This window comes from Gilvibacter sediminis (genome assembly GCF_028561565.1).
Classification (GTDB): Bacteria; Bacteroidota; Bacteroidia; order Flavobacteriales; family Flavobacteriaceae; genus Gilvibacter; species Gilvibacter sediminis.
In genome coordinates, this window is the sequence record NZ_JAQQTE010000002.1 from 1 (window position 1) to 57671 (window position 57671).

54 protein-coding genes, 1 tRNA gene, 1 other RNA gene and 1 pseudogene (1 of these 57 running past the window's edge) are annotated in these 57671 nt (G+C 42.6%); 20 read left to right on the plus strand and 37 right to left on the minus strand.

Going from position 1 to position 57671, the window contains the following annotated elements; translation table 11 throughout:
- Positions 1-229: 229 nt before the first annotated feature.
- The 17 genes from POW22_RS06630 to POW22_RS06710 form a co-directional block, all read right to left on the minus strand.
- Positions 230-646, minus strand: coding sequence for a hypothetical protein (locus POW22_RS06630; RefSeq protein WP_272831851.1), 417 nt, complete (start codon positions 644-646; stop codon positions 230-232).
- A gap of 150 nt (positions 647-796) precedes the next feature.
- Positions 797-1258 (minus strand): hypothetical protein, encoded by a 462-nt coding sequence (locus POW22_RS06635; RefSeq protein WP_272831852.1) that lies wholly within the window; start codon positions 1256-1258, stop codon positions 797-799.
- A 227-nt stretch (positions 1259-1485) separates the two neighbouring features.
- Entirely contained in the window at positions 1486-1815 is a 330-nt protein-coding gene (locus POW22_RS06640; RefSeq protein WP_272831853.1) for a hypothetical protein, read from the minus strand.
- Between the two features lie 46 nt (positions 1816-1861).
- On the minus strand, positions 1862-3046 hold the full coding sequence (locus POW22_RS06645) for a tyrosine-type recombinase/integrase (RefSeq protein WP_272831854.1): 1185 nt from the start codon (positions 3044-3046) through the stop codon (positions 1862-1864).
- A 150-nt stretch (positions 3047-3196) separates the two neighbouring features.
- Entirely contained in the window at positions 3197-3718 is a 522-nt protein-coding gene (locus POW22_RS06650) for a hypothetical protein (RefSeq protein ID WP_272831855.1), read from the minus strand.
- An 85-nt stretch (positions 3719-3803) separates the two neighbouring features.
- A complete protein-coding gene (locus tag POW22_RS06655; protein WP_272831856.1) occupies positions 3804-4409 on the minus strand; it encodes a HEAT repeat domain-containing protein in 606 nt (201 codons plus the stop codon).
- Positions 4410-4476: 67 nt separating this feature from the next.
- The gene (locus tag POW22_RS06660; protein ID WP_272831857.1) at positions 4477-4797 is read right to left on the minus strand and encodes a hypothetical protein; all 321 of its coding nucleotides are present in this window, start codon (positions 4795-4797) and stop codon (positions 4477-4479) included.
- A 116-nt stretch (positions 4798-4913) separates the two neighbouring features.
- On the minus strand, positions 4914-5555 hold the full coding sequence (locus tag POW22_RS06665) for a hypothetical protein (protein ID WP_272831858.1): 642 nt from the start codon (positions 5553-5555) through the stop codon (positions 4914-4916).
- A 3-nt stretch (positions 5556-5558) separates the two neighbouring features.
- Positions 5559-6200: a hypothetical protein gene (locus tag POW22_RS06670; RefSeq protein ID WP_272831859.1), complete on the minus strand. Its 642-nt coding sequence runs from the start codon at positions 6198-6200 to the stop codon at positions 5559-5561.
- Between the two features lie 89 nt (positions 6201-6289).
- Entirely contained in the window at positions 6290-6727 is a 438-nt protein-coding gene (locus tag POW22_RS06675) for a cupin domain-containing protein (RefSeq protein WP_272831860.1), read from the minus strand.
- Positions 6728-6770: 43 nt separating this feature from the next.
- A complete protein-coding gene (locus tag POW22_RS06680; protein WP_272831861.1) occupies positions 6771-7289 on the minus strand; it encodes a RidA family protein in 519 nt (172 codons plus the stop codon).
- A 23-nt stretch (positions 7290-7312) separates the two neighbouring features.
- Complete coding sequence (locus POW22_RS06685; protein ID WP_272831862.1) at positions 7313-8062, minus strand: DUF6090 family protein; 750 nt, start codon at positions 8060-8062, stop codon at positions 7313-7315.
- Positions 8063-8266: 204 nt separating this feature from the next.
- Complete coding sequence (locus POW22_RS06690) at positions 8267-8797, minus strand: hypothetical protein (RefSeq protein ID WP_272831863.1); 531 nt, start codon at positions 8795-8797, stop codon at positions 8267-8269.
- 20 nt (positions 8798-8817) lie between these two features.
- Positions 8818-9123, minus strand: a complete 306-nt coding sequence (locus POW22_RS06695) for a hypothetical protein (protein WP_272831864.1) — start codon at positions 9121-9123, stop codon at positions 8818-8820.
- 51 nt (positions 9124-9174) lie between these two features.
- The gene (locus POW22_RS06700; RefSeq protein WP_272831865.1) at positions 9175-9606 is read right to left on the minus strand and encodes a contact-dependent growth inhibition system immunity protein; all 432 of its coding nucleotides are present in this window, start codon (positions 9604-9606) and stop codon (positions 9175-9177) included.
- 45 nt (positions 9607-9651) lie between these two features.
- The gene (locus POW22_RS06705; RefSeq protein WP_272831866.1) at positions 9652-10293 is read right to left on the minus strand and encodes a DMP19 family protein; all 642 of its coding nucleotides are present in this window, start codon (positions 10291-10293) and stop codon (positions 9652-9654) included.
- A 19-nt stretch (positions 10294-10312) separates the two neighbouring features.
- Positions 10313-10903 (minus strand): hypothetical protein, encoded by a 591-nt coding sequence (locus POW22_RS06710; protein ID WP_272831867.1) that lies wholly within the window; start codon positions 10901-10903, stop codon positions 10313-10315.
- Positions 10904-11693: 790 nt separating this feature from the next.
- Here POW22_RS06710 and POW22_RS06715 point away from each other — a divergent pair.
- Positions 11694-12821: an MBL fold metallo-hydrolase gene (locus POW22_RS06715; protein WP_272831868.1), complete on the plus strand. Its 1128-nt coding sequence runs from the start codon at positions 11694-11696 to the stop codon at positions 12819-12821.
- 59 nt (positions 12822-12880) lie between these two features.
- On the opposite strand, the gene POW22_RS06720 is transcribed toward POW22_RS06715, so the two are convergent.
- Positions 12881-14788 (minus strand): S9 family peptidase, encoded by a 1908-nt coding sequence (locus POW22_RS06720; RefSeq protein WP_272831869.1) that lies wholly within the window; start codon positions 14786-14788, stop codon positions 12881-12883.
- A 218-nt stretch (positions 14789-15006) separates the two neighbouring features.
- Between POW22_RS06720 and POW22_RS06725 the strand changes: the two genes are divergently transcribed.
- Positions 15007-15645: a DUF2306 domain-containing protein gene (locus tag POW22_RS06725; RefSeq protein ID WP_272831870.1), complete on the plus strand. Its 639-nt coding sequence runs from the start codon at positions 15007-15009 to the stop codon at positions 15643-15645.
- On the opposite strand, the gene POW22_RS06730 is transcribed toward POW22_RS06725, so the two are convergent.
- The 3 genes from POW22_RS06730 to POW22_RS06740 form a co-directional block, all read right to left on the minus strand.
- On the minus strand, positions 15608-16960 hold the full coding sequence (locus POW22_RS06730; protein ID WP_272831871.1) for a TrkH family potassium uptake protein: 1353 nt from the start codon (positions 16958-16960) through the stop codon (positions 15608-15610). The two genes, POW22_RS06725 and POW22_RS06730, sit on opposite strands and share 38 nt — an antisense overlap.
- A gap of 57 nt (positions 16961-17017) precedes the next feature.
- Positions 17018-17767, minus strand: a complete 750-nt coding sequence (locus POW22_RS06735; RefSeq protein ID WP_272831872.1) for a DUF5995 family protein — start codon at positions 17765-17767, stop codon at positions 17018-17020.
- 68 nt (positions 17768-17835) lie between these two features.
- Positions 17836-18285, minus strand: a complete 450-nt coding sequence (locus tag POW22_RS06740; RefSeq protein WP_272831873.1) for a hypothetical protein — start codon at positions 18283-18285, stop codon at positions 17836-17838.
- 179 nt (positions 18286-18464) lie between these two features.
- On the opposite strand from POW22_RS06740, the gene POW22_RS06745 reads away from it, so the two are divergent.
- Positions 18465-18538 (plus strand) — tRNA-Arg (locus POW22_RS06745).
- An 859-nt stretch (positions 18539-19397) separates the two neighbouring features.
- On the opposite strand, the gene POW22_RS06750 is transcribed toward POW22_RS06745, so the two are convergent.
- A complete protein-coding gene (locus tag POW22_RS06750; protein ID WP_272831874.1) occupies positions 19398-19814 on the minus strand; it encodes a CBS domain-containing protein in 417 nt (138 codons plus the stop codon).
- Between the two features lie 153 nt (positions 19815-19967).
- Here POW22_RS06750 and POW22_RS06755 point away from each other — a divergent pair, with 153 nt between their 5' ends.
- Genes POW22_RS06755 through POW22_RS06765 form a run of 3 tightly spaced genes read left to right on the plus strand, consistent with a single transcriptional unit; the run spans position 19968 to position 21543 of the window.
- Positions 19968-20426, plus strand: a complete 459-nt coding sequence (locus POW22_RS06755; RefSeq protein WP_272831875.1) for a 6-pyruvoyl trahydropterin synthase family protein — start codon at positions 19968-19970, stop codon at positions 20424-20426.
- The gene (gene folE, locus POW22_RS06760) at positions 20407-21093 is read left to right on the plus strand and encodes a GTP cyclohydrolase I FolE (RefSeq protein WP_272831876.1); all 687 of its coding nucleotides are present in this window, start codon (positions 20407-20409) and stop codon (positions 21091-21093) included. Before POW22_RS06755 ends, folE begins: the two co-directional genes overlap by 20 nt.
- A 33-nt stretch (positions 21094-21126) precedes the next feature.
- Positions 21127-21543 (plus strand): DUF2452 domain-containing protein, encoded by a 417-nt coding sequence (locus tag POW22_RS06765; protein ID WP_272831877.1) that lies wholly within the window; start codon positions 21127-21129, stop codon positions 21541-21543.
- 3 nt (positions 21544-21546) lie between these two features.
- On the opposite strand, the gene POW22_RS06770 is transcribed toward POW22_RS06765, so the two are convergent.
- Positions 21547-23595 carry an HD family phosphohydrolase gene (locus POW22_RS06770; protein ID WP_272831878.1) on the minus strand — a complete coding sequence of 683 codons (2049 nt, stop codon included), beginning with the start codon at positions 23593-23595 and terminating at the stop codon, positions 21547-21549.
- Positions 23596-23734: 139 nt separating this feature from the next.
- On the opposite strand from POW22_RS06770, the gene POW22_RS06775 reads away from it, so the two are divergent.
- Together POW22_RS06775 and POW22_RS06780 are read left to right on the plus strand one after the other, a co-directional pair.
- Entirely contained in the window at positions 23735-24919 is a 1185-nt protein-coding gene (locus tag POW22_RS06775) for an acetyl-CoA C-acyltransferase (protein WP_272831879.1), read from the plus strand.
- An 8-nt stretch (positions 24920-24927) separates the two neighbouring features.
- Positions 24928-25677 (plus strand): C40 family peptidase, encoded by a 750-nt coding sequence (locus tag POW22_RS06780; protein WP_272831880.1) that lies wholly within the window; start codon positions 24928-24930, stop codon positions 25675-25677.
- A gap of 54 nt (positions 25678-25731) precedes the next feature.
- Here the strand turns inward: POW22_RS06780 and POW22_RS06785 are convergent, their stop codons facing one another.
- Together POW22_RS06785 and gyrA are read right to left on the minus strand one after the other, a co-directional pair.
- Positions 25732-26985, minus strand: a complete 1254-nt coding sequence (locus POW22_RS06785; protein WP_272831881.1) for a tetratricopeptide repeat protein — start codon at positions 26983-26985, stop codon at positions 25732-25734.
- 205 nt (positions 26986-27190) lie between these two features.
- Positions 27191-29710 (minus strand): DNA gyrase subunit A, encoded by a 2520-nt coding sequence (gyrA, locus tag POW22_RS06790; protein WP_272831882.1) that lies wholly within the window; start codon positions 29708-29710, stop codon positions 27191-27193.
- A 259-nt stretch (positions 29711-29969) separates the two neighbouring features.
- On the opposite strand from gyrA, the gene POW22_RS06795 reads away from it, so the two are divergent.
- Entirely contained in the window at positions 29970-32525 is a 2556-nt protein-coding gene (locus tag POW22_RS06795; protein ID WP_272831883.1) for an ATP-dependent Clp protease ATP-binding subunit, read from the plus strand.
- A gap of 15 nt (positions 32526-32540) precedes the next feature.
- Here POW22_RS06795 and hutH read toward each other — a convergent pair whose 3' ends face one another.
- Positions 32541-34049, minus strand: a complete 1509-nt coding sequence (hutH, locus tag POW22_RS06800; RefSeq protein WP_272831884.1) for a histidine ammonia-lyase — start codon at positions 34047-34049, stop codon at positions 32541-32543.
- Between the two features lie 73 nt (positions 34050-34122).
- A complete protein-coding gene (locus tag POW22_RS06805; protein WP_272831885.1) occupies positions 34123-35667 on the minus strand; it encodes an NAD(P)H-hydrate dehydratase in 1545 nt (514 codons plus the stop codon).
- Between the two features lie 195 nt (positions 35668-35862).
- On the opposite strand from POW22_RS06805, the gene gcvT reads away from it, so the two are divergent.
- Genes gcvT through POW22_RS06820 form a run of 3 tightly spaced genes read left to right on the plus strand, consistent with a single transcriptional unit; the run spans position 35863 to position 38081 of the window.
- On the plus strand, positions 35863-36945 hold the full coding sequence (gcvT, locus tag POW22_RS06810; RefSeq protein WP_272831886.1) for a glycine cleavage system aminomethyltransferase GcvT: 1083 nt from the start codon (positions 35863-35865) through the stop codon (positions 36943-36945).
- Positions 36946-37791 (plus strand): sugar nucleotide-binding protein, encoded by an 846-nt coding sequence (locus POW22_RS06815; RefSeq protein WP_272831887.1) that lies wholly within the window; start codon positions 36946-36948, stop codon positions 37789-37791.
- Between the two features lie 11 nt (positions 37792-37802).
- Complete coding sequence (locus POW22_RS06820; protein ID WP_336407707.1) at positions 37803-38081, plus strand: 4a-hydroxytetrahydrobiopterin dehydratase; 279 nt, start codon at positions 37803-37805, stop codon at positions 38079-38081.
- On the opposite strand, the gene POW22_RS06825 is transcribed toward POW22_RS06820, so the two are convergent.
- Positions 38071-41898 carry a M48 family metallopeptidase gene (locus tag POW22_RS06825; protein ID WP_272831888.1) on the minus strand — a complete coding sequence of 1276 codons (3828 nt, stop codon included), beginning with the start codon at positions 41896-41898 and terminating at the stop codon, positions 38071-38073. The two genes, POW22_RS06820 and POW22_RS06825, sit on opposite strands and share 11 nt — an antisense overlap.
- Positions 41899-42079: 181 nt before the next feature.
- Between POW22_RS06825 and POW22_RS06830 the strand changes: the two genes are divergently transcribed.
- Both POW22_RS06830 and POW22_RS06835 read left to right on the plus strand, forming a co-directional pair.
- Complete coding sequence (locus POW22_RS06830; RefSeq protein WP_272831889.1) at positions 42080-42796, plus strand: YebC/PmpR family DNA-binding transcriptional regulator; 717 nt, start codon at positions 42080-42082, stop codon at positions 42794-42796.
- An 88-nt stretch (positions 42797-42884) separates the two neighbouring features.
- On the plus strand, positions 42885-43793 hold the full coding sequence (locus POW22_RS06835) for a hypothetical protein (protein WP_272831890.1): 909 nt from the start codon (positions 42885-42887) through the stop codon (positions 43791-43793).
- Positions 43794-43804: 11 nt separating this feature from the next.
- On the opposite strand, the gene POW22_RS06840 is transcribed toward POW22_RS06835, so the two are convergent.
- The 3 genes from POW22_RS06840 to POW22_RS06855 form a co-directional block, all read right to left on the minus strand.
- Positions 43805-44350 (minus strand): 1-acyl-sn-glycerol-3-phosphate acyltransferase, encoded by a 546-nt coding sequence (locus POW22_RS06840; protein WP_272831891.1) that lies wholly within the window; start codon positions 44348-44350, stop codon positions 43805-43807.
- Between the two features lies 1 nt (position 44351).
- Positions 44352-46166, minus strand: coding sequence for a 3-deoxy-manno-octulosonate cytidylyltransferase (gene kdsB / locus POW22_RS15440; protein WP_419180995.1), 1815 nt, complete (start codon positions 46164-46166; stop codon positions 44352-44354).
- Positions 46167-46246: 80 nt separating this feature from the next.
- A complete protein-coding gene (locus POW22_RS06855; protein WP_272831892.1) occupies positions 46247-47674 on the minus strand; it encodes an ATP-dependent DNA helicase in 1428 nt (475 codons plus the stop codon).
- A gap of 117 nt (positions 47675-47791) precedes the next feature.
- On the opposite strand from POW22_RS06855, the gene POW22_RS06860 reads away from it, so the two are divergent.
- The 3 genes and pseudogenes from POW22_RS06860 to POW22_RS06870 form a co-directional block, all read left to right on the plus strand.
- Entirely contained in the window at positions 47792-48457 is a 666-nt protein-coding gene (locus POW22_RS06860; protein WP_272831893.1) for a hypothetical protein, read from the plus strand.
- Positions 48432-49223, plus strand: coding sequence for a DUF3822 family protein (locus tag POW22_RS06865; protein WP_272831894.1), 792 nt, complete (start codon positions 48432-48434; stop codon positions 49221-49223). The genes POW22_RS06860 and POW22_RS06865 overlap by 26 nt, the downstream gene beginning before the upstream one ends.
- A pseudogene (locus tag POW22_RS06870) lies at positions 49214-49681 on the plus strand (RsmD family RNA methyltransferase); the annotation flags it as partial. The gene POW22_RS06865 and the pseudogene POW22_RS06870, both read left to right, overlap by 10 nt.
- A gap of 65 nt (positions 49682-49746) precedes the next feature.
- Here the strand turns inward: POW22_RS06870 and rnpB are convergent.
- An RNA gene (rnpB, locus tag POW22_RS06875) (RNase P RNA component class A) lies at positions 49747-50100 on the minus strand.
- A gap of 101 nt (positions 50101-50201) precedes the next feature.
- Between rnpB and POW22_RS06880 the strand changes: the two genes are divergently transcribed.
- The 3 genes from POW22_RS06880 to POW22_RS06890 are packed head-to-tail and all read left to right on the plus strand — an operon-like array spanning position 50202 to position 53311.
- A complete protein-coding gene (locus POW22_RS06880; protein WP_272831895.1) occupies positions 50202-51980 on the plus strand; it encodes a DNA polymerase III subunit gamma/tau in 1779 nt (592 codons plus the stop codon).
- A gap of 4 nt (positions 51981-51984) precedes the next feature.
- Positions 51985-52566, plus strand: a complete 582-nt coding sequence (locus POW22_RS06885) for a MiaE family protein (protein WP_272831896.1) — start codon at positions 51985-51987, stop codon at positions 52564-52566.
- A complete protein-coding gene (locus tag POW22_RS06890) occupies positions 52559-53311 on the plus strand; it encodes a class I SAM-dependent methyltransferase (RefSeq protein ID WP_272831897.1) in 753 nt (250 codons plus the stop codon). Before POW22_RS06885 ends, POW22_RS06890 begins: the two co-directional genes overlap by 8 nt.
- Here POW22_RS06890 and POW22_RS06895 read toward each other — a convergent pair.
- The 5 genes from POW22_RS06895 to POW22_RS06915 form a co-directional block, all read right to left on the minus strand.
- On the minus strand, positions 53308-54219 hold the full coding sequence (locus POW22_RS06895) for a Ppx/GppA phosphatase family protein (RefSeq protein ID WP_272831898.1): 912 nt from the start codon (positions 54217-54219) through the stop codon (positions 53308-53310). The genes POW22_RS06890 and POW22_RS06895 overlap by 4 nt on opposite strands.
- A complete protein-coding gene (gene ppk1 / locus POW22_RS06900; protein ID WP_272831899.1) occupies positions 54216-56294 on the minus strand; it encodes a polyphosphate kinase 1 in 2079 nt (692 codons plus the stop codon). Before ppk1 ends, POW22_RS06895 begins: the two co-directional genes overlap by 4 nt.
- A complete protein-coding gene (locus POW22_RS06905) occupies positions 56291-56779 on the minus strand; it encodes a SixA phosphatase family protein (protein ID WP_272831900.1) in 489 nt (162 codons plus the stop codon). Before POW22_RS06905 ends, ppk1 begins: the two co-directional genes overlap by 4 nt.
- A 9-nt stretch (positions 56780-56788) precedes the next feature.
- On the minus strand, positions 56789-57439 hold the full coding sequence (gene pdxH, locus POW22_RS06910; RefSeq protein ID WP_272831901.1) for a pyridoxamine 5'-phosphate oxidase: 651 nt from the start codon (positions 57437-57439) through the stop codon (positions 56789-56791).
- A gap of 76 nt (positions 57440-57515) precedes the next feature.
- Positions 57516-57671 carry the end of a ribonuclease Z gene (locus tag POW22_RS06915; RefSeq protein WP_272831902.1) on the minus strand. Its footprint extends 750 nt past the window's final position, so only the last 156 of its 906 coding nucleotides appear in the window; its start codon lies off the right edge, out of view — the gene reads right to left on this strand; it ends in the stop codon at positions 57516-57518.

Below are 57671 nucleotides of genomic sequence, written 5' to 3' on the forward strand. Positions count from 1 at the left end.
AAATCAAATTGAGCTTGTGAACTTGCGTTCACAGAAAATAAAGATGCTATAAATAGGAATAGTTTTTTCAAAGTGTATTTAGTAATGCGTTACAACGTCCCCGTATAAACCCCGTGCGAACGAGTTGCTTGGCCTATACTATCAGCCGTTATCTTTTTTAGTTTAATTTCTGCACTCAAACCCTGCTACGGTGAGCTTGGGGTTTATGCGTTGTTGGCTTGCGTTGTTATTAATCATTCATCCTCAAATATTCATCCTTGACTATGTAACCATTATTATTGAATACAAGTTCTAATTTATTATTTGTAATGAAGCGAAAAACTAACTGTTTATCGTCAAACTTAATAACAGAGTCTTTTACTGTAAAGGAATAATTTGTTTCTGTTTGAAACCACTTTTCTTTAAAATTCTCATTGACAAAGACCTCATAATCGCAATTTCCAACTGTTAAATAGTTTGATTTAAATATCAAAAAAGATCTGCATCCTAACTCAGTTTCTAATTCTGAAACATTGATCGTGGTTAAAAATCCGTCTATCTCTCTTGTTTGAGACATTTGAACCCACTTTCCGCCTAGCTCAACTTGTTGTGCGAAGCCTTTACAAGTAAAAGCAATTATTGCTATTATGAATATTACTCTTTTCAACAAATGCATGCCAACGTCCCCGTATAAACGCCGTGGGAACCATCCGACGCGCACTACACGTAACGTTTGATCTTTTTAAATTAAATTTTCTTCTCTATCACCCTAGCCTTGTGAGCGATGGCGATTATGCGTTGTTGTAGCCTGTGCTGGCTACTCAAATCTTTTCAAAACTTTCCTTTCCGAATATACCTCTTTCCACATTTCTATTTTATATGTGTCATTCGGGTTTTTCTCGTATGCTGTATTTAAGTTTTTTGAGTACACACGTACTCGGTAATCGCCATTTTCAATTGCGGTCTCCATTACAATTTCAGAGTTTGGACAATCTAATACTTGCACAAATCCAGAATGGATCTTTAAACTCGCTTCTACCACATGGTCAAAGTCACTGAAATCCTCGATTAAACTTTTAGTAACTAAAATTTCAAATTCACATTCTACATCACCTTCTTCATTTTCAATTCCTATACCTAAAACGCCTTCGCCTACAGCAAGTTTATCTGTAAATGCATCATCTGACCAAAAATCATCTGAACTTGTATCTCCATTTGAATTCTTGTCGTTTAAATAAAACTGTCTAAAAGAGGTTCTGAATTTTAAACGTAAGCTCATTTTCCTAATATGGTTTGAAGCATTGGCTACAACGTCTTCGCATAAACCGCGGGCGGCATGTGGCGCGCGGCTGGATTCCCCAACTTCATCTACCCCGCATTTTAATCAGCAGGGAGAGCCACCTTGCCTACACTAAGACGTTTCTTTTTGTTTTACTTAAAGTTACTAGTTTCTGGATATGCCGCAAACTAGCCATGCGGATTTATGCGTTGTTGTAAGACGTTTATTTATGGTTGATAGCTTATTTTAACTAAATCTCCACGGAAGAAAGATTCTTTCTCCTTTTGGACAAAGACAATATCACTGTCATGTTCAATTAATAATGAGTTGTTGTCAAGCCAATTCGCGGAGATATTACTCCCTTTTTTAACATAATGTAAAATACCTCCACCACCTTGAGAATTCCATTCAAGCAAACCGCTTGTATTTTTATAATTGCCATCAACATATTCCTCGACAATAATCAATACTTTTTTACTATCGGGAGAATTTACTCGAACAAGTTCAATAATTGAAAAATCAATTTCTTTCTTTCGCTCCCTTCTAAAGAATTTCATGATTTAATAAATGACTTACAACTTGTTATATCCTCTAAATTATTAATCATATACCGAAACCAGGCCATATTAACACATTTTTTTTAGGCGCGATTTCGGGAGGCGTATTCTTTGCATCCATCAGCATTTGATCTAAAGGTGAACGTATGGACTGCAGATCCTTGCGCTGCACATGGGTATAGACCATGGTAGTTTCTGGCCGGCTGTGACCAAGTAACTCTTGTATGTAGCGAATATCTGTGCCGTTCTCGAGTAAATGCGTAGCATAACTATGGCGCAGGGTATGCGGTGTTACCCGTTTTGTGATCCCTGCGCGCTCACAACTTATTTTTAAAAACCTACGCACACTATTGGGGTTGTACTGTCCACCCTTTGGGTTTTCAATGAAATAAACCTGAGGCTGAAAAGCCATATAGTAGCTTTGCAATAAGGGTATGCAGCTTTCTGCTATGGATGCATATCTATCCTTGCGACCCTTGGAGTTCCTCACATGCAGCAGTCTCCTGTCAAAATCAAAATTAGAAAGCTTTAGATTCAACAACTCCCCAATCCTTAAGCCCGAACCGTAGAGCATGGCCAACGCGGCGCGGTGCTTTAAATTCTTTGTGACCTGTAAAAGGGTCATCACCTCTTGTGGGCTTAAAACAACAGGCAGTTTTTTGTCCTTTTTAGGCATGGGGATCTCTTCTCCATCTATGGAACATTCCGGATAGAAGTAAGCAAAGAGCTTGAGTGCACTAACGGCTTGCCTGTGGGTGCTTATGGAATACTTCAAGTGTTTTACAGTCCATTCCAGATATTCCCTCACGTCTTCCACCCCGAGCTCTGTAGTATCTGTATCTCCGCTATGACGTAAAAAGTCCAAAATAAATCCACCATATACCGCAATGGTATTCTTACTATATCTGCGTCCTCCTAAAAAGTCAATAAACTGACGATGAACTTCGGTTTTTTCAATGGAGAGCCCTTTTTGAATTATTTTGACACTTTTAGATCTTCGCTCAACATTCTTGATCTGATAAACACTAACCGTGTAACCGCCGGTCAGCATGTATTGCTTAAACGCTTCGATTCGCGTTTCCAAATAAAAGAGGTAGAAACAACGCTTTTCACTAGACCAATAAACTCCAGGGAATTCTTTGATGTACTGTTTAAGCGTGTAGGCATAGACAAACTGAATCGCCATACAAGTCCGCCCTTGATGTATTATAGGCTTTAGAGTGACTTTCATGTAGCTAATTATTAATTAGACTCCATAAAAACTACTGAATGTCAGTCCATAAGGCTATTAATGCTTGTCCAGATTTATGAATGTATGACACAAGCTTGAAGTCAAGGACGTTGAAAGGCTTGATAATTTGTGTTGCCATGCATTGTTAGATCACTTCGACCTCGGTCTAAAATCTTCATAATGCAAATCAAAATTCTCAGTTAAAAATCTCACGGCCAAATCGCAATTAGTTTCCTTATCTAAATAAATAATCGAATCCCTTTGCATGTGATCATCACTCAATAAAAACAATTCTTTTACATTTTCTGATTCTCCACTTGATTCACCACCCGATGGGACGAAAGAAAATCGATAGCGTTTACTCAAATTCAAAGCTGAAATTACTTTGCGATTCTGAAATGGCACAAATGTTTTAAACAGCAAAACTCTGCCAAGTGAAAGGGTCCGATACAATTTATCACCTTTACGCAACAAACCTTTTTTCGCAAAAGCCAAACATGCTAGATATGCACTGAGAATTAGAAAAAAGACAGTGACCAAAGGGCCGGTTAAATCGCCTGCCTCATTTATCGAATTAATTACAAATAAGAATGAAATCACAGCAAAACTGATCAAAACAACTCTATGATTAGCTCTGTAACGATTTTCTAAAACGATTAATTCCCTATTCATTATTAAGTATTGGGACAATGAAACACAACGCTCTTTCGTAATTAAGTCCATTGGACTTTAATCTTCGTGGAATATGTGTTGTTGGCTACAGTTTATACAATTTTCTAAGCGCTGTTTGTTTTGCTTTAAACTCATACTTTCCTTTAACTACCTCGAGATCTTCCAATATTTGAATGGCGCGCTTATCTCCTAATTTTCCAAGAGCATCAATTGAATGCCCTCTAAGTTTGTCATCTGTCAACTTTTCAATAAGAATATCAAATGACTCATCAGTTTTTATCCGGGCTAATATTCCAAGAAGAGGTTGTAATGCAATTCCATAATTTTTTCGTTTACAGATTTCGAGAATTGCTGTGTACGATGATTTGTCATTTATAATATATAAAGCATTACCCGCTGCATATAAAATCAGTTCTTCAGAACCTGTGATTTCACCTTCACTCTCGTCAAACATTTTCACTAAATAAGGCACAGCTTTCGTATTACCTTTTTCACTTAATGCTCGGATTATCATTTCTTTCTCAGATCCAGATGTCTTCTCCAGATATTTCAATAAAAGAGAAAGATAAGGTTTAGATGATGTTTTAGAATTCACCAAAGTTGTTACAGGGTCAAAAACTTCTCCCATGAACTCGCCTTTGGGAAGTCCTAAAACCTCAAGTTCATAATTCAGTGTTTGATACTCAGTCATCAAATTGTAGCTAACGGTTAGGCTAAACTACGTTTAATGCAGTTTAGGTGCTGTTGGCTGTAATTTTTTAATCTATTAAAGTTCCCTTTAAGGTTTTGATCAATTTCATTACTCTTTCATCACTCAAATCGGTAACTCTATATTCTCGGTATCGTTCACCTCCTTGACGCATTACGACTTCATATTCAAATCCATCCTGCAAGTCATTTATTCTTTCAATGCGAATCTCTTTTTGATCATTTCTAAGTCCGTGCTTTACCGATCTAGAAATTACTAGAGTGTGCATGGATGTCCCAATTCGGAAGTTTTGTGAATCACCCGAGTCCTTCATTTTTTGAATCAACTGAAGTATTGGTTCTACAAAACTGAAGCCTTCATAGTTCTCCATTAAATCACGATAGAAACTTTCCGTCTCACTCCATGACTCTTCAAATCGCCTTCTTATTTCTTCAGTCCTATTATCCACTTTTTAATTGCAGCCAAATATTGTTACCTGCTGGCTTTTTATTCGTTCATTTTTAACAATCCACTTTTAAAGTAGATTTTCATATTATTTCTTGTCTTTTTTCTTTTAGGTTCCTCTTCTTCAAGAAAAGCTCCTGATGCCGAATAGAAATTATCACTCTTAAATTCCACAAGTCCATAAATAATCTGGTTTTTGGTCGAGTCAGGAATTTCGGATAGCACAATTTTTGTGTCAGAACAAGGAACTTCCAGTCTCATTATCAAGCTGTCATTTTCTTTGTAGGCATAAGTTGGAAAATCATCCGAACTCAACATATGAAATAGTTCCGCCTTCTTGTCAGCTATTTTGATATAAAAACCAGTTCCGCCAAAAAGTCCATATGCTCCATTGATTCCAAGCGTATCTTTATCCCACAAGTAGAATGATTTAAAGGGAAGTTTTTTTGAAAAGTCTGTGCTTGAAATTACAAGACTGTCATTTTCATAACTTTCCACATATAGACTGTTCCCATAGACTTGCATTAAGTCGCCAAATATTTCAAATTCATGTTCTTCAACTATATGTTTTTCAACTTGACTTTTTATGTTTGGGTCTATTGTAAGTCCGTCAATATCGGTTTTCTTTTGTCCGTTTGAACAAGAGCATAATATCAAGACGAAAATTATTGTTAGGCACTTCATTTTTTATTCTTCGAACTGTTTGATTTTATACTTTTCCCCAAGTATCTTCTCAATTTCCATCAGTTTATTAACGAACTTAAATCCATGATGGTTATATTCCTCAGTATCTAATTCATCGAACCTTTTTCCAAAAACTCTTTTGGTTAGTTCAAAACAAGTTTCATACGTCAACCTATTCTCCAGTTCAATTTGATATTCTTGTTTGGTGATTTCATCCAGTTCTTCCTTGTTTATTAATTGTTGATTTTTCCAATACAATTCCTCCTCTATGAGTTCTCCGGTATTTTCGAAGATTTCGTCACCAACTGATTTACGCCTTACTTTTCTTCCATTCTCAAAGACACAAAAAGATAGTATATGTCCAATATGCAGATTTATGATTTCAGCATCCGGAAAAACCGATAGTATTTTAGATTCCGTTTTAGTTTTAGATTCTTGTTCAAATTCAAAACTTAAAGTTGAATGCGCAATCATTAAATAGTCTTTGTAAACACCAATAAAGAGTTCACCTAGTTTAGGTCCAAAGATAAATTCAGTTTTTTCAGTTAAGTCGAAGTTTAAAAATCCTAATGATCTTACAAATGCATTATTGATTTCGACTTTTTCTTTGGTTTTTATGAATGTGGTGTAGATTTTCCAACCCATATTTTCTCAAATGATGCACAACGCTCTTTCGTAATTAAGTCCATTGGACTTTAATCTCAACAAAATATGAGGTACTGCGCTATGATTTGTTACAAGAATTTTATTCCATACTTTTTAGCAATTCTATTTCCTTCATCCGACTCGACCCCAATTTTTTTCTCGCTCATTTCATTGAAGAAATTTTCAAAATTCTTCCCAGGAATTACATAGTTTAAAACTTTAGCTGTTTCAGTTCCTTTTGTTTTAATTCCGTGTTTTATACCACGAGGTAAATAGATTATATCACCCACATTACCTTCTATAGTTTCATTTCCCAAAATGAGTTCTACTGTTCCTTCGAGTACGTGAAATATTTCATCTTCCAATTCATGTATATGTACCGGAACTTCACTTCCTTCTGGCATTATTCCTTGAACAAGATAAATGTCACCATCAGTATGTTCAGAATTAAAAATCACATTCCGTGCTCCACTCATAAGAGTTTCAGACATACTATCTATAGAAGCTATTTTTGGTTTCTTATTCATAAATTAAATTCTCTTTCGTCCACCAGTACTTAAAACTGATACCCTACTCCACCTTATGCACCTCCAACTCAATCTCCACCATAAATTCGGGTAAGGCCAATCCCTTGACCTCTAGCCAAGTGCCGGTAGGAAATCCGTTCTTGTATACTTCAGCTCTGTAGGCTGATTTCTCCAGCATTTGGGCCATGTCTGTGGTGAAAATATCTTCCTTTACCACATCGTCAAAAGTGCAATCAAAGTGTTTCAATATCTTTTCGAGATCGGCATAACAGTTCTTGATTTGCTGTTCTATATCGCCAACCGCAGTTGGATTCCCTTGGTCATCCATACTTACGGCACCAGAGATTTTGATGGTATTGCCAATTTTCACAGCGTGCGAATAACCGTAAGCCTTTTCCACTTCTGGTCGCAAAAGAAAATACTCTGGCTTTTCAGCTTCAGTGATGAGTTCCTTCTCAACTTCTTTGGTTTCTAGTTTTTGGCCTTGTTCACAACTCTGTAATCCAAAGGTAATGGCAGCAAGCAGTGCGATCAAAAAGATTTGTTTATTTAGGTTTTTCATAATTCAATTCGTTATGTACTTATTTAGTCTTCTTTAATTTGCCCTCTTATCCCTTCCAGAATACTGTCTATGCGTATCAATAAGGTTTGAGATTCCTGGTTGTTAAACATATTCAAGGTCAACGACCAAGCGATCATACCCTCTAATTTTGTGTCTGTCAAAAGTTCATTGGTAGTTCTTGTGATGAGCTTTGATTTTCCTGGTATGAGGTTTTTGACTTGCCGTGGGTCTAAAAGATTCTTAGGTATTTCCTTGTAATAGTAATAGGCCAGCTCGCGTTGAATGTCGATTTCATTGGCGTAAGGGTAAAAATCTTGCTCACAAAATCTCAAAAATATTCTTTCTACTTCCCGAAGCTGAACCACGTCGGTGCTCCAGTTTATAAGCATTTCTTTTAGGTCCTCATCTTTTAAGATCTCAATGTTTCCAGAACTCACCAAATCGTTTTGAATAGGGTCAAAAGTCGGCGGTTGGATTGAAGTTAAATACACAAAAATACTGTCGCGCACTGCTCTATCCGGACTGTCATAATACTCCAATAAGCGTTTGCAACTACCAATCAAATTGTCTCTAAATTCAATTTTATCAAGAAGTTGTTTTCTGTTGGAAACAAATTCATTCTCAAGTCTTTTTAAAATAGCTTGTTCATCACTGTTTTCTTTACGCTGCTCCTTCCAGTTATTGATCTGCAGTGCAATTAAAATTCCAATGACTACTAAAACGATCTCACCGATTGCGTATTTGAGGTACTTACCTGTTTTATTTTCGCTCATCTGGTTGAAGCGTATTTTGCGAAAGAATTTCAGCATGAATTAATGATTGGTAATTATATGACAAGCCTTGCAGCAACCATTCTAACACCGCGGATCAGAACCGTTAATATCAAAGACTAGCATTATTATTTATAGTGGGGAGATTATAAATATAACATAAACCTCAAAACTACTCAATAGAAAAAGCCGTGTATTAAGTGGCTATCACTCCACATGATACCACCGGTACCCGCTACCATCCCAAAACAGGATTCCGCCGCCGTGGCCTTCTTCAACGCTCATAGAGATCCCTGCAGCAATGAGTTTAAATTCCTTGCTTTTGTCTGGTCCTATGATGTCTCCGGTTTGCTTATCAACGAGCGTAGGGGCTACAAGTTTTCCTTTGGGAAGCAAATCAAAAACTTCAACCCAGTGCAAATTGGTCATTCCAGAAACTTCTTTGCCAGCTCCAAAAACAAAAGTTTCACTATTTGAAGAGCTGTGCATGATTACAACCCCTATTTGCTCATTGTATTTGTTTTGAACCACAGCAGCAAAATCGGTTATATCATCTGCATTGAAGTCTTCTATGAGGAGCATATTGTTCATAAGCCGCAGAGAATCCGGGAGCTTTGATAGTCCCTGCCCGTCTGCGGGCTCAAAGCTGGCATCGCCTGAATTCAATTTTGATTCTGAATTTTCTCTGCAGGAAAACAAAAACAGACACAGCGTTAAAAGCGTTAGGGTAATTCTCATGTTTTATTGTTCCACTGGATTTAATGAATTCCGTTCTCTGGAAAGGTCTTTTCAAAATCAAAGATTCGCCCTTTCTCGCTATCGTATTCAGCTTGCATGATGGCATCTCGCCAATCTGTTCGGGCTAGTGTAAGCATTCGATTAAAGGCCTCAGTATTGCCATTGGCAACATACAAAACGCATCTGGGAATTCTTCCAAAAGGGATTTCTAGCTCATCAGTCAGCTCTACAAGACTTTTGAGTATCTCCTCGCATTGAGCCTCAGTTTCAAAATCTGAGTCAATCTTTTCAATGATATCTGCTGGAAAACCTTCTTTTTTGTTCAAATCTTAATAGTTCTTTGCTTTATCATTACAAACGAAATAGAGAGGCTTTATTCAATGAATTTGTTCAAATTCATCAAAGGCAGCCAGAATTTTTTTACCGGTACTGTACTGCGCAGCTTCATTGTTCAAAACCTCCTGATTCTCTTTAATTATTGCGCAGAGTTTATCCCAAGACTCTTTTTGAGATTCCCAGTAGTTTCTATCACTGGTCAGGGTTGCGCTTAATAGGTCTCCCTCATACAAATCGCCTTCTGCTAAAATATTTTGCTCCAAGACCTCAAGGGCTATCGGCACCAAAAACTTGAGCCCGATGCTTTGGCCGATCATTAGCCGTAAATCCTCTGTTTCAAACTGATCTAAAGGTATTTTACGCAATTGATGGCACCGAGTAACCAAACGACTCTCATCTTTGGGAACGGGGCCCCAATGGTCCTTTTCAAGGTTTTCAAGCGACTTGGATCGCCAATTATTCTCAAGTTTCATTAATACCTCTATTGCGAGCAGTATGAGCGCTGTTTAAAATAACCTCTAGTTATTCCTAAACAAGTATATAGCATTTAGTTTAACGTAGTGTATCAGCTTCGATTGAAAATTCATGACATAGTGCTCTTCATAAAAATAGTCTTCTATCTTCTCGGCTGCTGGCAATTCCTCATAACCAGATTCAAACGCTTCCCAGCGTTCCTCCCAGCTGAGGTTTTCATTTTCAAACCTAGCGTTTAACTGTTCGAAAGAATCGAACTTACCAAAAAACTCAATTAAAACATCTTCATAATCCTTTACGAGTTGCCCCATCTCAACTTCTTGCATAGCTTCTAAAGCAATAATAGATAACTCTGGTAAATTGGATAAAAACTGATACACGCCACCATTATTTACTTGAGATGTAAAGTTTATTAAGACAAAATACGCTCTTTGGGCCCGGGTCAATTCACCTAAGAATTCTGAATGAGTCTTACCTTGTTCCCAATATTTATAACTGCTGTAAACATCATTACAGATTTTGGTACAGATCTCATAATGCAGATTGTCATATTGACTCCAAGGATTGGTTGCCCACTTAAGCTCAAGTTCATCCAACCATCCTTTTGATAACTGCGGAAGATGGTTTGTAGATTCGAATGGAGACTCAAGTCTTAAAAATGAAATTGTCATAATTCTAAATCTCAAAAATTAGTTTTGAATTAACCTATCCCCCACAATTCTCATTGTAATATTCCACAATTTGATAAAGACCATCACGCATTCTAAAGTCTTTGTTCTCTACCTTTTCAATTAAGGAAGGACAATCCTGAAAGTATTCCAGTACCCGCTCTTTGAGTTGGTTGACTATAGGATCATAGGGCCCCATATAGATCGGTTTGGGGTCCTCCGGTTTTTTTAGGTAGAATTTGGTGACGGTTTGTCCAATGGAAAATCCACCAGACGTAGTAGAGTTCACATTGTACTGATCCACATAGAGTTCCAGTTTATCTCCTGGAATGACCAGTTCTAGTTTTACGTATTTCTTGCGACCGTTAAATTGATAAAACCGATAGACCCTTTTTTCTAGGTTATTATCTGTGATGCTCAAATAGTCAATGTGTGCATAAGGAATGGTCTCGGGCTTAGCCATTTCATTTTCCTTAAACTTATAACCCTTGTTTTTGAATTTACCTTCTCCGTTGAGCTGCTCCCCAGATTTTAAAACCACTTTGGCTCTTCTGTAGGGTTCTCCAAATTGCCCTAATGCAGTTGTGGTTGAAACAGTCAAAAGGAGCAAAACGATAAAAATGCGCATATAATGTATGGTGTAATTAAAGTTTAAGGGGAGACTTTAAAGATAGCACAAACCTTTAATGTTCTTAAATACCACAGCCAGTGTTTGTAAACAATTCTACTCGAATTGCATCCCCTGCTCTTCCTAAATGCAGCCAAATGTTAAATTTTACATAAAACAGTACCTTTTTATACATAGTACCGTAACATTCTCAAAAATGTGCCGTCTATAAGGTGTACATCAATTCAAATCAATTATTTAAAACGAGCAGTTATGAACTCATCAATCACCACAAAAAGAACAGGACGCTATTTCGAATCAGGAATCAGCAGCAAAGGCGTACAATGGTCAGCTTACCGCAACCACAGCCGCTAGAAAGCACCAAAACATCAATCAAAAATTCATCAAAATCAAAAAACGAGCAAACATGAAAAATTCAATCACCTCTAAAAGAACAGGCCGCTATTTTGAAAATGGACTCAGCAGCAAAGGAGTACAATGGTCCAATTATAGGAACTACAGTCGCTAAACGCGATAAAGACAGCGCATCACATCAAACAGTTATCCAAATGAAAAAGTTAGTAAACAAACACCTACTGGAGTCGAGAAGATTCATCATTGAAGCCTATAGAAATCGAGGCTCCAGGTTTTTGAACAACTATGAAATTTATTACCTAGAATAATGGAATTAGTAAAAGACCCAGACTAAAAAGGGAAACAGCAGAAGTTGTTTCCCTTTTTTTATGCGCTGGGTTTAAGTGTGCCTTAAGAATCTTTATGATCTTTGCACCAGCTGGTTAAAACTAAAACCATGATCAAAAAAATATTAAAAAAACTGCTGCGTATGCTTTTATGGACCCTCGGAATCCTGGTTGGACTTGTCCTGCTCGTCTTGCTATACACTCAAATAGATCCGGTATTTGGGGCCAATCCAGACCGCAGCCTAATGGCTAAACTGGCCGTTGAGGCTCAATACAACGGCAAGAAGTTTCTCAACAAAGAAGCTACACAGGTCATGACTTCTACCGAAGACAGTTTGGCATGGCCCGATACGCAGACCAGTATGCTAGGTTCCTTGGCGCCTCCTAAAGGCAAGAATCCACAGCAGCCGCTGCCGAGTTTACAGTTTGATAAAACCCAATTCACTCCCGGTAGTTTTGCTTGGTTTGGGCATTCTACTATTCTGATGAATGTAGATGATACCCACATCATTATTGATCCTGTTTTTTACCGTGCTTCTCCGGTCTTTTTTGCAGGCAAGCCTTTCCTTTTGGGAGAGCGTCCAACGATCGCAGAACTCCCTGAAATTGATGTGGTGCTGATCTCACACGATCATTATGACCATCTAGACATGAAAGCCATAAAAGAAATGGACCCTATGGTTAAACAGTATTTGGTGCCTCTTGGGATCAAAGCGCATTTGCTCAAATGGGGCGTTGCTGCTGAGAAAGTTCAGGAATTTGACTGGTATCAAGAGCAGCTTTTTAAAGGGATCAAATTTACCTTCACACCTTCACGTCATTTTTCCGGACGCGGAATCTTTAACAGAGCAGCTACCCTTTGGGGCAGCTGGATCGTTAAAGGAAGCAGTCAAAATATCTATTTAACAGGCGATTCTGGCTATACAGAGGATTTTGCGAAGATCGGTGCAAAATACGGGCCTTTTGATATTGCCTTTGTTGAAAACGGCGCCTACAACAGCGGTTGGGCAGAGATTCATATGTTCCCGGAGCAGTCTGTACAAGCAGGAATTGATCTGCAGGCCAAGATGTTGTTTCCCATCCATTGGGGGAAGTTCGATCTCTCGCTTCACAATTGGAAAGAACCTATTGAACGGTTTAAAACTAGTGCTGAAAAACGCGAGCAGTTTGTGGTAACGGCCAAGATCGGGTCCATATTCAATACAGAAAATCCACCACAGGACATTTGGTGGCAATAAAAAACGGTCAAGGGCAGTGCAATACTGACCATGACCGTCTTGAGGGTCGCTAATTAAATTTAGTCTTTAATCTCGTTGAGTCCCTCCCCTTTCAGGTGGAAATCCAAGAAATCAATAATGCTGCTATAGGCTTTGATCTGATTCTCTTTTTTGATAAAGCCATGGCCTTCATCTTCAAAAAGTACATATTCAACCGGAACGCCGTTTTCACGCACACCTTCCACGATCTCATCAGACTCCACCTGTAATACACGAGGATCCTGAGCCCCTTGCAAAACAATCAGTGGCTTGGTCACTTTGTCGGTATGGAAAAGTGGAGAAATACGCTTGAGACGCACAGAATCTGCGGAATACGGATCACCCAATTCTTTGTAAAGCGCATCTCTAAAAGATTCCCAATAAGGCGGAATACTCTTTAGGGTACGCATCCAGTTGGTCACGCCAAAAAGATTCACTCCTACGTCAAACTCTTCTGGCGTATAAGTCAAGGCTGCCATGGTCATATAACCGCCATAAGAACCACCAATGATCCCGATGTTCTCCCCATCTATCTCGGGTTGAGTTGCCAACCAATTCTTGCCTTCCACGCAGTCCTGCAGGTCTTTCTCCCCGTGATTCAGGTCATCCATTTGGTAGAAGGTCTTTCCGTAACCGCTGCTACCGCGATTGTTTACCGCCAATACCGCATAGCCGTTATTGACCATGAATTGGATCAAGGAACTGAAGTTCTGTCGTGTCTGCCCTCCTGGACCTCCGTGTACCCATACCATTGCGGGTACTTTGTTCTCTGCGGATGCTTGATGCGGCAGGTAATAGATCGCGGGAATCTTAATGCCATCAAAGGATTTATAACGCACCACTTTGGCCGTTACCAGATCTTCTGGATTGATCTCTGGATTCAATACGTTGGTGATCCTGTTTTGTTCTTTAGATTCTAGATTGTAGGTATAAAGATCTGATGGTGAGTTGGATCCTCCCACATACATGCGCATCCAAGATTCGTCATCACTAAAACTTACGCTCGTAATGCTCTTGCCCTCGAAATCCGGAAGTGTAATGGGCGAATTGGTCTCAGTGTCTATCACTTCAATGGCGTTCTTCCCATCTTCATTGACATAGACTACCATATAGCTGCCTTGAGCTGTTAGGCCACTTCCCAAAATATCCCAAGACTTCTCTACTACCTTGGTCTTTTCTTGGGTTTCCAGATCATAAGCCATCAAATATGAGAATTCAGAGCCGTGATCTGTGGTGTAGTAAAAGGTACTGTTGTCTTTGGAAAAATCCTGTGCAGAATTTCCGCTGAGCATCCCGTTGATCTTGGTCAGGTTCCCAGTAGAAGCCTCATACAAGAATAGATCGCTGTCATTGGTGTTGACCGTTTTAGACAGCGCAAAGTAATTCTCATCACCAGACATGCCGGTAAAGTCCATACCGTCATTGTTCTGATACAAAAGCTCCGAGCTGTAATCTGCTATGGACATTTTGTACACGTCAAAGAAACGAGGATCTCTTTTATTGGAACCGTAATACAGGTATTGATCATCTTCTGACCAGCCGTAAAAATCAGCTTTAGCGCCCTCATCTGGAGTGATGTCCTTAATGGTTCCGTCCAATTCACGCACGTAGAGGTGGTCGATCTCATCACCGTTACCGTCAGCACTCAGCAGCATTCTATCGTCTTGTGGAAAGAAGGAATTCGCAAAATATGAAGTACTGTCTGACTGGGTTATCGCAGTCATTTCCCCACCCGTTGCAGGCACTGTATACACATTGTAAATACCCGTGCGATTACTAGATACCAGCAGTTTGCTGTTGTCTGCGGAGAAGCTTCCGCCGCCTACAGCTTCATTGTCCATAAACTGCTCTATGGTATAAGCGCCAACTTCGCGTTGGGCTATTTCTGGTTCTTGTTTACAGGAGCATACTAGGATTAACAGCAGTAATCCAAAATAATTGGTTTTCATGTTTTTAATTGTTCTGATTGATAGTAGTTGATGGCCTCAGGCAGTTGACAATTACCTCAAAATGAATCAAGGAAATATTCCCAAGGCTCCTTAAAGTTAATTAAAGCCCCTGAATATTTGAGAATTAGCTTCTGATTTTTTGATAGCTGATGCCTTAAAGCAGCTCCATCTAAGTTGATTTGAAATTTTATTAACTTCATCCTTCAACTACCTAAACAATGACCACCCAATCCCGATCTTTGCGTTTTGGCCTTGTGATCATGGCCCTTTTGGCCATTTCCACAGGCTTGTATCCTTTCATATTTGCTTTTGCCAAAGGAGCTCAAGGGCTCTTTACCACCAAACCGGAAGCCTTACTACAAACCTCTTGGTATGTACCCATGTTCATGGTGCACGTTCTTTTGGGTGCAGTAGCGATAATTGCCGGAAGTACGCAATTCTTTGAGTCTTGGCAACGCTCTTATTTAAAGCTTCACAGAACCCTAGGCAAGATCTACGTGCTTACGGTTATCCCAAGCGGCCTAGCGGGTTTTGTCGCCGGGTTTTACGCCACCGGAGCTTGGTATTCTAAGGCAGGTTTTATTTGCCTGGCGATTGGTTGGATCTTTACCACTGTGGTCGCTTATACGAGTATTAGAAAGAAAGAGATCAATAAGCACAAACGCTGGATGATGCGCAGCTACGCCTTTTGTTTTGCCTTTGTGACCTTTAGAATTTACTTAGGATTGGGAGCGGCGTTGGGAATTCCTTTTGATGAATATTACTCCTACCTGTCCTTTCTGTGCTGGGTGCCCAATATTATCTTTATTGAGTGGCGAATCAAACGGCTAGGTCGTCTTCAAGGATCTCCTCTGTAGTAATTGATTTACGCTCCAATAGCGCGAATCCAAAGGTTAACACACCAACACGTCCTATAAACATGAGCAAAATGACCAAGACCTTTCCAACTGTGGATAAGTCCGCGGTTATTCCCGTGCTCAGTCCTACCGTTCCTAAGGAAGAAGCTACTTCAAAAAGGATGTCCTGAAATTCAAAAGTCTCCGTAAAACTCAGCAGAAAGGAAAAAAGAAAGATCACGCTGGTATATAAGATGAAGGTCGATGTAGCCACGTACAAACGCTCAAAAGGAATGGTTCTTTTCATAAAGCTGATCCTAGACTGGCCAACCAATCGACTTTTTAAGATCGCTAGCATGGCCGTAAGGGTCGTGATCTTTAAACCTCCAGCAGTTCCCGAGGGAGAGGCGCCGATATACATCAAAAACACCACAAATAGCAGTATTGGATTCCACAAGGCTCCAGTATCTAAGGTGTTGAAACCAACGGTGGTCATGGCCGTCATGGATTGAAAAAAGGCCAACATCAAAGGCGAATCAGACGCGGCAATAAGCGGATCTGTAAAGTAGATCAATACGGTTCCTATCAACAATAGTATAACAAAGCCGCAAACTACGATCTTGGTAGTAAAGGAAAGTTTTTCGGAACGTTTGGTTATGCGATACCACAGATCAGTGATCACAATAAAACCTAAAGAACCCGCTATGGCCAATACAGAGATGATGGTATTGACAAATCCGTTATCACTAAAGCCGACAAAACTATCATTGAACAGGGCAAATCCTGCAGTACAAAAGGCAGAGACACTATGAAAAACACCAAACCAAATGGCTTGTAAGGTCTGCATGCCGTCTTGTTTAAAGGCGATGTAAAAGCAAATGGCTCCAATGATCTCCATAAAGAGTGTAAAGAGAATCACACTTTTGATGAAGTCACTGATCTTAATGGTTTTGGGCAGGGTAAATTCTGCACCAATGACTTTTTTATGCCAATGGGTGATGCGCTTGGTGGTGAACAACAGGAAATATGTGGTCAAGGTCATATAGCCAATACCTCCTACTTGAATGAGCAATAGAATTATGAACTGCCCAAAAAAGTTGTACGCGTCAAAAATGCTGACGGTCACCAGTCCGGTAGTAGACACTGCAGATGTGGCTATGAACAGGCTGTCTAAAATAGATACATCTGTTTTGTGAAAGATGGGCAAGGCCAACAGACCAAAGCCGATAAGGGTGTATAAAAAGAAGCCCCAAACCAGATTCATTTGAGGGGATTTGCTGATCTGAAAGCGTTGATATGCCTTAGAAAGCCTTTGGAATAAAGATTGTTTTGCCATAGATCGGCAGCTTGTTACCGTCTTTCAAAAATACGCTTTTCCTTGCGGTTCGTGATTCTAGTCTAACAGATCTTTGATTTTTTGCGCTACAGATCCGTGCTCGCTGATCCTGATGATCCAAAATATAAAGCGCTCTACCCTTCCTGGTCTAATTAGGCTGCGGCCTAGTTTTTCGATCTTCAAATCGCGAGTCACTATTTCCTGATCCCAAGCCGCTCCTTGAAGCACTACCATTTCATTCGAATACTTCCAGGCACCTTCACGCGCTATAGACATGCTGAAGTTTACCAAGAAATCATCTACGTTCTTGGTTTTACGCAGAATCCAGAGAAGCGTTGGCCAAATTCGCGCCAAACTGTCCTGCACTTCCGTGAGCAGTTCTCCCAGCACCTCATTGATCTTGTTGAAATCATTCTCCAGACTGGCAATACTTGCCGGATCTGTGATCTGGGCTGCGGCGATGCCTAAGTCCAAATTGATATGCGCATTCATGCCTGCCAACAGATGTTGTAAGACAATGATTTTATTGTCTACAGTTGCATCAAAGGCTACCTGCCAGGACTTAGTTGGCTTTTCACCACTTTTATATTGCTGATAAGCATCGATATACCGATTGGCAAAGACCACGTCCAAGCGCTCCATTCTCGGGTTGTCATCAAAAAAACCGGCATCGATCTTTTCTTTGACCCGCTGGGTCACTTTAAGGTAAAGGGCTGCGAAATATCCGAGGGCATCTTCTTGTGCTATAGCTGTATCGACTATGTTTTGCAAATCATCTATAACAGCATCAATGGTGGTAGCACCCATAAACAAACAGGTTTTGGTTATTAGTTAGGGGGAGCTTTACGAAGATACTAGGCCTGGAGCAGAATCCCTTACTCGATCTTTACATAATTTTCAGCGAAGGTCAGATTTCCTTGATCGTCATAGGCGATCTGGCTGTAGGTATCATTATCCATATCTAAACGAAAACTAAACTCGCGAATGGTATCCAAGGCCTTCATCATTTCTTTAGAACCGTATTCAATATATTCGATGAGCATACCGTCTTTGACCTCATAGGTTCCGTAACCAAACCAGTCGTTGGAATCTGTTGCGTCAAAGCGGGTCCACATGATGTGGCCTTTACTGTAGATCTTCACTTGCCTATATCCGTTCAGGTTGTAAATAGTATCTGTGACCAGATCATTTTCATACATGGTTTGGTGCTTTAGTTCCCAAACTCCGCGTAATGATTTTTCAAGATCTGTGTCATTGTTAGTGCGCGTAGACATAAAAACTAGGCCGCACAAGGCTGTGGCAAAAAGGATAGTTAGTTTTTTCATAATGTCGTATTAGTTGATAATGAAGCGGTTAACATTTTTAAGTTACGAATTTTTTTTGACTTGCCGAATTTGTAAAGGTGCTTTAGGTCTCTAAAAAATAGCCAGCATCCTTTTCAAAATTTCCATAAAGCATATGCGGTAAAATATTCGTAAATTGTATATTTGCGCCCTAGTTATCCGGTCGCGTAGCTCAGCTGGATAGAGCATCTGCCTTCTAAGCAGACGGTCACAGGTTCGAATCCTGTCGCGATCACTTAAAGCGCAAACCCTTGCAGAAAATGCAAGGGTTTTCTTTTTGCAGTAACGTCAAGTGCTTGCACTTGTAAGTGGGTGCAAAGAGAAAACCATGCGAGCGAAGCTTGCATAGGTTTGCATTTTCTGGTGGGATGGTAAAGGATCACAAGGCGAAGCCGAGTAATCCTGCCCTAAATCTATCGAGCACAAAACCACATACTTCGAGTGTGGATTTATATTTAAGAGCAAACCAAGCTTGCTTGTGTTTGCGAATAAATGGAAAACAAAGCGGCGCAGCCGTGTGGTTTTGTATTTGCAGTCAGCTTTAGAAAGGCATCATTGAGCGAAGCGAAGTAATCCTCAATGTCATCTCGATACAATTTGCTGCGCAAATCACTCGATGACCGTAAACGGTTTGCATTTTCTGGTGTGATGGTAAAGGATCACGAGGCGAAGCCGAGTAATACGTTAGTGATAACAGAGCGTGGCGAAGTAATCCTCAATGTCATCTCGATACAATTTGCTGCGCAAATCACTCGATGACCGTAAACGGTTTGCATTTTCTGGTGGGATGGTAAAGGATCACGAGGCGAAGCCGAGTAATCCGTTAGTGATAGCAGAACGTAGCGAAGTAATCCTCAATGTCATCTCGATAAAATTTGCTACGCAAATCACTCGATGACCGTAACGATTCTCCCCGAACGCCAGCGATTGCAGCGGCATCCTTTTGGCGGAAGGCAATGACAGCCAAAAGATACAGCGGAAAGCGCGGTCCTTCGAAGCTTCAGCGAAGAAGGAGGCGCCCAAATAAACCAATGAACAGACCCGCCTACCCCCAGTAAGCGGGTCTTTTCATCTGATCAACTAGTGGCAACGGCTTAGTTGTACTGCTCGATCAGATAGTCGATAAGGTCCGTAGTGGTTACAATTCCTGTCAAATGCTCACCGTCCATAACGGGTAAGGCGTGAAATTGATTTTTGGCCAACCGCTGGGCCACTTCTTGAATGGTATCCGTCTTTTGGACCGTCTCAACATTCCGCGTCATCACTTGTTCAATGGTCAAAGCATCATACATTGCTGTGGTGAGGCTTTCGCCATCCATGGTATTGACAAAGCTGATCTTCTGTAGATCGGTCTTAGATAGCATCCCGACTACCTTATTACCACTAACTACAGGCACGTGGCGGAAATTTTCTTCCTCGATCAACGACTTAACATCATACAAGGTATTGCTGTGATTGACAGTTTTGATATTTGGTGTCATGATCTTGGATACAGGCTCTCTTTTCTTCATAGTCATAATTGCTAAGGTTATACCTCAAAGCTAGTCATGAAGCCTTAGTATTTCTATGACCATTATCATCTCTGATAGCTTTATAGATAAATTTTGTTTAATCTTTAACATTTTTAGTTAAACAAAAAACTATCTTTACTAAAAATAATGCTGATGAAAACTACAATGCTAGGCAGCTCAGCCCTCTTAGAACGACCTACGGCACTTAAAACTGCGATTATTAGACGCGAGCACTTCAATGCGGCACACCGTTTGCATAATCCTAATTGGAGTGAAGCCAAGAATCAAGCGATATTTGGCAAGTGTAATAATCCGCACTACCACGGTCACAATTATGAATTAGAAGTAAAAGTCATTGGATACTGCGACCCAGAGACTGGATATGTGATGGACGCTAAAGTACTATCAGACCTCATCAAAGAGCAAATTTTGGAGCGGTTCGATCACAAAAATCTCAACCTGGAAGTCTCAGAATTCAGCAACCTCAACCCTACTGCAGAAAACATTGCACGTGTGATTTACGAGTTGCTAAAAGTTCAACTGCCTTTAGATACTGAATTAAAAATCACCCTTTACGAAACACCGAGAAATTATGTTGAATACCCTTATTAATGGTCATAAACTTAATGGCTTCTCTACCGAAGAAATTGGTGACGATCACCTGTATACAGGAATAGAAACCCCTATGCGCGAGGATGCTTTTGCGCTTTCTGATGAAGAAAAAAAAGAGCAAATTGCTGGTCTATTTGGTCAGATCATGGATGTGATGGGTCTGGACCTTACAGACGATTCACTTAAAGGCACACCAGATCGTGTTGCTAAAATGTATATCGAAGAGATCTTCAGCGGACTCAACCCTAAGAATAAACCGCGCGTTGCGCTATTCGATAATAAATACCAGTACAATCAGATGTTGGTGGAAAAGAACATCAGCTTCTACTCCAACTGTGAGCACCACTTTGTTCCTATTGTGGGGAAAGCGCATGTAGCATACATCTCTTCTGGAAAGGTCATTGGTCTTTCTAAGCTGAATCGAATTGTACAGTATTACGCCAAACGTCCACAGGTACAAGAGCGTTTGACCAATCAGATCGCAAGAGAATTGGTCACTGCTTTGGATACTAAGGATGTAGCGGTGATCATAGATGCTAAACACCTTTGCGTGTCTTCACGCGGTGTTAAGGACGATACTTCCTCTACCGTGACTTCTTATTACGGCGGAGCATTTAACAGTCCTGAGCGCATCGCCGAATTGCAGAATTACATTCAGGGACTATAAGCACTTAAAACCCGATTTTGCTACCTTTACCTTATGGAAGCGAAGAAACCGGACAACGTAGTATATAATGAAGAAGAGCAGCGTTACGACGCTGCTCTTAAACCATATGCCACCAACGTGGGAGCTCCAGCCATTACTGCTGCCGATAACTCCGGGTGGAAACTCAGCAGCGTCAAAACCGTCAATGAGCGTTTTCAAGCTAAGTTTGAAGACATACACAGACAATACCAAGAACTTACAGAGCAGTACGAGCGCAATCAGCTTGTTTACAACGCTAAGTTTAATTTTACGCCTCAGTTAGGGCAAACCTATCACCTATACCGAGATAAGCACCTACAGCCCTTCTTATCCATTATAGGACCTACGGAATGTAACTTTGATTATGTAGGCAGCTACCGCATCAATGCTGATAAAATGTGGGAAGAAGTAGCTCAGGCAGCTTCTGAATAAACGCTATTCTGGATATTCTACTCTTAGGTGGTAGATATTAGAGAGTTTCTTTTTCAAAACCTTTTTTACCGTTTGAATCTCCTTAAAGGTGATGTTCGCATTTAAGAACTGCCCTTGCTCCATTTGCTTACTGACAATATTCTCCACAAACGCCTCGATCTTGGTGTAAGTCGGCTCCTTTAGACTTTTACTCGCGGCCTCTACGCTATCAGCCATCATAAGAATTGCGGTTTCCTTGCTGAAAGGGATTGGTCCGGGATATCTAAAAGGGGCGTCATCCATTTCATCGCCTTTCTGCTCCTGAGCTTTGCGGTAAAAATAATAAACCAAACTGGTGCCGTGGTGGGTTCTTATAAAATCGATCACCCGATCTGGCAGATTGTTCTTTTTCGCGATCTCAATGCCTTTGATCACATGGTCAATAATGATGCGCGCACTTTCTTCTGGCGCCAGATCATCGTGAGAGTTGACAGCGGTTGCCTGGTTCTCTGTAAAGTAAGTAGGGTTGGCCATCTTGCCAATATCGTGATAGAGCGCTCCCACACGAATCAACATGGCGTTGGCCCCGATCTCATTGGCTGCAGCTTCTGCCAGATTGGCTACATTTAATGAATGATGAAACGTTCCGGGCGCTTTATTAGAAAGCTCTTTAAGCAATTTGGAATTGGTATCGCTCAGCTCTAAGAGAGAAACATCAGAAACCAATCCGAAAATCTTCTCATAAAAGTAGATCAGTGGATACGACAACAAAGTGGCCAGACCTGCCAGAATGAAATAACCAAAGGTCAGCTCGTCTAAACTAGTGATCCCACCCTCATGAATAATATTAAAGGCCAAATAACCCAACATATAAATGATGGTGATCTGCCCCACAGATATAAAGAGGTTTGCGCGTTTGTAAAGTTCCGAGACCGTAAGTATGGTCACAATCCCGGCAATGATCTGCAGGAACATATACTCAAAGCTGTTCGGAACAATAAATCCTAAAAGCAGCACGGTAAGCACATGCACAAACAAGCCCAACCGCGGATCAAAAAAGGCCTTGAGGATTAGCGGCAACACACAAAGCGGTACTACGTATACATACTTAGGGTCGTATTTAACCACCAAAGTGGTAAGCAGTACCATCAACACTACATTGAAGAAGATAAAGGTGACTTTGGTATTGTTGGCAAAGATCTCTTGGCGGTACTTTCGTAAAAAGAGCAAGAGCATCATAAGCGCTAAGGAAACCAGTAATGCGTATCCAAAAACGATCCAATTGTAGTTGGACTTGGTCCAAACCTGGCTCTCGTACTCCATCCGGAGCGATTCCAGAATCTGATACTTCTCGCCTTCTACCACCTCTCCTCTCGCAATGATACGCCGGTCTGCCTCAACAATTCCTTTGGTGGGAGAAATCCCGGCCAAAGCCTCTTCTAGGGTGGTTTCTGTAAAGCGTTTGTTATAACTGATATTGGCCTCAAAGATGCCTGATAAGGCATTTAAGAGTTGGCCTGCATCGGCGGCGTATACGCTAGAGGTTATTTCTTCATTGAGGTAACTGTTGAGCTGATCCAGCATCATCAAGCGTCCAAAAGCTATGCGAGAACCCTGTGTACCTTCACGGAGAAAGACCATTTTATCATCGGGATAAGGCATGGTCTGTGACAAGACCCCTGGATTGTATATCTGATCGATTAATGAACTTCCGTAAGTTGTTAAAACCGACAAAGGATAGGTGCTGGTGGAGTCTATATAACTCGCCGTCAATCGACTTTCAAAATTTCGACTAACGCGCGGAGCAACGCTCACATCCCGATCAAAATAAGGCGTGATATTGTTTCTGATCTCCTCTTGTTCAAGAGCAATGGCTTCTGCATTTTTCTTGATGGCGAAGTCAAAAGGCGCATACAGATTCTCATCTTGCCAAACCTGACCTTTCTGATAATCATACTTGAACTTACCCCCTTTGGGAAAGAGGTAAATGATCAATACCGTAGAAGCCACAAAGAGCACCGCCTTGTAGAGCAGGGATTGATTTCGGTAAAAGTTAAAATTGAATTTTGCCATCTTGAATTCACCCAAAGATACCGATATAATTGGATTTGCCAAGCCTATCCAAAGCCAATGACTTGGATGTTAATTGGTTGCTGAATCTTTTTAAAAATCGTAGTTTTGCAGGACAAAATTAAACACCTAAAAAACTGTTATGTCTACAAAAAAAGTTGTTATCGTTTCTATGGCCAGAACCCCTATTGGGAGTTTTATGGGGTCTTTATCATCGCTTTCTGCGGCCCAATTGGGAACTGCAGCGATCAAAGGCGCTCTGGATAAGATCAATCTAGATCCGAAGCAAGTAGACGAAGTACTTATGGGCAATGTAGTGCAAGCCGGAGTTGGACAGGCTCCAGCCCGTCAAGCAGCCCTGGGAGCTGGTATCTCAGATCACGTTCCATGTACTACAGTAAATAAGGTTTGTGCCTCTGGAATGAAGGCAGTAATGCAGGGAGCTCAGGCGATTCTTCTAGGAGATGCTGAGATTGTTGTTGCTGGAGGAATGGAAAGCATGAGCAATATTCCGCACTATCTACCCCTTAGAAAAGGGCATAAATTTGGACCACAAACCATGATCGATGGAATGCAAAAAGACGGTTTGGTGGATGCCTATGATCAAAACGCCATGGGTGTTTGTGCAGATCTTTGTGCCGCCGAATACGAGTTCAGCCGCGAAGATCAGGATGCATTTGCCATTCAATCCTATACCCGTTCTGCAGCAGCTTGGGAAGCTGGGAAGTTTGCAGATGAAGTAGTTCCTGTTGCTGTTCCACAGCGTAAAGGAGACCCTGCGATGGTTGCAGAAGATGAAGAGTACAAGAACGTACGCATGGAAAAAATACCTCAGCTCAGACCGGCCTTTACTAAGGAAGGTACCGTAACTGCCGCCAACGCCTCTACCATTAATGACGGTGCTGGTGCAGTAGTTTTGATGAGCGAGGAAAAAGCAGCGACTATGGGACTAACTCCTTTAGCGGTTATTGAATCTTATGCTGACGCTGCGCACGAACCAAAATGGTTTACCACAGCTCCAGCAAAAGCCCTTCCAAAAGCATTAGCTAAAGCTGATGTAAGTATGGATGCCATAGATTACTTTGAATTCAACGAAGCCTTCTCTGTAGTTGGCTTGGCCAATATGAAGATCTTAGGACTTAACGATTCCAACGTCAATGTGAACGGTGGTGCTGTTTCCCTGGGTCATCCTCTAGGATGCAGCGGGGTGAGAATCTTGATCACCTTGATCAGCGTGCTAAGACAAAATAACGGTAAACTCGGCGCCGCAGCTATCTGTAATGGCGGTGGAGGAGCTTCTGCCATGGTGATTGCTAACCCTAACTAGTTTCCACTTTGAATTACGGCCTTTGCCCTTTAAGTATTGTTCCCGTGAGAGAATCTGCGGCAGATACCAGCGAGCTGGTGACGCAAGTACTCTATGGAGAGCATTTTAAAGTGCTGGAATCGCGTGCTAAATGGAGTAAGATCCGTTTGGAATGGGATGGCTATGAAGGCTGGATAGACAACAAACAGTGGTTCCAAATTGACAAAGAGCAATATGACACCTTATCTTCACAGACCGAGGTGCTTACTGCCGATTTAGTTGACTTCATTACCAACGAGGCCGGACAACTCATGCCCGTACCCATCGGAAGCGTGGTAGGTCCTACCAAACTGTTGGATCACGTTCATGAAGGGAACACAACTTCTGGCACGGTTGACAAAGCACATCTGGTCAATACTGCCCTACTCTATTTAAACAGCCCCTACCTCTGGGGTGGCAAAACTCCTTTTGGAATTGACTGTAGCGGTTTTACCCAAATGGTGTATCGTTTGAATGGCTACCGACTAAAGCGTGATGCCAGTCAACAGGCTACTCAAGGAGACGCCTTTAGTTTTATTGAGGAGTGTGAGCCTGGTGATTTGGCCTTCTTTGACAATAAAGATGGAGACATCATTCACGTGGGCATTGTTCTAAAGGACAACTACATCATTCACGCCCACGGGCAGGTTCGTATAGATCGATTGGATCACACCGGTATCTTCAACGCAGAACGCAACACCCACACACATAAATTACGCGTGCTCAAGCGCATCGTTTAACATCAAAAAAAACCACCGCCAAAGGCAGTGGTTTTTACAGCAGGGATGTATTGGTTATCCACCAAGCTCTTCTAAGCGAGCTTTCTTAGCTTTAAACTTTTCTGTATCTCCTAGGATGGAGTAAATGTTCATCAGTGTACGAACGATCTCAACGTTCTCTCTAGCCTCATTTGCTTTTTCAAAATAAGGAGCAGCCTCGCGGTAAACGTTCTCACGTTGTGCCTTTAACTCATCATAACGACGGTTATCCGCTGATGATGTCCCTAAGTTATTCATCTCTTCAACGATCGCTCCTTCTTGAGCAATGATCAATGAAGCCATGTTTAGGTTTGCATCAGCAAAATCAGGATCGATCTCCAAGGCTTTCATATAGTAAGCCTTAGCAGATTCAGTATCACCAGCTTTTGCGGCAACTACACCAAGGTTAAACTGCGTCTGAGGGTTGTTTGGCTCTTTTTTAGCTGCTTCATTCATCAACTCTTTAAAGCGATCCAAGTTCCCCATTTTGTACTGTACGTCTGCTTCTGTCATTAGCAGTCCCATATCGTCTGGAGCTAAGGCACGCGCTTCTTTCATCGCTGCGATAGCTTCTTCATTACGACCAAGACTTACGTAGATCAAAGCGATATTCTTAGTGATCTCTGTAGCCTTAGATTCTGTCTTTACAGTTTCTGGCTTAATAAAGTCTCCACTTTTAATGTAAAGCTCACGCTCCGTAGTAGAAGGGAATTCTTTTACCTCTCCTGTTTCCTTGTCTGTAGCAACATACTTTTCTACAATTCCAGTGTAACCAACGCTTTGAAGCTCTTTGTAGTGCTCAATAGCTTTGTCATACGCCTTGGCAGTTACTAAGTTAGAAGCAGCAAAGTACAAGAAAGAAGTATCCTGTGGGTTTACACGGTACATCGCCTCTAGTTTGCTAGCAGCCGCTTCATAGTTCTTAGCATTCTGATCAGCTACTGCACTGTTTACAACAGCAGTACGTAAGGTGTTCCCTAGATTAATTACATCTGGGTTCTCACCATCGATCTCCTTAGCCATTTTGATAGCCTTGGCAGCCTCCAACATATCCGCAGAATTGGTAGTCTCTCCATTCATGGACAACGCTTTTGCCTTGTATAAATAGTAAGTCGCCTTCTGCTCATCACTTGCAGCCTCCAAAAGACCGCTCATTCCATTAATAAGGTTTTTAGCCTCTGTAAAGTTATTTCCCTTCAACGCTTTACCTATCGCACGAAGTTCCTTCTTCTGTGCAAAGGTGCTCACGGTTCCGGCAATCAATAAAACAGTCAATAATCGTGTTCTCATCTATTCAATAATTTTTGTTTTTTGGTCAATCAAGCAAATAAAAATTATCTGCATAGATCAACCGCTTTGCTTTCACACAAAAAATTTAATAGTGGCAGTGAGTACGCAACTAATTAAATTTATTTGTGTTCATTTCATGTGTTAAAAATTTAATGGATCGCGATGTTTATTTTGATCCGCGATCTCATTGTTGTGGTTTTAGAAATTACTCATTAGGTTCATCTGTCGCTGTATCCGTATCAATCGCCGTGCCATCTTCTGTGAACTCGTCTTGATCAACGTCGTCCTCGTCATGCATCACTTTGGCTACTGCGGCAATAGAGTCGTCATCTCTTACTTTGATCAGTCTAACCCCTTGGGTAGCTCTACCCATTACACGCAGATCTTCTACGGCCATTCTAATGGCGATCCCAGACTTATTGATGATCATCAGGTCGTCTGCATCGCTCACATTTTTAATGGCGACTAATTTACCGGTTTTTTCGGTAATACTAATGGTTTTTACTCCTTTTCCACCACGATTGGTAATACGGTAATCCTCTAAAGAAGAACGTTTTCCATATCCGTTTTCAGAAACTACGAGTATATCCGTTGAAAAATCGTTCACTGCGATCATTCCAACCACCTCATCGTCTGACCCCGCAAGGGTAATTCCTCGCACTCCAGAAGCGTTTCTTCCCATAGGTCGGGTCTTCTCTTCTTCAAAGCGGATGGCCTTTCCGGATTGCACAGCAAGCATCACTTGGCTATCACCTGTAGTCAGCTTTGCTTCTAGCAACTCATCGTCCTCACGAATGGTAATGGCGTTGATCCCGTTAGTTCGCGGACGTGAATACTGCTCTAGCGAAGTTTTCTTCACTTGCCCCTTCTTGGTAGCCATGATCACATAGTGACCGTTGATGTACTCTTCGTCTTTGAGGTCTTGAGTACAGATAAAGGCTTTCACCTTATCGTCTGGTTCTATATTGATCAGGTTTTGAATAGCACGTCCTTTGGAAGTCTTGCTTCCTTCTGGAATTTCAAAAACACGCATCCAGAAACACTTTCCTTTCTGCGTAAAGAACAACATGTATTGGTGGTTGGTTCCCACAAATAAGTGCTCCAGGAAGTCTTCGTTTCTTGTGGCAGAGGCCTTTTGACCTACTCCTCCGCGATTCTGCTTCTTATATTCCGTCAGCGAGGTACGCTTGATGTATCCTGCGTGAGAAATAGTAATTACTACTTTCTCATCGGCGATAAGGTCGGTAATGCTTACATCACCACCTGCGTATTCGATGTTTGAGCGACGCTCATCACCAAACTTCTCGCGAACTTCTTCCAATTCCTCTTTGATGATGTCCATTCGACGCTCCTTCTTAGCAAGGATGTCTTTGTAATCTTCAATGGTCTTCATCAATTCGTCATACTCCGCACGCAATTTGTCTTGCTCCAGTCCGGTCAATTGACGCAGACGCATCTCCACAATGGCCTTGGCTTGGATCTCAGAAAGCTCAAAGGTCTCCATCAATTTAGCGCGAGCCTCATCTGCATTGGCAGAGGCACGGATCAATTTGATCACTTCATCAATATTGTCAGAAGCAATGATCAATCCTTCTAAAATATGCGCGCGCTCTTCCGCCTTGCGCAATAAGTATTCAGTTCTACGCACCACTACCTCATGGCGGTGTTCCACAAAATAGTGGATCAATTCCTTGAGGTTCAAAAGACGCGGACGTCCGTTCACCAAAGCGATATTGTTCACGCTAAAGCTGGATTGCAGCTGCGTGTACTTATAAAGCATATTGAGCACGATGTTTGGAATCGCGTCACGCTTCAATACGTAGACAATGCGCATCCCTTTACGGTCGGACTCATCACGAATGGTAGAAATACCTTCGATCTTTTTATCATTGACCAAATCGGCGGTCTTTTTGATCATGTCCGCCTTATTCACCTGATAAGGAATCTCCGTCACGATGATCGCTTCACGGCCGTTCACTTCTTCAAAGCTGGCCTTTCCGCGCATCACTACACGACCGCGTCCGGTGTGGAACGCATCTTTTACACCTTCATAACCGTAAATGGTTCCTCCTGTAGGGAAGTCTGGTGCTTTGACGTGCTGCATCAGCTCGTCAATAGTAATATCGTTATCATTAATATAGGCGATGGTCCCATCCACTACTTCTGATAAGTTGTGCGGAGGCATATTGGTCGCCATACCTACTGCGATCCCTGATGCACCGTTGATCAATAAGCCCGGAACACGTGTAGGAAGCACTGTGGGCTCTTTTAACGTATCGTCAAAGTTCAACTGGTGGTCTACGGTCTCTTTGTCAATATCGGCCAGCATTTCTTCTGAAATGCGTTGCATACGCGCTTCCGTATATCGCATCGCCGCAGGAGAATCTCCATCAATGGATCCGAAGTTACCCTGTCCATCCACCAACATATAACGCAAGCTCCATTCCTGAGCCATACGCACCATGGCGTCGTAAACCGAGGTATCGCCGTGCGGGTGGTACTTACCGAGTACCTCTCCCACAATACGCGCAGATTTCTTGTGTGCAGAACCTGCTCGAACCCCTAATTCATACATTCCGTACAGTACCCGGCGGTGTACCGGCTTCATTCCGTCACGCACGTCTGGCAGTGCACGTGACACAATGACCGACATCGAATAATCGATGTAGGCTGACTTCATTTCATCTTCAATGTTGATAGGGATTAATTTTTCGCCTTCAGCCATAAAAAAATCGTTTAGTTTTCAATCAAAATTTATAACAAGGCAAGATACGTTTTTCAGCCCATTTTCATTGGTGATCACAGCGCTTTTACCTACAATTTTATTAACAAATTTTTAGGGTATTTTAGTTAATAACTCTGGGTTTATTTGTTTGGTTATGCGTTTGTTTTTTCGTCCTTTTACTTACAAACGGGTATTTGGGGTACAATTTTTGCTCCTTAATCAATGTTTTAGTAATTTTAGACAGAAAGGAATTCTAGATATGGATGATAATTTTTCTCCCAGAGTAAAAGACGTGATTGCCTACAGTAAAGAGGAGGCATTGCGCCTGGGCCATGACTTCATCGGCACGGAGCACTTGATGCTCGGCTTGCTGCGTGATGGCAATGGGAAAGCAATAAATATTCTCAATGCGCTGGATATCGATCTGAACAACCTGCGCAGAAAGGTGGAAATACTGAGTCCTGCCAATCCAAATTCGGCAGTGACCTCAAATGATAAGAAGAACCTGCATCTGACTCGTCAGGCGGAGCGCGCTTTAAAAACCACTTTTTTGGAAGCCAAGTTGTTTCAGAGCTCTTCGATCAATACGGCGCACCTCTTGTTGTGTATTCTCAGAAATGAGAACGACCCAACCACTAAGCTATTGAACAAACTCAAAATAGATTACGACGGCGTGAAGGACCAATTTAAATTCATGATCGCGAACGACGACGACTTCCTAGATTCTCCAACGGCAGAGTCTTCATTTGGAGATGATGATGAGGCAACGGAAGAAGAAGGTGGAAAAGACAATCCATTTGGTGGAGGAAACGCCAAAGGCAACAAAAAGTCCAAAACTCCTGTTCTGGACAACTTTGGACGTGACCTAACGGCACAGGCAGAAGAAGGCAAATTAGACCCTGTAGTGGGTCGAGAAGCCGAGATTCAGCGTGTTTCTCAGGTCTTGAGTCGCCGTAAGAAGAACAATCCCCTACTCATTGGAGAACCTGGAGTAGGTAAATCTGCCATTGCAGAAGGATTGGCTTTGCGAATCGTGCAACGAAAGGTTTCACGAATTCTATACGACAAGCGCGTGGTGACTTTGGATCTTGCAAGTTTAGTTGCAGGAACCAAATACCGAGGACAGTTTGAGGAACGTATGAAAGCAGTTATGAATGAACTGGAAAAGAATGACGATATCATTCTGTTCATTGATGAGATCCATACCATTGTTGGCGCCGGAGGTGCTACTGGATCATTGGATGCCTCAAACATGTTCAAACCCGCCTTAGCCCGTGGTGAGATTCAATGTATTGGTGCCACTACCCTAGATGAGTACCGTCAGTATATAGAAAAAGACGGAGCTCTTGAGCGTCGTTTCCAAAAGGTGTTGGTAGAACCGACCTCTGTGGAAGAGACCATTGAGATCTTAAAGAACATCAAAGAAAAATACGAGTCGCACCACAATGTGACCTATACCGACGAGGCTTTGGAAGCTTGTGTGAAGCTTACCAATCGTTATATGACAGACCGTTTCTTACCAGACAAAGCTATTGATGCCTTAGATGAAGCCGGATCCCGTGTACATATTACCAATATCAATGTGCCATCGACCATTTTGGACATTGAAAACAAATTGGAAGAAGTGCGTGAGCTGAAGAACACGGTAGTCAAAAAGCAGAAATACGAAGAAGCTGCCAAACTCCGTGATGATGAGAAAAACTTGGAGCGCGAATTGGCAAGAGCTCAGGAAGCCTGGGAAAACGAATCCAAGTTGCATCGTGAAACCGTATCTGAGGACAATGTTGCCGAGGTGGTTTCCATGATGACCGGAGTTCCGGTAAATCGTATTGCACAAACCGAGAGCAATAAATTGGCTGCATTGCCCGACAGAATCATGGGCAAAGTAATTGGTCAAGATGCTGCGGTTAAAAAGGTGGTGAAAGCCATTCAACGTAATCGTGCTGGATTGAAAGATCCTAACAAACCGATTGGATCCTTCATTTTCCTCGGTCAAACGGGAGTTGGTAAAACGCAGTTGGCTAAAGTATTGGCTCGAGAACTCTTTGATTCAGACAACGCTTTGGTGCGTATTGATATGAGTGAGTATATGGAGAAATTCGCTGTATCTCGCTTAATTGGAGCACCTCCAGGATACGTGGGTTACGAAGAAGGTGGTCAGCTTACCGAAAAGATTCGCCGTAAGCCATACGCTGTGGTCTTATTGGATGAGATCGAAAAAGCTCACCCGGATGTATTCAATATGCTCTTACAGGTATTGGATGACGGTTATTTGACGGATTCCTTAGGACGTAAGATCGACTTTAGAAATACCATCATCATTATGACCTCCAACATTGGGTCTCGCAAGTTGAAAGACTTCGGACAGGGAGTTGGATTCGGTACTTCTGCTAAGATGAATCAAGCCGATGCACACGCGAAGAGTGTTATTGAGAATGCCTTGAAAAAGACCTTCGCGCCGGAATTCCTCAACAGAATTGACGATGTAATGGTATTCAACGCTCTGGAGCGTGAAGACATTCACAAGATCATCGATATTGAATTGGACAAGCTGATTGTGCGTATCTCTGATTTGGGTTATACGCTGCAGCTCAGTGAAAAGGCCAAAGACTATATCGCCGACAAAGGTTTTGACAAGGACTACGGAGCGCGTCCACTCAAACGTGCCATTCAAAAGTACATTGAAGACGCACTGGCGGAAGAGATCATTAATTCCAGTTTAGAAGAAGGAGACACCATAAGTATGGATCTGGATTCCAAAACAGAGGAACTTAAAATTAAGATCAAAAAACAAAAGAAGCCTACGAAATCGTAGGCTTCGGCTTTTTTATTAGTAGAGCTCTGCAGCGTCTATTTGCAGGCCGCGTAAAAAGTCAACGCTTTTGTGGATATCCTCAGATAGCAAACGATCTTCAGAAACAAATGGTACTTCCTCGCGGTACAATTCCAAGATTGACGCCAAAAATGGTGCTGTTTTTAAAGGTTCTCTAAACGCTAGCGCCTGGGAAGCATTCATAAGCTCTATGGCCAACACCTTTTGGACATTGACCGCAATGCGATAGCATTTGGTTGCTGCGTTAGCTCCCATGCTCACGTGATCCTCTTGTCCGTTGCTAGAGACTATAGAATCTACAGATGCAGGGGTAGCGAGTTGCTTGTTTTGGCTCACAATACTCGCTGCTGTGTATTGCGGGATCATAAAACCGGAATGCAAGCCAGGTGTTTGCACCAAAAAGTCGGGCAGTCCGCGTAAACCAGAGACCAGCTGGTAGGTTCTGCGTTCGGAAATATTGGCCAATTCGGCTAAAGCGATACCTAAATAATCTAATGCCAATGCCAAAGGTTGTCCGTGGAAATTTCCTCCAGATATGATACGGTCCTCTCCCACAAAGATGTTGGGATTGTCCGTCACGGAGTTTATTTCTGTAAGTATGGTCTTTGACGCGAAATCTAGCGCATCCTTGGTTGCTCCGTGCACTTGAGGCACACAGCGGAAGGAATACGGATCCTGTACACTGGATTTTTCTGAAGCCGCGATCTCACTTCCCTCTAGAAACTCTAAAATACGAGCCGCAGTCTTAATCTGCCCTTTGTGAGGACGTACTAAATGCACCAAGGGATCAAAAGGACTCAGATTACAATCAAAGGCATCTATAGATATGGCAGCAATAAGATCTGCCAAATAAGCCTGCTTGTAACCCTTTAGAAGTAATTCAACACCGTACGCAGACATGAACTGGGTTCCGTTGAGCAATGCTAAACCTTCCTTAGCTTGCAGTTTAATTGGTGTTAAGCCTAGCTCGTCCAATACCTCAGAGGCTTCTCGCAATTCTCCTTGATAGTTGACCGAACCTTTACCTAAAAGCGGTAAAGCCAAATGAGCCAATGGCGCAAGGTCTCCCGATGCCCCTAAACTCCCCTGCTGATATACCACGGGGAACACTTCCTTATTGTAGAATTCCACAAGCAATTCTACTGTAGATAAGGCAACTCCACTATGTCCATAACTCAAAGATTGTACTTTGAGCAAAAGCATGGTTTTTACTATATGAACAGGAACTTCTTCGCCAATACCGCAGGCATGTGACATAACCAGGTTCTCTTGCAATTGGGTGAGCTTATCGTCAGAAATAGCCACATTGCAGAGACTTCCAAAACCTGTATTGATTCCATACACAGGCTCCTTAGATTGCTGCATTTTGTGATGTAGATAATCATAAGCAGTCTCTATACGCTGCTTTGTGGCCTCACTCAAGCGCAACTGATGCGGCTCGGTGGCAAGTTTTTGTAGAAGCGGGAGGTCTAAGGTAGACGACCCGATTTCATAGACTCCTTCCATACTGTTAGTTGATGGGGTAAAAATACACTTTCTCCATCAATAAATGGAGATTCCCAAGGGCAAGTCACCCGATTTACTGCGCCTCTTCCTCTTGTTGCTGCGGAGGCTGTTCTACCTCAAAGAGTTTGATGAAAGCGTTGCCAATGTTATCTATAATGTCTGATGCCAAAAGGGCTTGATATCCCAACTGCTGCACCGCAATATCTCCAGAGCTTCCGTGCAAATAGACACCCATGGCAGCAGCTTGCCAGCTCGGATAGCCTTGAGCCATAAGCCCGGTGATCATTCCTGCGAGCACATCACCACTGCCTGCTGTAGCCATTCCAGGATTTCCTGTGGAATTGATCAATGTACCCTGAGGAGTGCAAATACAGGTGTGTGCACCTTTTATCAGTAAGACAACTTGGTGCTCTACAGCGAAAGCTTGTGCTTTTTGCAATTTGTCAAAATCGTCGGTCCAATCGCCCAGCAATCGCTTGAGTTCTCCTGGGTGTGGTGTCAAGACCGATTGCGGAGGAATTTTAGCATAAAGCTCTTTCTTGGAAGCGAGTAAGTTCAAAGCATCCGCATCTAATAAGACAGGTGCTTCTTGCGTCTCTAAAAACTGATCTAAAGCCGCTAAGGATCCATCTTCCATACCCATACCCATTCCAATTCCGTATGTATGCGTGGCCTCTAAGGGAATAGCATCTAAAAATGAATCTTCCGTGGCACAGCTGGCCATAGCCTCTGGAACTGCAGTTTGCAATACGCCCAATCCACATTTAGGAACATGAGCGGTCGCCAAGCCACTACCGGCCCGTAATGCCGCTCGAGTTGCCAGAACAACGGCGCCCATTTTACCCAAACTTCCACCCACAATCATGCTGTGGCCAAAGGTTCCTTTGTACGAATACTTCTCTCGGGGTTGATACCAACTTAAGATATGCTGTTTGTGCAGTAATGTTGCAATGGGCGGCTGAGTCATAACAAATTCGGGATCCAAGCCAATATCAATAGCCTCCCAAGTATTGGTAAAAATCCCCGTAGAAGGCATAAAGAAGGAAAGCTTTGGAAGCTGAAAGCTAAGCGTATGATTGGCTTTAACTACCGCTTCTGGATCTTCTATCGGAGCATTAGCATATAAGCCGCTTGGCATGTCAATGGCCAAAATAAAGGCCCCGGCGGCATTCAAATGTTGCACCATCGCCTTTACCCATCCGTCCATACATCGGTTGAGACCAATTCCAAAAATTGCATCTACAACTACATCGTCTTTGTGAATTTCCGGAAAGCCGTCCTCACTAGTAATAAGCGTTGGCCATTTCTTGGTGACCTGCTTAACGCGATCGTAATTGATCAAAAAGTTCTTAGAACGTTTGTCACTGCAATTCACCACATAAGTATGCACATTATAGCCATGCTGAATTAAATGACGTGCCAAAACCAGTCCGTCTCCCCCATTATTACCTATTCCACAGAAAATCCGAACGGGCACTTGAGCCCCATGCATGCGTGAATGCAGCCAATTGAAAACTTGAACTCCCGCGCGCTCCATAAGGTCTGTTGGGCCGAGTTCTTGTTTTTGAATAGTGATGGCATCTGCTTGATAGAATTGTTCTGCGGAGAAAATATTCATGCGGTATCTGGGTATTTGTATTGTAGCCTTAAAGGTAGGGCTTTCTCGCCGACTGCTGATGGATTTATTTTTAATAAATTCTACTACTCCAGCCCCTAAAACTGGGGGAATAATACTTAAATTTGCTCAGCTTCGTTTTGAATTTTAAAGTCGAAGCTGAAATCAATCTGAACTTATACTAAACCTGTTATCGTTTTGAAAAATACAGCACTTTCTGCAACTCACGAGGCCTTAGGCGCTAAAATGGTTCCTTTTGCCGGTTATAATATGCCTGTCTCTTATGAGGGCGTGAATATTGAACATGAAACAGTTCGCAATGCCGTGGGCGTTTTTGATGTTTCTCATATGGGTGAGTTTTTGGTTAGCGGTCCGAATGCCTTGGATCTGATTCAGAAAGTTTGTTCAAACGATGCCTCCAAACTCACCGTTGGAAAGGCGCAGTACAGTTGCTTTCCAAATGAAACTGGTGGTATTGTGGACGATCTGATCGTCTATAAGGTCAAAGAGGAAGAATATTTGTTGGTGGTCAACGCCTCCAACATTCAAAAGGATTGGGATTGGATTAATAAGCACAACAGCATGGGGGCGCAATTGCGTGACATTAGCGAGGATTTTTCCCTGTTGGCCATTCAAGGCCCAAAGGCCGTTGAAGCGATGCAGTCCTTGAGTAGTGTCGATTTAAGCGCAATCAAATTCTACAATTTTGTAGTGGGAGATTTTGCGGGAATCGAGCATACCATCATCTCTGCGACCGGGTATACCGGTAGCGGTGGTTTTGAGATCTATTGTAAGAATTCTGAGGTGAAGCAAGTTTGGGACAAAGTTCTAGAAGCAGGCGCCAATTTTGGGATCAAACCTGTTGGCCTTGCTGCCAGAGATACGCTGCGTTTAGAAATGGGCTATTGCCTTTACGGTAATGATATAGACGATACGACTTCACCTATTGAAGCCGGACTCAGTTGGATCACTAAATTCACAAAAAACTTCATCAACAGTGAGGCTTTAAAAGATCAAAAAGAGCGCACTCCCGAGCGCAAATTGGTTGGATTTGAACTGGATGATCGCGGCATCCCGAGACAGGGCTATGATATTGTTGATGGTAATGGCAATAAGATCGGGGAAGTAACTAGTGGAACCATGTCTCCTTCTTTGAAAAAAGGATTAGGTATGGGTTATGTACCAGCAGTTATGGCCGATCCAGGCAGTAAGATCAACATTCAGATCAGAAAGAATGCCGTTCCTGCAACGGTAGTTAAACTCCCGTTTTATAAAGGATAAGTGCGACGAATACTGATTCTAGGAGCCAGTGGTTATTTAGGGCGGATCTCGTATAAAGAACTCACCCCCTACCTCGACCTACACGGCACTTACTATTCATCAGATCAATACGAATCCAATCAAGTCATGCATCGGTATGATTTGGAGCATGATTCTATTGCAGCACTTTTAAGAGAGCTTCAACCCACAGAGATCATCTATGCCTTAGATGGTCCGTATGCCCTGCAGCAACAAGCCTTAAAGGTTACTGTGGAATATTGTAGAGCGGAAAAAGCCCGACTGATCTTCTTTTCAAGCGTTGCCGTGTTTGACGCAGTAAAGTCCCATGCGAGCTATGAGAATGACAACCTCTTGCCGCAGTCTGCCTATGGAAAACACTTAATGCAGATGGAGCGAATTTGTGGTGATCTTCCCCAAGCCCTTTACAGCATACTGCGCTTGCCTTTGGTTTTGGGAACAAATGCACCGCTGATCAAACAATTGAGAGCGGCTCATCAGCACAAAGCGCATTTTGAGATAAACCCCAATCAGATCATCAGCATAAATACGGAACAAGAGATTGCCAGGCAATTGCATTATATCATTAACCGAAAACTCTCAGGGATCTTTCACTTAAGCAGCACAGACCTGATCCACCACAGCGATCTGTTCTTAGAACTATCGCAGAAATTGGGCTTGACAGAAATGATCTTTGCCTACAATTACAGCTCTAATGAGGATGAGTATTACGCCTTATTGCCCAAATACAATCTATTGCCCGCCCAGTATAGAAACTCGGTAGCAAACTTGATCCATCAAGTGGTACTCAATGAACAAATCAGTATCTTCTCTCCCAAGAACTCTTAAAAACGTGCATCATGAAACTATCAGAAGATCAAATCAAAAAAGCCCTCCAAGAATTACCAGACTGGAATTATGAAGACGGGTTTCTAAAAACGCAGATCACTTGTGCCGATTTTAAGGAGGCCTTTGCATTGATGACGCGCATTGCCTTTGAAGCTGAGGCGCTCAATCACCACCCCAATTGGGACAATGTTTACAATCGCATCAATATCTCTTTACAAACCCACGATGCCGGTGGCATTACCGACTACGACCTTCAATTGGCTCAGAAGATCAATCAACTCAAGGGTTAAGATTGATGTACTGACGCTCTGTTGGAAACAATAAGGCGTTTCCACGTTTTCTCCAAGCCATAGGCGTTTTGTCTTTGAGCACCATACAAGCCAAGGAATAGAAATACCCTTTTTGATAGATCTCTCGCTGTTTGATATTGGCTTCCATAGCGGCTGTATTCTTTGCTTTTAAGGCATCTATAAAGTTTTCCAGATCTGCAGGATCTACTCCAACTTGTGCTACAAACGGTAAGAATTCCTCATAGGCGTCGCCGTTGTTTATGGCTAATCCAATGGCGCTCCAAGCCGTATCACCGGTGAGACCAATTTCTGTATCTAAAGAGAGTGCTTCTGAGATCATGGCTTCTGTAGCCCCGTCTGACGCTGCGATCTGGCGCAGCAAATAAGGTTTGAACACTGGATTATCCATGGCCATGGAAAAGGCTCCTTCTAGATCCCCAATATGAATCAAATGATAAGCATAGTTTGGATTGGCGCGAGCTCCGTCTACATCTCCACTTTCTAACTGGCCATAAAAATCAAGGTCAGAACTGGAATAGGTTCTAAACTCGTAGCTATTAAAGTCTGAACGTATATCTAGTAAACGCAGAATACGCGTCGCATCTTCTGCGATCAAAGTAGCTAAGGCCTCTTCTTTCCCGGCTGTTTCAAATGCCATCAAAGCCTCTTCCCAGCGTTCGTTTTGACCGTAAACATATCCAGCGGCATAGCCTAACCAAGGATGGTCGGGATGCGTTGTATGTGCCTCCGTGTATCGTGCATTCTTAGCTAGGTCGTCTTCCATACATCGGATATTCATATAGAGATAATCCGGGTTTTCTGGGTCCTGCTCGTATTTACGACCGATCTCTTCACAAAAGGCCAATCGTCCTGCTTCATCGGTTTGAATCATCATAGCGCGAAGCGTCGGCACGTCTTCACCGTAGTTATTCATTCGGGCCGATAGCATGGTGTCTGCATCCTCGTACTGGGTACTCATATTGAGCCAGTTCACTAGTTGTGCATCCGAGGGATTCTCCCACTGTGCATGGGCAAAGATCAAATCCTTTAATTGCAAAGAATCTTCAATCTGATTGACCAGATCGTAGGCATCTAAATTACTCAAGGCTGCGAGCGCCGACTTTCTGGCCCCTCGACTTGAGCTGGAGAGTTCAATGGAACTTGGCGGTTCCTGCAACAGATAATCTACCTTAGTGTTTACCAATCTAGGGCTGCCTAAATAGTCTGGTTCGGCATCTCCGTCATAACCGTAGAAAACTGCATACTTCACAAACAAAGCTGCACCAGCAACATTGTAAACGTATCCGCGACCCGGAGCCCCGATCTGGGCCGTATAGGATTCGATCAAATTCCCACGAGGATCACTTACCGTAAGCTGGTAATCTGTATTATAGCTCACATCTAAAGATTCGTAGTCATGGGCACCTATTGTAACCTCTTGACCAGCCGATTCCACTGTAACCGGAATACCCAGCCCGTTGTATACTAATAGATCTGTTCCTGTCGTGGAGCTTCCTAAAAACAGAGCACCCCCGATCAATACCACAGAGGCGGCAAATTTAGATGCGGCTCCAAATAGTCCTTCACCCAGCATAAAACGATCCCAAAGCGAGAGTTTGCGTTGGATCTTACGTTCTTTTCCAGGCGGTAAGGTGGCGTATTCTGGAATCATTTTGTTGGCCAAGGAAGCCTGAGGTAAACTCTTTTTGTTCCAATAGGCATCGGCGATCATGGCTTCAACATCCAACAAACGCTCTAAGGCCAAATTCCGCAGAAGTTGCAAATTTTGACGGGCTCCCGCGGCCCAACCCGTTGCTGCATTAATCCAACGGTCCATATTCTCACGATCCGGGAAGCCCAATTTGAATTCCTCATAAAGCGCTTCATAACTATCTGCTTTCATGGCTTGCACCAAGGCAGGCTCCAATTCAATTTTTGTACTGTCGTGGTAAGCCGCCTTAAAACATTTATAATAATCATTGGCGGCAGCATGGATCTTGGAAAACTCCTCACTGGAAACACGCCCGTCAGCAATGGCCACACTCACAGTGTTGTTGAACTTGCGTTCGGAATCATTGAGATCGGCCACGGCATGTTCTGCATAATGGATCAAATGCGTCAAAGTTTTGAGGTTTTGATCCCAATGGCCTCCCAATTGCTGGGCCATTTGATAGTGATACATTCTGCACTGCTTATCATGAGTGCGCAGGGCATTGACAAGCTCCTTTTTCTCCGCTTGAACAGCCCTCAAAACGTCGTCGATATCTTTTCTCTTGATCTGTTCTCCGCGGTGCCAGATCGCTCTTTTCTCTATGATGATGACCTCGTGCTTGGAAATTTCTAAAGCCTGAATCTCCTCTTGCAACTCCTGATATTGATCCAGTTGCTGCTTTAAGGTATCGGAATACAGTTTATCCTTGATTTTATTGAGATCTAAAGATTCACCTTGAGCATCAAAAATGTCATCCACCGAATCAAAATTCAAAAATGGATAGCGATTCATAAAGTTAGAAGCGTATTTAGGCTCTAGGAATGTCCAATCAAAATATTCCTTCTGAAAAGCTTCCAAGGTTTGGGCTTCCGTGAGCATTTCTAGATCCTTCGCATTTGAGGTAGCAATGAGACGTTTGGTCATCTCTTCTTCCAATGCCGTAGCGTCATTAAACAGGATTTCTGCTTTTCTATTGTCAATATCTGATGCCAAATAAGCGCGCTTGGCGTTGTCTTCTCGATCTTTATCCACTGGGTGGGTGGACCACATTTGCGGTGGATTGTACGCCCGAGAGGTAAATACACGGTGTTTGGCAGGGTCCATGGTATCCACCACTGGCGACTCACCGTAAAGTGGATCATCCAAGACCTGCTTCATGTTTTTGATGTATTGGCTTTGCACCGTATACATATTGCTGATGGTCTTGGATTGTGCCAATTGCACATTCACAAAACTCATGGCATTATTGAAAGCTTCATCGGCTACTTGAAGACGGTGTAAAGCGTGGATCAAGGCGTCGCTACCCGTGAGCGAGACCGCGACTAAGTCAGCTTGAAATTCCATTTCACGAGACAGGGCGCGTTCTGCAATAACCACTACGCTAAAGCAGGTTTCGATCAAAGAACGCACTGCCCAAACTAAAATCGACAATATCCACCCGATCCAAGCCACGCGAATATCGATCGATGAGATCATGCCTAAGAACTTATCAAAGGCATCGCGCTTACCTACGATACGAGCAGCGATCTGCTGGGCAACGTAAACGTAACGTCCTAAGAGCATGGAACGCTGCGCAAAATGACCAAATTCATGGGCCAATACCGCTTTAAATTCTCCCAAACTCAATACGTTGGTCAGGCCTAAACCAATTTCTAAATTCTTCTTTGAAGGAATGATCAAATTAATAAGCGACAGATCATAGGAGACACTCGCATTTACACGATGGGTTAGAAATACCTTATGGGGTCTGGGAGCTTTGGCTTCATCGGCGAGTTTGTAGATATAATCAAACAGTACAGGCTCCTCTTCTTTGGTCACAAAACGCTGCATAGGATTCTCCACCTTTTTGTTTAAAAAGAACAGGGATTTGATCAAAAACAGACAAATAAATGCATAACCGCCCGCCAAGACATAAGACCAGAGATCATCGCCATTCATAAAAGAATAATAGGCCAAACGTCCGAACCAAAAGGTCAATCCTAAATACAGAACAATAAAGAGCAACAAGCCCAGGATGGAAAGAAAAACGTGTTTTTTAAAAGATTGTGTGGGATTGGTGTAGCCCTCCGGAACATTCTTTGGGCCTTGGGAGTAAAAACTGTCCATGAATTGTAATAGTTAGCACTTAAATATATAACAAGCTCTGAAAAACTGCATAGTAACTTATCAACAAATGGGTAAAACAGGAATTTTCCCGTTGGATTTTCTGGCCGCTGTAAGTTTTCCAATATTGTAGGGAACAACATCTGCATTTTTTTAAATTTGTGGATCGAATCAATTTTTATCTATGGGAAGAGCATTTGAATTTAGAAAAGCACGTAAAATGAAGCGTTGGGCTGCTATGTCCAAAGCCTTTACTAGAATCGGGAAAGATATTGTTATGGCCGTTAAGGAAGGTGGCCCTGATCCTGATGCTAATTCTAAACTGCGCGCCGTAATTCAAAATGCCAAGGCGGTCAATATGCCAAAGGACAATATTGAACGCGCCATAAAACGCGCCTCCGACAAATCTCAAGGGGATTATAAAGAAGTGCTCTTTGAAGGTTATGCGCCGCACGGGATTGCCATTTTGGTCGAGACCGCTACGGACAATAATACCCGAACGGTTGCGAATATTCGATCGTACTTCAATAAATGTGACGGTAGTCTGGGAACATCTGGTTCTGTGGTGTTCATGTTTGACCACACCTGTAATTTCCGCATCAACGGAGAAGGTATGGATCTGGAAGAACTGGAGCTAGAACTGATTGATCACGGGGTTGAAGAAGTTTTTGAAGATGAAGATGGCGTAATGATCTACGCGCCTTTTGAAAGTTTTGGAGCCATTCAATCGGCTTTGGAATCTCAAGACATTGAGATCATTGCCTCTGGCTTTGAACGCATTCCTCAAGTAACCAAAACGATAAGCGAAGAGCAGAAGGCAGATGTAGAAAAGCTTTTAGAGAAAATTGAAGAGGATGACGACGTGCAAAACGTCTACCACAATATGAATGAACTCGAATAGCGATCCTTAGATTGCGTAAGAGATTTCTTTGATTTTGTTTGTACGGGTTCAATTCCTTAACTTAGCTGAGTAGGTTAAACACAAAATCATGCGTAATATACTGATTTGCTTCTTGTTAAGCAGTATCATTTGGTCTTGCCAGAAGGACTCCTTCTTGGAAGAGCGCGGGGTTAATCCTACCGGTGATTCTACCATCAGTGTAGATCCTACGGATGAAGAAATCTTTGACGATATAGACTTGCAGGACCCAAGGGCGAGCTTGGACAACAGTTCACAAGGGCTATATCGCGGCGTCTTTTCCAACTTTGACGGCACCAATCACGGTGAAATTGTGATCAATCTTGGGAATGACGGGGAATTGGCGGCAGCTATTCACTTTATTGATGGAGAAAAAGTTGCTTTTACTGCTGAGACAGAAACACTAACCACCTTTAAATTCAGAAATACACTGGGATCTTTCTCTTTTAATGTGGCCGATATTGATGCGCCTACAGCAACTGATGTTATATTCAATCAGAAATCAGGTTATATCCGCGCCTACAAAGAGCGCAGTTCTCGTAGAGTCTCCATTGCTTTGGGGCATTATGACGACCCGAGTGACGAGGATTTTAATGGAAACTGGGATCTGATCTCTTTTGGAGTTCGAGAATTCAATTTCCCTGGAGCCATAAGATTGAGTGAAGTGGTTGTATCTAGAGGCGATCAGGTACTTGTAGATCTGGAAGGTGAAATGACCGAAGACTTTGAAGGATGTTTTGGGTTTGACGTTCGTGGCCCTTATTTAGCTCAAGTTTCTGGAGATATCACTTTATTAGAAGGAAAAGATCAGGTTTCTACTTTCAACGGACAACGTTGTGATTGGAACCTTTCATACAGCCTGCAAAACAACCGCAGCACTTACTCTACCAACCGTTGTGAACCGGGTGCAACTTCTGGGATCTGGGTCTGGAACTCTCGCAGCGGACGCATTTTTGTCGACGCGCTTCGCATCCACTAAAAACAAACGCTTTAAAAATCTTGAGTGTACTCGGGCTTCTTCCCGACAACGCCTTTGTATTTGGCCATTAGCGCAGCCATATCTTTTTCAATATCACCACTAAGCGCATAAGGCGGGTGTATTGTGACGGTTTTTGTACCATAGTCAAAGGCAACCGCTATTACGGGAACATCTGCAGCTTGAGCAATGTAGTAAAAGCCTGTTTTCCATTGATCCACTTTTTTACGTGTTCCCTCTGGTGCAAGTGCCATGCGGAATTCATCGTGCTTTTCAAAAATGGAAGCAATGGCTTCTACTTTGTTCTGACCCGAGGTGCGGTCTAAAGGATAACCACCCATCCAACGAAAATAAGCTCCTAAAGGCCATTTGAACAATTCCTTCTTCCCTACCCAATGGATCTGGGTCTTTAAAATACGGCGTGTGTAAGACCCTATAGTGAAATCATGCCAATGGGTATGGGGTACTACGATCACTACAGATTTCTTAACCTTCGGATCAAAGCTGCCTTTGATCTTCCACCCCATGATCTTGTGAAAAATAAATTTGGTGAGTCCCATATTACATCTTGAGGTATAATTCGCGAAGCTTTTCACGAGTGGCGATCTCACGCCAGTTATCTCCAAGTGCATTTTCCCAAAGGGGCTCTAGCCCTAAAGCAGTATCGATCATGGTTTCCATCTGAGCATCGGTAAGTTGAGAACAAATGCCTGTAGGCAGATCAATACTGTGTTTATCCATCATTTGTTTGAACAATTTGACTCCTTCTGGATAAAACTCCTCCAAATGATTAAATACAATGCAGTTTCCTATTCCGTGTTTGGTTCCTAGTACATAACCCAGTCCGTAACTCAAAGCATGGGCAACGCCTACTTGAGAATAGGCAATACTCATTCCGCCATGCCAAGAAGCCATCATGAGCTTAGCTCGTGCTTCATGCTCAGGCATACCGTCTCCAAGAAAGATCTCTACACAAAGGTCATAGGCCTTTTCACCATAACTCTGACTGAAGGCATTTAAAAAGGTTCCTTGCAGAGATTCCACACAGTGAATAAAGCAATCCATCCCTGTGTAGAACCATTGATTTTTAGGAACGCCAATACAGAGATCAGGATCTAAGATCACTTGATCAAAAGGCGTGTAGTCACTATTGATCCCTAGCTTTCTTTCCGGGCCGGTCAAAACGCAGGTCCTTGAGACCTCTGCTCCTGTTCCAGAAATAGTAGGAATTCCCACGTGATAAACCGCTTTCTTTTTGACCAGATCCCAGCCTTGGTACTCGGAAGCACTTCCGGAATTGGTCAGCATAATGGAAACCGCTTTGGCCAAATCCAGAATGGATCCACCACCAATCCCTATAATGCCGGATGGCAATTGTTTATACTCAGACCGAATTTTCTTTACGATCTCATCTACTTGAGATGTTTTAGGCTCCTCAATGGTAGAGGCGAAAATGAGCTTATCGTTGAACTTTAGGGTGATGCGATCGATGAAACTCGGCTGATTTTCAAAGACATCATCAACAATAAACACAAAGGGAGCACGATCCTTGCGTTCTTGGGATAAAATTTGCTCTAGTTGATCAAAACTTCCTTTACCAAAGACCACCTTGGGCACCATTGGAAAGTTTCTATAGCCGTTATTCACAGCAGGCTGCTCTGATTTTTCAATCAGGCGTTTGGCGCGGGCTAGATCTTCTGGGGTATCGATCTCAACCCCTTGATCCTTGGTAACCGCCATTTTAATATTGTGACCGTATTCCAAATAACGAATACACTCGATCTTCTCCGCAGCTTCCAATTTACGCATCGGCAAACGATAGAAATCTAAGATTGCCTGCTTTCTAAAGGCGTATATGCCTTTGTGTTTGAAGTATTTAACAGCCGTATTCTTATCTCTTGGATATGGGATCGGAGAGCGTGAAAAATAAAGGGCAAAATTATCCTTGTCCACAATAACCTTCACACAATTCGGGTCACTGATCTCTTTCCAATCATTGATCTCCGTCATTAACGAAGCCAGATCGATCTTGTCTGCATCTTCTTGATAAAAGACGTCCAAGACCTTCTTCAAGCCGTCTTTAGTAGTAAAGGGTTCATCTCCTTGAACATTCACTACAATGTCCACGTCCATATGCTCCACGGCCTCTGCAATTCGATCACTGCCACATTCGTGTTCTTTTTGGCTCATAATGGCCTTTCCGCCGTGTTTGGTGATCTCCTCAAAGATCACATCGCTATCAGTTACCACAAATACATCTTGAAACAAGCCCGTATCAACCGCAGCGTCATAGGTGCGCCTAATGACCGTTTTACCGCCGAGATCTTGCATGAGTTTACCCGGAAACCGCGAGGCTCCGTAACGTGCAGGAATCATAGCTATAATGCGCAAAGGAGTATTCAATTTCTTAATTATTTAGTAGATCAAAAGTACAACAATTTATAAGACCAATGGGCTTAGTCCTCCTCAAAGAAAGCGCTTGAAAACCCAAGTAAAAAGACCTTATCGCTAGCGCGTGTCAAGGCCGTATATAACCACCGAAAGTAGCCTTTGTTTGGCCCTTCTGGAAGATAGGGTTGTTCTATAAAAACGGTTGGCCACTGGCCTCCTTGTGATTTGTGACAAGTGATGGCATAGGCAAACTTGACCTGCATGGCGTTAAAGTATTTGTTATTCTTTACGGCGAGAAACTTTTTGTAATGAGAGACCTCGTCCTGATAATCCTCACGAACCGCTTCGTACAAACGGTTGGAATCTTCATAAGGTAAAGAAGGTGTTTCTGCCATTAAGGTATCTAGGATCAGTACGGTCTCAAAGGGTTTCATGTCAGGATAATCTACCATACGCACAGTTACGATGGCAAAACGAAAGCCATATAGCTCGCTGATGGTGTGAATTTCCAAGACTTCAATAATATCGCCATTAGCTACAAATCCTGCTTCGCTATCGGGTTTGAGCCAGAAATAATTATTCTTAACCACCATCAAAAAATCTCCTGCCTCCAATTCTCCTTCTTTAAAGAGTATGCGTTGGCGAATTTGCTGATTGAAAAGGTTTGCCCGTTTGTTGGAGCGCACAATAACTATAGCCCCTTCTGTGCCTTGATCACTGTAAGCATCATTTAAGGCGTCCATCACTTCTTGTCCGTCCAAGGGACGCGTCATATCGTTAAAATCTGATAAACGGAAGCGATAGTCGTCATAATATTCATGAGACAACCGATCGCGCAGCGCCGTAGCATTGTAGAGGATCCCACTGTCCATTTGTTGACGCACTACTTCGCTGAGCTCCAAAACCGTCACTTTTTTGTCAAAAAAACGGGCCATAAGCTCTTCATCCAAAGCGGGGCTCACATCTAGCTTTACAGGCGGTAGCTGGGCCGTATCACCAATTAAGATCAGGCGGCAACCGTGTCCACTGTAAACATATTGAACCAGATCTTCCAAGAGTGAAGATCGTTCATTGGACGAGGCATTGAGCTGCATGTCTGGAATCATAGAGGCCTCATCCACGATAAAAATGGTGTTGCGATGTTTATTAGGTCGCTTGACAAAAGTGATGCCTCCTCCCTTTTTCTTTCTGGGAGTGTATATTTTTCTGTGGATGGTATGTGCTTGTCTTCCAGCGTAGTTACCCAAGACTTTTGCCGCACGACCTGTCGGTGCCAAGAGGCAAGCTGACTTTTTTAGCTTCCAAAGCTGACTGACCAAAGTAGCCATGATAGAGGTCTTACCAGTACCTGCGTATCCCTTGAGTAGAAAGAGTTCATCTGGCGCTGAGTTACAGCAATATAAAGCCAGTAATTGCAAGGCTTTCTGCTGTTTCAGCGTAGGGTCGTGAGGAAAGTTTTCGCGGAGAATTTCGTAAAATTCCTGAGGTTGCATCCGGATGATTTCTTTGGCTTAAAACTACGCGAATTTTATAGGATATTGCTTTCGTGAAACAAAAAAAATTGTAGATTTGCGTTAGACCTAGTTTTAACAAAAAAACTCTCTTCAAGAATGAAAATAGTAATTCAATTAGTACTTTGGGCCGTGATAGGTTTATTAGGGTATTTGTTGTTTCAATCCATCTATGGACCAATAAAATTTAACCAAGTCAAAGAGAAACGCTACGCGAAAGTAATTGACAACCTAAAAGACATCCGTTCTGCTCAATTGGCACACCAAGAAGTTACTGGAGTTTTTGCAAAGGACTTTAACTCACTAGTTACTTTTGTAGATACTGCAGAATTCGCAATCACCCAACGTAGAGATACTATTTATGACGATGTTGAGAAAAACAAAGCATTCGGGATCGATGAGGGTTATTATATTGAAGAAACGCTGATTGATACCATTGGTTACAACAGCGTAAGAGATTCTTTGTTTAGAAACTCAGACCGTTACAAGACCATGATGAACGTTCCAATTGAAGGCGTAACTGCTAAATTTGAAATGGACGCTGGAATGATCGAGTCTGGAGATCTTAAATTACCAGTATTTGAAGCTAAAGTAGCTAAGAATGTGGTATTAGCCGATCAAGATCCTGACCTATTGGCTCAGGAGAATCAGATCGTATCCGTAGAAGACATTAACGGTTCTCACATTATCGTAGGATCAATGACCGAGGTAAACACCAACGGTAACTGGCCTAAGAACTATGACACACCCGCAAGAAAGAACTAAAGAGGTTCCGACCGAAAACATAAAAAGACTGTCCGTTCAAATTAGTTTGACCGGACTTTCTTTTTTATTGGAGTATCCAAGCGGTGATACTTGGACACATCGCCACGAATTGCCTTCTGGATTGCATCCAGGTGATGTGCTTACAGAACTGCAACAGATCTTGACTCAAGATCGTTTTCAAAGCAAGACCCAAGAAGTTGTAGTGGTATACCACCACCCGACCTTTACCTTTGTTCCCGAGGCTTTATTTGACCCGAACAATCTTGCCGATTACCTAAAGTTCAACGCCAAGATATTGGCTCAGGATTATTTGGACTATGACGTCTCCAAGTCAAGAGGCATGGTCAATGTGTATATTCCCTACACCAACATCAATAACTTCTTCTTTGATCGTTATGGCGACTTTACCTTTTTGCATAGCGCCACCGTTTACCTGGCGGCACTAGAAGCACAACATACTTCAGCGACAACGCAGGTTGCTGCTCATTTGGAGGACAACAGCTTGTTAATTGCGGTTACCTCAGGTAAAAAAGTACATTTGATCAACGCCTTTGCCATAAGCGGCACAGAAGACTTTGCCTATTATTTATTGTTCACCATGGAGCAGTTAGGCTTGGATCCTAAAGAAATTCCATTGATGCTAAGCGGAAACATTGACGAGCAGGACGAATACTTCGCCTTAGGGTACCGCTATGTGAAGGATATTAACATTCTTAAAGATTCCCAAAACGCGTTCTTGCTTAAAAACGTAGCAGCATGCGAATAATTTCAGGTACGCATAAAGGAAAACGCTTGCGCGCTCCTAAAAACCTGCCGGTTAGACCCACTACGGATTTTGCCAAAGAATCCTTGTTCAACATCTTGAACAACAGAATTCATATTCCAAGTACAAAGGTTTTAGATCTTTTTGCCGGAACCGGTAATATCTCCTATGAGTTTGCATCTCGTGGCTCTGAAGACATAACCGCAGTGGATCAGCATTACGGTTGTTGTAAATTTATAACAGCCACTGCACAAGAATTGGAATTTCCGATCCGAGCCATTAAAAGCGACGTTTTTGGATTTATCGCCAAGCATACGGAGTCCTATGATCTCATCTTTGCCGACCTTCCTTATGACTTGGGCCAAGAAGCCTTTGAGCAAGTCATCACTGATGCTATGACTGGGTCTTTATTAAATGAAGATGGAGTTTTGATCGTGGAACATCCCAAACAACTAGATCTAAGTGCTCTTGATGGTTTTTCAGAACTGAGACGATACGGCGGAAGTTGTTTCTCCTTCTTTGAGAAAAAAACAGCAGACCTATAAGCCGGATTCTGTCCCCTGAAGTAGAATAAATCCACTTAAGGGTCCTTATCATTTATCTGGAGTGTACATTACTGCACCCTTCTAACTGCCTACCCTCCCACATCGCGCGAGCAGCGCTCAAACGTAGGTTTACATGGCATTTCACCGCATAGAGTTTACCTGATTTCACTACAGCATTACCTGTACTTGCTTTCTGTTGCACTTGTCCTCCCCCAAAGTAGAACGAGTTCACTTTAGGGTGACGGCCGTTAGCCGCTATGCTGCTCTGTGGTGTCCGGACTTTCCTCTGTGAAGTGAACAAAGTTCCGCTTCACAGCGATAAGGCGGTCTGCTGGCTGCAAAAGTACATTTTTTGACAAATAATGTTAATAAAAAAGCAGAATTACGAGCGTGCCAAGGCTCTATAATTTAGGGGTAATTTTATCTTTGTTATACTATGGAACATTTCATTGTATCGGCTAGAAAGTACAGACCCACGACCTTTAAAGATGTTGTTGGGCAAAGTGCTATTACCAATACTTTGGAGAACGCCATTGCCAATAACCACTTGGCACAGGCCTTACTGTTCACAGGACCTCGAGGCGTAGGAAAAACGACCTGTGCTCGTATTTTGGCCAAGCGGATCAACGCAGATGACAACACCTCAGAAGATGAAGACTTTGCATTCAACATTTTTGAATTGGATGCAGCTTCTAATAACTCCGTAGACGATATTAGAAACCTGATTGATCAGGTTCGTATTCCTCCTCAGGTTGGAAAATTCAAGGTCTATATTATTGATGAGGTGCATATGCTCTCTGCAGCGGCCTTTAATGCATTCCTTAAAACCTTGGAGGAGCCGCCAAAACACGCCATTTTCATTTTGGCCACCACAGAAAAGCACAAGATCATTCCTACCATCCTATCGCGTTGTCAGATCTTTGATTTCAAACGCATCACGGTAAAGGACATTAAGGAGCATTTAGGGCATGTAGCCGCTTCTGAAGGCATTCAAGCCGATGAGGACGGACTGCAGATCATTGCGCAAAAGGCCGATGGAGCCTTGCGTGATGCTTTATCTATATTTGACCGCGTGGTAAGTTTTTCCGGAAAAGATTTGACTCGGCAGGCCGTTACGGAGAATTTGAATGTTTTGGACTATACCATCTATTTCAAGGTGACCGATCTTGTCCTGGACAACAATATTCCTGAATTACTACTTGAATACGACCAAATTCTCTCACAAGGATTTGACGGTCACCACTTTATTGCCGGTTTAGCCTCTCACTTTAGAGACCTTTTAGTGGGGAAACAACCGCAAACCAATGAGCTGTTGGAGGTTGGGCCTGAGATTAAGGCAAAATACATAGACCAAAGCCAACGCTGTAGCAAAGGGTTCTTAATAGAAGCCATTGAAAAAGCAAACGCTTGCGACCTGCAGTTTAGAAGTAGCAGAAATCAAAGACTTTTAGTAGAACTTTGTTTGATGCAATTGGCCTCTATCACTTTTGATGGAGAAAAAAAAAAGGCTCCTAACTACTTAATTCCAGCTTCACATTTTAAAACGGTGAGACCTATTGAGCGTATTGATGCGCCTCAGCAAGCCGCCATACCTCAAGTTAAAGAAGTTGTTGAGCAGCTTACCGAACCGCAGGCAGTGATTTCCGCGCCAGTAGAAACGGCTCCAGAAGCAACACCAGCAGCAGCAGTTCCTCCACCTCAAGAACCAGCTCCAGCTGCCACCCAAAAACCTAAGATCAATCTAAATTCCAACAGCGGAAGACGCGTCTCTGCCCTCTCGCTTAAATCGATCAAGGAAAAACAACAGCTTCAAGCACAGAGCGCAAAGAATCAGGATGAAACAGTCCTACCTACAGAAGATTTTACTCAAGAAGCCTTAGAAGAGCATTGGAAATCATTTACTGCCAAGATGGAACGCAAAGGACGATACAATTTGGTATCCCATTTGAGCATGGCTTTACCTAAAAAGGAAGGCAATAAACTTTTACTCGAATATCCCAATGCCACCATCAAAGTGGAATTGGAATCGGCTTCACATGAATTGCTCGGATACTTGCGCGAGGAGCTCAAAAATTATGAGATCGAGTTACAGATCGAGGTAAACGAACAAATTCAAAAGCGCTACGCCTACACGCCGCGGGAGAAATACGATAAACTTAAAGAGATCAACCCCTTGATGGATATCCTCCGCCAAGAATTTGATCTAGAAATATAAAACTATGCTAGGACTCAAGTTGCCAACAGATCCACGCTGGGTAAATATTGTAGAAAAAAACGTAGACGAGATTCTTACCGATCATGCGTATTGTGAGCAAAAGGCCGCCAGTACAGCGATTTCTTTGATTATAGGCTACCCAGAATACACCGAACTTGTTGCAGAAATGACCCTTTTAGCACAAGAAGAGATGAGCCACTTTAAAATGGTTCACGACCGTATTGTGGAACGCGGGGGGCATTTAGGACGCGAACGCAAAGATGCATATGTCAATCAACTGATGAAGTTCTTTCCCAAAGGTGGGAGCCGCAACGATCAATTGGTACATCGCTTGCTTTATGCTGCCCTTATTGAAGCTAGAAGCTGCGAACGCTTTAGATTGCTGAGCGAGGAGCTCGAAGATCAAAAGTTGGCAGAATTTTACCGCAAACTCATGATCTCTGAGGCCAACCACTACACCATGTTCTTAAAGTTTGCCAGACAGTACGGAGAGCGCGATGCGGTAGATAAAAAGTGGCAATCGCTGCTGGATTTTGAGGCAGAATTGATGAAAGACCTCAGTAAATCAGAGACCATTCATGGCTAACATCCAAAAATTACTCCGAAAGGTCAAATACAAGCTGTTTGGCAATCCGTATTACAAACGCCAACAATATCAAGGGGTGAACCTGCCTTCTTTTAGAGAAAATCAAGGGCTTAGCGAGAATGAAGACTATTTGCAATCCGCCGTAGAGCAACTAGAGTCAATACAACCGCATAAGGCTTTTAGCCATGAGTTATGCTTTCTTGATTTCGGTTGTGGACAAGGTCGTATTGCCAATGGAATTCAGTATTTGAAATTGCCTTTTCATACTTACACGGGAGTAGATACGCATGAACTCTCTATCAATTGGTGTAAAAAATGGATCAGCGCCTACGGTTCCGCTTACCAATTTCTGCACGTGCCAGCCTATAACAAACGCTACAACAAACAGGCAGAAAAACTACAAGTATTGCCTTTTGAGGACAACAGCTTTGACATGATTTTCTTGAATTCTGTGTTTTCACACATGATCACCGCCGATGTTCAATTTTACCTTGATGAGTTTTCACGCTTAATGAAAACGGGAGGTTTGTTGTATGTCACTGGTTTTGTTGAGGAAGGAGTTCCTGAAATGGAAGAAAACCCAGAAAATTACATCAGTGAAAATCACGGGGCTCTTTTTAGAGTCCGCTATGAGAAGTCATTTTTCTTAAAGCAATTTACAGACCGCGGATTTACGATCAAAGATTACAATCATCAAGGCATAGCCAGAACCAAACAGTCTGTGGTTATGGCTATTAAATCTTAATTGACCTCAATATTCTTCGCCTTGTTCTCTTGATGCAAGGTTTTGATGATTCCGTCTGCCAATCCAATCTTAGGCACATAGATATAGTCCGCCTTGGCCCATTTCATTGCCGAGAGGTAAATACGTGTGGCAGGGATGATCACATCGGCCCGATCTGAATTCATTCCCAGGCGAGCGATCCGCTCTTCATAGCTAAACTTCTGCAAGATCTTGTAGTGATTGCTCAAGAACAAATAGGTCAAAGGACGTCCTATTTTAATCCCAGATTCTTTGTAAATACTGTTGATGTTTCCACCAGAGCCAATGAGACTCACGTCATCGAGCTCTGAGGTATTGGCTTTGATCCAACGTTTTACACTGTCCCATAAGGCTTCGTCAACTTGATCATTGAGCAAGCGAACGGTTCCCAATTTGAACGAACGAGAAGCCAGTACTTCTCCCTGACCGTAAACCGTGAATTCGGTACTTCCACCACCAACATCGACGTAAAGAAAATTACGCTCATCATCAATGAGGGTTTTTAGATCCGTAGAAGCAATTATAGCAGCTTCTTCCTTACCATCAATGATATGGATATGAACACCTGCTTGCTTTTTAATAAGCTCAGCCACCTCATGTCCGTTGGTTGCTTCTCGCATTGCGGAGGTAGCGCAAGCTCTATACGCCTCAATATTATGGACATTCATCAGCATTCTAAAAGCTTTCATAGCTTCTACCATCCGCTCAATATTGGCAGCGCTGATCTTGCCCTGATCAAATACATCTGCTCCCAGCCTAATGGGTACGCGGACCAAGGAAGTTTTCTTAAAATTGGTCGGACCATCTCCCAATTGAGTCACTGTAGCGATCAAAAGACGTATCGCATTAGACCCAATATCAATGGCTCCATATTTATTAATCTCGATCAAACCTGATTCAACTTTTTCTGGTAATACGTATACATTTCAAATTGCGAACGTAAGGCAGGCTCTTCTTCGCGCTCCCGATAAGCATTATCCTGAGCGGCGCTTATTACTCGAGCTTTAACGTTATCCTTCCAACTAATATCAAAAGTATCTATGATCTCCTGCTTGATGTCTGGATCGTAAATAGGGCACCCAATTTCTACACGCCGGTCCAGATTTCGCGTCATAAAATCTGCGGAAGAAATATAAACCTTAGGGTCGCCTTGATTCTCAAAGATAAACACCCTTGGATGTTCTAAGAACTTATCTACAATGCTGATCACTTCAATATTCTCACTCAGCCCTTCAACCCCTGGGATCAAACAACAAATTCCTCTAGCGATAATCTTAATGGATACCCCTGCTTGACTCGCTTCGTATAGCTTGTCGATCATAGGGTAATCAGACATATTGTTCAACTTAATTTGGATACCACTTGGCAAGCCCTTTTTGTGATTCTCTATTTCCGCCTCAATAAGATTGTAAAGTACATTTCTCGTGTAATGCGGGGAAACAATCAGGTGATTGTACTTTTTGATCTTGTAATTGACCTCCAAGAAGTCAAAGACCTTATTGACCTCTTTTAATATCTTCTGATTCGCAGTAAACAGCGTATAATCCGTATAGATCTTGGCCGTGGATTCATTGAAATTCCCCGTGCTGATAAATCCATAGCGCTTGTTCTTTTTTCCATTACGACGCTCAATAACACAAGCCTTACAGTGTACCTTAAGCCCCGTAACTCCGAAGATGAGCTGCACGCCTTCTTGCTGCATCTGCTCTGCATAACGGATATTAGCTTCTTCATCGAAGCGCGCTTGCAACTCGATTTGCACGGTAACTTCTTTACCGTTCTTAGCCGCATTGATCAAGGAACCTGCAATGTGTGAGATCTCCGCCAATCTATAAATGGTGATCTTTATCTTTTCCACACGAGGATCTAAGGCAGCTTCTCTCAAAAAGCGGATCACATAGGTGAAATCGTGATAAGGAGCATAAAGCAAAGCGTCCTTTTTGTCAATAGCGTCTAATATACTGTCTGAGCCGTGTAGGCCACGAACCGGTAACGGCTTGATCTTATTGTACAAGAGGTCTTGACGGCCAAAGGACGGGAACTTCATATAATCTCGGCGGTAGTGATAGCGCCCGCCGGGAATCACACTATCCGTGGCTTCGATCTCCAGATGCTCCAACAGATAACTCAAGGTATCTTCATGGATAGACTTATCATAAACAAAGCGCACAGGATCTCCAGAAGAGCGTTCTTTTACACTTTTCGATATCTTGGCGATAAAACTCTTACTCAAATCCGAATCCATGTCCAGTCCTGCATCACGCGTAATTTTGATCATGTGTGCTTCTATGGACTTATAATTGAAAAGACTGAAGATGGTTCCTAAAGAGTATCGGATCAAATCATCCAAAAGGATCACAAACTGTTTGTCCCCTTCCTGCGGCAAGATGATAAAGCGGTCCAAATAGCGCGGAATCTCTATCAAGGCATAGCTGACAGGGTCGGTCAAGATCTTTGCATCTTCATGCATTTCCATCCGAACAGTGAGATAAGCCGCATTGTCTTGTAAGCCTGGGAAGCTGGTTTGATCATTCAACATCATCACCCCTAAAGCAGGAGAAACCTTATTCTGGAAGTAATCTGCAATAAACTCATGTTGGCGTTGACTTACCTGGGTTTCATCAATCACAAAGATGTTCTCCTTTTCCAACTCTTTGTAGATGCCTTTCAGGATGTTCAAACTGGCAGACTGATGGTCTATTACAATATCGGTGATCTGTGCCAATAAGTCTTGAGCCGCAATACCCTTAAGTGCGGAACGACCGCCTTTACCCGCATCTACAATGCGTTTCACAAAGGCGTAACGAACCTTGAAAAATTCGTCCAAATTGTTGGAGAAGATTCCGAGAAAACGAATCCGATCAATTAAAGGCACCGAAGTGTCTGCCGCTTCCTGCAAAACTCTTTCATTGAATTGGAGCCAACTGATCTCCCGATTTACATACTGTTCCTGCAGTTCATTCATTTGCGAATCTCTTTTGGGAAAAGGGTTGTTAATGTTTTACCGTTTTTAATCTTAGACCAATCGTCCTCTTGAAATGCTATAGCTGCGAATCCACAAGTGGGTAGATTGTCTAAATATTTATCACCTAACATATTGACAATGCTAGTAAAAGCGTGGTTGTGTCCAAAGATCATTAAAGAATCGATCTCCCTTGGCGTCTCGTGGACCACCTCCATCACCGATTGACCCCCAAAGTCATACAAGCGTTCATCAATACGACATTGCTCATCTTTCAATGAAAAAGCCTCTTTAAAAAATAGAAAGGTTGTATGTGCACGATTGGCTGGGCTACTAATTACCAGCTCTGGGGCTTCAATGCGATTAGACACTTCCAAAGCCATGGCTTCTGCATCATTGAGTCCGCGTCCTTTCAATGGCCGTTCGCGGTCCGATACGTTGTGTTCCCAAGAAGATTTAGCATGTCTCACCAGATATAAGGTCTTCATAGGCTGACTTTATGGGGATAAGCGAACAATATCCCAGTCTCCATCCTCTTGAAGTCGGTAGAGGATCCTATCGTGGAGTCTGTTGGGCCTCCCCTGCCAAAACTCGATCTCGACTGGGGCTACCAAAATTCCACCCCAATGATCCGGACAGGGAACAGTATCGTTCTCACTGAAGGTAGATTCTAATTTCTTTAATCGGTCCTCTAAAACTTCGCGATCGGGAATTTCTTTGCTTTGATCAGACACGATAGCTCCTAATCGGCTTCCTAAAGGGCGCGAATCCCAATAATTCTCCGTATCAACTCTAGAGGTTTTAGTGGCATTTCCTTTGATGAGCACCTGTCGCTCCAAAGTAGGCCAAAAGAAAGCCAAAGAGACTTTTGGATTGGCCAAAATGGCCTTGCCCTTCTCACTGTGGTAGTTGGTGTAGAAATAAAAGCCGTTCTCGTTGTACTTCTTGAGCAATACCACACGACCTTTTGGATAACCATCCAAACTCAAGGTGGTGACCGTCATGGCATTGACCTCCTCTATACCACCAGCCTCTTGCACTTGGTGAAACCAGGTTCTGAATTGCTGCAAGGGATTCGGATCTACACTGGACTTGTCCAGAGCACCCTTTTCGTATGATTTTCTGAAATTATACAGTTCTTGATCCATAGGATAAGCTTTACCTGCAAGTTACGAGAAATCGGTCTGCCTTAAAAGTAAATACGGAGGTTTTCTCAGCAGATTTTTACCAAGAGAATTCTTTGAGATCTTCGGCCAAGTCGGTGTTCTCAAAAATGGTTTTAGCTTCTTGTTGAAAGCTATCCAAGCCGTCATAACGCGTAGAATAATGTCCTAATATCAAACGATTTACCTCTGCTGATTTGGCAATCTGAGCGGCTTG

What these genes read in the sequence shown, in the direction of transcription:
- POW22_RS06635 (WP_272831852.1), bottom strand. Translation starts at nt 1,258, where the DNA reads ATGAGCTTACGTTTAAAATTCAGAACCTCTTTTAGACAGTTTTATTTA.
- POW22_RS06640 (WP_272831853.1), bottom strand. Translation starts at nt 1,815, where the DNA reads ATGAAATTCTTTAGAAGGGAGCGAAAGAAAGAAATTGATTTTTCAATT.
- POW22_RS06645 (WP_272831854.1), bottom strand. Translation starts at nt 3,046, where the DNA reads ATGAAAGTCACTCTAAAGCCTATAATACATCAAGGGCGGACTTGTATG.
- POW22_RS06650 (WP_272831855.1), bottom strand. Translation starts at nt 3,718, where the DNA reads ATGAATAGGGAATTAATCGTTTTAGAAAATCGTTACAGAGCTAATCAT.
- POW22_RS06655 (WP_272831856.1), bottom strand. Translation starts at nt 4,409, where the DNA reads ATGACTGAGTATCAAACACTGAATTATGAACTTGAGGTTTTAGGACTT.
- POW22_RS06660 (WP_272831857.1), bottom strand. Translation starts at nt 4,797, where the DNA reads ATGGAGAACTATGAAGGCTTCAGTTTTGTAGAACCAATACTTCAGTTG.
- POW22_RS06665 (WP_272831858.1), bottom strand. Translation starts at nt 5,555, where the DNA reads ATGAAGTGCCTAACAATAATTTTCGTCTTGATATTATGCTCTTGTTCA.
- POW22_RS06670 (WP_272831859.1), bottom strand. Translation starts at nt 6,200, where the DNA reads ATGGGTTGGAAAATCTACACCACATTCATAAAAACCAAAGAAAAAGTC.
- POW22_RS06675 (WP_272831860.1), bottom strand. Translation starts at nt 6,727, where the DNA reads ATGAATAAGAAACCAAAAATAGCTTCTATAGATAGTATGTCTGAAACT.
- POW22_RS06680 (WP_272831861.1), bottom strand. Translation starts at nt 7,289, where the DNA reads ATGAAAAACCTAAATAAACAAATCTTTTTGATCGCACTGCTTGCTGCC.
- POW22_RS06685 (WP_272831862.1), bottom strand. Translation starts at nt 8,062, where the DNA reads ATGAGCGAAAATAAAACAGGTAAGTACCTCAAATACGCAATCGGTGAG.
- POW22_RS06690 (WP_272831863.1), bottom strand. Translation starts at nt 8,797, where the DNA reads ATGAGAATTACCCTAACGCTTTTAACGCTGTGTCTGTTTTTGTTTTCC.
- POW22_RS06700 (WP_272831865.1), bottom strand. Translation starts at nt 9,606, where the DNA reads ATGAAACTTGAGAATAATTGGCGATCCAAGTCGCTTGAAAACCTTGAA.
- POW22_RS06710 (WP_272831867.1), bottom strand. Translation starts at nt 10,903, where the DNA reads ATGCGCATTTTTATCGTTTTGCTCCTTTTGACTGTTTCAACCACAACT.
- POW22_RS06715 (WP_272831868.1), top strand. Translation starts at nt 11,694, where the DNA reads ATGATCAAAAAAATATTAAAAAAACTGCTGCGTATGCTTTTATGGACC.
- POW22_RS06720 (WP_272831869.1), bottom strand. Translation starts at nt 14,788, where the DNA reads ATGAAAACCAATTATTTTGGATTACTGCTGTTAATCCTAGTATGCTCC.
- POW22_RS06725 (WP_272831870.1), top strand. Translation starts at nt 15,007, where the DNA reads ATGACCACCCAATCCCGATCTTTGCGTTTTGGCCTTGTGATCATGGCC.
- POW22_RS06730 (WP_272831871.1), bottom strand. Translation starts at nt 16,960, where the DNA reads ATGGCAAAACAATCTTTATTCCAAAGGCTTTCTAAGGCATATCAACGC.
- POW22_RS06735 (WP_272831872.1), bottom strand. Translation starts at nt 17,767, where the DNA reads ATGGGTGCTACCACCATTGATGCTGTTATAGATGATTTGCAAAACATA.
- POW22_RS06740 (WP_272831873.1), bottom strand. Translation starts at nt 18,285, where the DNA reads ATGAAAAAACTAACTATCCTTTTTGCCACAGCCTTGTGCGGCCTAGTT.
- POW22_RS06750 (WP_272831874.1), bottom strand. Translation starts at nt 19,814, where the DNA reads ATGAAGAAAAGAGAGCCTGTATCCAAGATCATGACACCAAATATCAAA.
- POW22_RS06755 (WP_272831875.1), top strand. Translation starts at nt 19,968, where the DNA reads ATGAAAACTACAATGCTAGGCAGCTCAGCCCTCTTAGAACGACCTACG.
- folE (WP_272831876.1), top strand. Translation starts at nt 20,407, where the DNA reads ATGTTGAATACCCTTATTAATGGTCATAAACTTAATGGCTTCTCTACC.
- POW22_RS06765 (WP_272831877.1), top strand. Translation starts at nt 21,127, where the DNA reads ATGGAAGCGAAGAAACCGGACAACGTAGTATATAATGAAGAAGAGCAG.
- POW22_RS06770 (WP_272831878.1), bottom strand. Translation starts at nt 23,595, where the DNA reads ATGGCAAAATTCAATTTTAACTTTTACCGAAATCAATCCCTGCTCTAC.
- POW22_RS06775 (WP_272831879.1), top strand. Translation starts at nt 23,735, where the DNA reads ATGTCTACAAAAAAAGTTGTTATCGTTTCTATGGCCAGAACCCCTATT.
- POW22_RS06785 (WP_272831881.1), bottom strand. Translation starts at nt 26,985, where the DNA reads ATGAGAACACGATTATTGACTGTTTTATTGATTGCCGGAACCGTGAGC.
- gyrA (WP_272831882.1), bottom strand. Translation starts at nt 29,710, where the DNA reads ATGGCTGAAGGCGAAAAATTAATCCCTATCAACATTGAAGATGAAATG.
- POW22_RS06795 (WP_272831883.1), top strand. Translation starts at nt 29,970, where the DNA reads ATGGATGATAATTTTTCTCCCAGAGTAAAAGACGTGATTGCCTACAGT.
- hutH (WP_272831884.1), bottom strand. Translation starts at nt 34,049, where the DNA reads ATGGAAGGAGTCTATGAAATCGGGTCGTCTACCTTAGACCTCCCGCTT.
- POW22_RS06805 (WP_272831885.1), bottom strand. Translation starts at nt 35,667, where the DNA reads ATGAATATTTTCTCCGCAGAACAATTCTATCAAGCAGATGCCATCACT.
- POW22_RS06820 (WP_336407707.1), top strand. Translation starts at nt 37,803, where the DNA reads ATGAAACTATCAGAAGATCAAATCAAAAAAGCCCTCCAAGAATTACCA.
- POW22_RS06825 (WP_272831888.1), bottom strand. Translation starts at nt 41,898, where the DNA reads ATGGACAGTTTTTACTCCCAAGGCCCAAAGAATGTTCCGGAGGGCTAC.
- POW22_RS06830 (WP_272831889.1), top strand. Translation starts at nt 42,080, where the DNA reads ATGGGAAGAGCATTTGAATTTAGAAAAGCACGTAAAATGAAGCGTTGG.
- POW22_RS06835 (WP_272831890.1), top strand. Translation starts at nt 42,885, where the DNA reads ATGCGTAATATACTGATTTGCTTCTTGTTAAGCAGTATCATTTGGTCT.
- POW22_RS06840 (WP_272831891.1), bottom strand. Translation starts at nt 44,350, where the DNA reads ATGGGACTCACCAAATTTATTTTTCACAAGATCATGGGGTGGAAGATC.
- kdsB (WP_419180995.1), bottom strand. Translation starts at nt 46,166, where the DNA reads ATGATTCCTGCACGTTACGGAGCCTCGCGGTTTCCGGGTAAACTCATG.
- POW22_RS06855 (WP_272831892.1), bottom strand. Translation starts at nt 47,674, where the DNA reads ATGCAACCTCAGGAATTTTACGAAATTCTCCGCGAAAACTTTCCTCAC.
- POW22_RS06860 (WP_272831893.1), top strand. Translation starts at nt 47,792, where the DNA reads ATGAAAATAGTAATTCAATTAGTACTTTGGGCCGTGATAGGTTTATTA.
- POW22_RS06865 (WP_272831894.1), top strand. Translation starts at nt 48,432, where the DNA reads ATGACACACCCGCAAGAAAGAACTAAAGAGGTTCCGACCGAAAACATA.
- POW22_RS06880 (WP_272831895.1), top strand. Translation starts at nt 50,202, where the DNA reads ATGGAACATTTCATTGTATCGGCTAGAAAGTACAGACCCACGACCTTT.
- POW22_RS06885 (WP_272831896.1), top strand. Translation starts at nt 51,985, where the DNA reads ATGCTAGGACTCAAGTTGCCAACAGATCCACGCTGGGTAAATATTGTA.
- POW22_RS06890 (WP_272831897.1), top strand. Translation starts at nt 52,559, where the DNA reads ATGGCTAACATCCAAAAATTACTCCGAAAGGTCAAATACAAGCTGTTT.
- ppk1 (WP_272831899.1), bottom strand. Translation starts at nt 56,294, where the DNA reads ATGAATGAACTGCAGGAACAGTATGTAAATCGGGAGATCAGTTGGCTC.
- POW22_RS06905 (WP_272831900.1), bottom strand. Translation starts at nt 56,779, where the DNA reads ATGAAGACCTTATATCTGGTGAGACATGCTAAATCTTCTTGGGAACAC.
- pdxH (WP_272831901.1), bottom strand. Translation starts at nt 57,439, where the DNA reads ATGGATCAAGAACTGTATAATTTCAGAAAATCATACGAAAAGGGTGCT.